This window comes from Sulfitobacter sp. UBA4523, assembly GCF_002388305.1.
In the GTDB taxonomy this organism is placed as follows: Bacteria; Pseudomonadota; Alphaproteobacteria; order Rhodobacterales; family Rhodobacteraceae; genus Sulfitobacter; species Sulfitobacter pontiacus.
Map to the genome: position 1 here is coordinate 79,262 of NZ_DGMH01000050.1, position 49,454 is coordinate 128,715.

Sequence of the window (49,454 nt, forward strand, 5' to 3'; positions counted from 1 at the left end):
CGGTGCACGAAAGGCGTGTAAAGCGACACATCGGCGTAGCCGTCCAGCGCCATATATTGCATGAACTCAAACGCTTGGGTGAAATCGGGGCGGCAGTCGGGGTAGATGAAGTGATCGCCCCCATGCACCGCGGTTGCGACGGCCTGATCCCCACGTGCGGCGGCAATGCCATAGGCGACCGTCAGCATGATCGCATTCCGGTTGGGGACAACGGTGACCCGCATCGTTTCTTCGGCGTAATGCCCGTCGGGTACATCCACATCATCAGTCAGCGCGGACCCGGTCAGCGCCGCACCGATCCCGCGCATATCGATGATGTCATGGGGCACATCCAGACGTTTGGCGCAGAGTGCGGCATAGTCCAGTTCCTTGCGGTGACGCTGACCGTAGTCGAACGACACCAGCCCCGTCAGCTTGCGATTTGCCGCCACCATATGAGCGAGCGACACAGAATCCAATCCGCCGGAGCAGATGACAATCGTTTTCATTTCTTAACCCTTGTTTTGATACCCGGGTAGGCTGCGACCGGGAAGGCGCCTGATAGACGAGACGATCAGGGATGCCAAGGGGGCCAATGCGGCGGATTTGGCGCGAAATGTCGCATTCGCAGCGTCACTCATAGAAAAACCGCCAGACCGGTGGGGTCTGGCGGCACGGCGCATTCTTCCCGCGAACGGGTGGGAGGTGCCCGCGCGCAGTCAGATCAGGCGCAAATCCGTGATCAGGCGGATTGCATCAGCAAAGCCTGGTTCTTCCATTCGGGGTCGGTGACGGCATCGACCAAAGCGGCGGCAACATCGCCACGGGCGGCCTTGGCTTTGACGTCAACGCTGTCGCCAAAGATCATATTCCGATTGCCCGCATCATCCGTCAGCGCGACGGGGCGCAGGATGGCGTATTCGAGGCCGGAGTTTTGCAGATGCACGTCGGCTTCGTGTTTGGCTTGCAGATAATGCGCAAGCTCGCTGTCTGGGTCGGGGTTGTCCGCGCCGACACTGCTGAGCATTACAAAGCGCGAAATGCCGGCCTTGGCGGCGATATCAACCAGATCTTTGGCACCATCGCGGTCGACCTTGTCGGTCATCTCTGGCCCTGTGGACCCGCCTGAGCCCGCGGCAAAGATCACCGCATCGCAGCCTTCGCAGGCGTCAGCGGACAGATTGGTCAGGTCCCCCTTGCGCAGCACCACGTCGGAGGCCAGCGCACTGGTGTCAGAGGAATCGCGGACAAGGGCGATCGGCGTGTGACCCTGTTCGCGGAGTTGTTCAGTGACGCGGATACCGGTTTTGCCGGTCGCGCCGGCGACGAGAATATTCATGGTTGTAATCCTTGTTATACGTGTCGCGGAAAAACTGCCCGCCGCGCGGCCTTCGCGCAGCGGGCGGCACTTTACAGCAGCGACAATAGCTTATGGGCGGCTTCTTCCGAAGACGCGGGGTTCTGGCCGGTGACAAGCTTACCATCGGTCACCACGAAGGATGCCCAGTCGTCGCCCTTCTTGTAGGTGCCACCATTGGTCTTGAGCATATCTTCGACTAGAAAGGGGACCACATCGGTCAGGCCCACGGCCTCTTCCTCGGTATTGGTGAAACCGGTGACGGTTTTGCCGGATACCAGTGGTTTGTCGTCGGTGCCTTTGGTGTGTTTGAACACGGCTGGCGCGTGGCAGACGGCCCCGACGGGGCGGTCGCTGGCGGCAAAGCTTTCGATCAGGTTGATGCTGGCCTTGTCCTCAGCCAGATCCCACAGCGGGCCGTGGCCGCCGGGGTAGAAGATCGCGTCGAAACCGTCGGCCGAAACGCTCGACAGCACCTCGGTATTGGCCAGCTCTTTCTGTGCGGCGTCATCGCTCTTGAACCGTTTGGTCGCTTCGGTCTGCGCATCATCTGCATCGCTGGACGGATCAAGCGGCGGCTGTCCGCCTTTGGGTGATGCCAAAGTGATCTCTGCACCAGCGTCCTTGAACACATAATAGGGGGCCGCGAACTCTTCGAGCCAGAAACCGGTTTTGTTACCAGTGTCGCCCAGCTTGTCGTGGGAGGTGAGTACCATGAGAATTTTCATGTTTTTGGGCCTTTCAATTCATTTCTTATACCGGTCAGGGCGTCATCCGAGACGCCGCAATAACGACCGCGTAGACCGTTCAACGAATGGGCGCGCCTGTTGTTCCGCGATATGTCTGACGTTTTTGTGACTGATGCGGGTGCGGGTACGGCAATGGAGGATATGCTCTGGCACCACAGGGGCAAAGCGATTAAACCCGCGGTAGTTTTTCGAGCGAAAGGTCCGGCCGGATGCATAGAGTAGAACTAGCCGAACGGCCCCACTGGCGCGACCACGCCAAAGAGGTCGGTTTTTCCTTCGCGGACATGCACGGGGAACCCTATTGGGACGAAACCTCTGTCTACGCGTTCTCGCTTGACCAGATCGAAAATGACATCGAAGACCCCGCGACCGCGCTGCATGGTATGTGCCGCGAGGCGGTGGATCACATCCTTGCCAGCGAAGAGCTGTTGGACAAGCTTGCCATTCCCGAAGCGCACCGCGACCTCATCGCGAACAGCTGGAAGCAAGGCGACCCCGAGATCTATGGCCGCTTCGATCTGGCATATGACGGGCAGGGGCCTGCCAAACTGCTGGAGTATAATGCCGATACGCCGACCTCGCTTTATGAATCGGCGGCCTTCCAGTGGCAGTGGTTGGAAGATCAGCTAGAGGCAGGCAACCTGCCCGAGGGGGCGGATCAGTTCAACGGCATCCACGAGGCGCTTGTCGCCCGTTTCGCCGACGTGTTTGAACCCGATAGCGATCTGCATTTCACCGCCGTGGCGGGCAATCCCGAAGACTACGGCACGGTAGAGGCTATGGGCTGGGCCGCGCGCGAGGCGGGGTTGGGCGCGCATTATTGCGACCTTGATAAAATCGCGCTGAGCGATGACGGGCAGTTTCTGGATGATGATGACCGCCGCATCGCCGTCTTGTTCAAACTCTACCCGTGGGAAGACCTGCTGCGTGACGACTACGCGGACCACATCGAAGGCTCTGGCTGTCTGTTCCTTGAACCCGCGTGGAAAGCGCTGCTGTCCAACAAGGGCCTGCTGCCCGTGCTGTGGGAGATGTTCGAGGATCACCCGAACCTGCTCCCTGCGTTCTTTGAACAGGATGTGGGCGAGGCGATAGCGGGGCGCGGCTCTGCCACGGGGCGTGCGGCGGATGCTTTTGACCGTGCGCGAGCAGGGTTTGCACGGGCCCATGTGCGCAAGCCGATCCTTTCGCGCGAAGGTGCCTCGGTCGAGATCGTGAAATCCGGTCAGATCATCGAAAGCGCCAGCAACACGGCGTATGCCGAACACCCGCGTATCCTTCAGGCCTATGCGCCTTTGCCGCAGTTCGACGGGATGCGCCCCGTGGTCGGCGCGTGGATCATCGGGCAGACCTGTGCGGGCATCGGCCTGCGCGAGGACCGGTCAAGGATCACGCAGGATTTGTCACGTTTCAAACCCCATTACATTGCGCCATATTCCGGTTAGCATCGTCGCCCAATCGCCGAACCACAGCAGAAAGCAGATCATCATGACAAAACGGTCAAAACGCGTCGCCATCGCGATCATCGGGGCCACCGCCTTTACATTGGCCGGTTGCCGCGACGAAAAGATTGATGCCGCTGCCTTTCCCGATGTGCAAAGCTGCAAGAACGAGGCGTCTTTCGGGGGCACATTCACCGCCGCCGATTGTGAAACCGCCTTTGCCGAGGCAGAGACGCTGCATGTGGAATCCGCACCGCGTTACAACAGTCTGGATGTCTGCGAAGAACAACACGGCGAAGGGGCCTGCGGGTCAGAGGCGCAGCAAACACAGGGCGGATCGGGCGGTATCTTTATGCCGTTGCTCGCGGGCTATCTGATCGGGAACATGCTGGGCGGGCGGTCGGGTATGGCCGCAAGCCAGCCGATGTACAAGACGGCAGATGGCAAGTTCACCAATGCGGCGCGCACCAGCACCTATTCCAGCAACAAGGGGGCGGCCAAGCTCAGCACCTCGCAATTCACCCGCCCCGCGACGACCGTGGGCAAAACCCCGATGACCCGTGCGACGGCGAAATCCCGCGGCGGTTTCGGGAAGGTGGGCAGCGGGCGCACGGGCTTTGGCGGCTAGGCTGCGGGGGCGGCACACGCAGACGTGACCGCAGCAGCCGCAACCGCAGGAACTTGATACGACGGCCATGTGTTTCCCCTTCGACGCGAATAAGCGAAGAAGGAGCAGACATGTCCAAGATCACGACAATCAATCCCGCCACCGAAGAAGAGATCCAATCCTACGATCTGATGAGCGAGGCAGAGGCGATACAGCGGGTCGAAGCCTGTCATGACGCGCATCTTGAGTGGCGCAAGCTGTCGCACAAGGAACGCGCGCCCTATCTGACCAAGATCGCCGCCAAGCTGCGCGATAACGCGGATGAACTGGCCGCTCTTATGACGCGCGAGACAGGTAAGCTGCTGAAAGATGGCAAGACCGAGGTAGAGATTTGCGCGGCCATCTTTGAATATACCGCCAAGAACGGCCCCGACGTGCTTTCGGATGAAGAACGCACCCACGGTGCCGACGGCAAGCGCGGGGTCGTGAGCTATCAGCCCATTGGCGTGATCTATTCGATTCAGCCGTGGAACTTCCCACTGTATCAGCCCACCCGTGTGCTTGCGGCGAACCTGATGACGGGCAACGGTTGTGTTCTGAAACACGCGAGCATCTGCACTGGCTCGGGTCTGCGCCTGCGCGAACTTTGCATCGAGGCAGGGCTACCCGAAGACCTGTTCCAAGTGATCCTCATCGACCACGACACCAGCGACAAGCTGATCGAACACCCCAAGGTGCGAGGCGTGACAATGACGGGCAGCGATGGCGCGGGCCGTCATATCGGGTCGGTCGCCGCGAAGTCGCTGAAAAAGACCGTGCTCGAGCTTGGGTCCAACGATGCCTATCTGGTGCTTGAGGATGCTGATATCGAAACAGCAGTCAAATTCTCGGTTATGGGGCGGCTCTATAACAACGGGGAAACCTGTGTATCGGCGAAACGCTTTATTGTCGCCGATAAGGTCCATGACGCCTTTGTCGATGCCTTCGTCGCCGAGATGAAAAAGATCAATATGGGTGATCCGACCGACGAAAACGTTCAGCTGGGCCCGTTATCCAGCCAGGACCAGTTCGAGACCGTGCGCGATCAGGTGAAAGAAAGCGTTGATAAGGGGGCCAAGGTGCTGTGCGGTGGCGAGGTGCCTGACCGTACGGGGGCCTATTACCCAGCGACGGTATTGTCTGACCTTAAACCCGGTATGCCGGCGTTTGACGATGAAATCTTCGGGCCCGTCGCGTCGATCATCCGTGCCAAGGATGATGAAGACGCGATGCGTCTGGCGAATGACAGCCGCTACGGTCTGGGCGGCGGGATATTCTCGAAGGATGAGGACCGCGCGTTGAAGCTCGCGAAAGAGCATTTCGACACAGGCATGATCCGCATCAACTCCTTCGGGGCTGCCGATCCGAATATGCCCTTTGGCGGGGTGAAAGACTCCGGCTATGGGCGTGAGCATGGCGGATTTGGCATGAAAGAATTTGCCAATGCCAAGGCGATTTTCCTGCCCTAAGCCTGCAAGGCAACGGTAACGTGGAGCGCGCGTCGGAGATCTATCCGGCGCGCGCAACTTATTTGGGCACGAAGGCTAAGGTTTACGCAAAGTTAACAAATGCGGCGCGCGCGCCACACATCTCCAATTGTATTATGTCGGCGGAACCTCGCCCTGCCGCCGCATAGAACGATCTCTTAGACTTGGACGCTTCAGGTAATCCGCAGCTACGCTGCGCTTCAGGCGGAACAGTGCTTGCCCTTAAGTAGAACAAAGCGCACCCACATCGGCGGTATATGGTCATTGGTCGCATTCCTCGTCGCGACGGTCATCATTACCTACGCCGCCGGCCGTCTGGACCGTCTGCTCTCCGAAGCTTTCGTATACGAAGCCCGCGCCCAGACATACTTGGACCTGCTTGAGGTGCGCGAACAGTTTGAAGAAATCATTCACGAACGGTCCCTCGCGCTGCGCGAGCTTGCGACGTTCATCGGCGAGAACCCCTTTGCCAAACAGGAAGAGTTTACCCAGCGGGTTCAAAATATACGTGAAGTCGACGACACGGTCATCAATATCGCTGCCGCGCCTGACCTCGTCGTGACCCTGATCCACCCGCTCGCGCCGAACATGGGCGCGCTTGGGTTAGATTACCGCACAAACGAAGACCAGTTTCCCGGCATCGAACGGATGCTGAGCCTGGGCAAAGAGCTGATGACCGGCCCCGTCGATCTGGTGCAAGGCGGTAAGGGGCTGATCCTGCGCGCCCCGGTCTATTGGCCCGATCCCGACTTTGCCACCGAAGGCGATGTTGACGGCAGCAAACGCCAGCTGTGGGGGATCGTATCGCTCGTGCTGGACTATGATCAATTCCTGATCAATTCCGGCATACGTGAGGCCGAAGAACGCTATGACATCCTCATTCATGCGGCCTCTCCACAGGTTGGTACAGGGCCGCAGATGTTCACCTACGGCGATCAGAGCCTGCTGGAGGCGGATACTGTTACGTTGGAATTCGATTTCTCCTTCGAGGAATGGATGCTTGAAGCGCGCACCAAGGGCGGATGGCCCAAACACGCGCCCGATCAATGGTCAAAACGCGCGCTGATCGCGTCGGCCGGGCTGATGCTTTTGGGCACGCTGCTTTATGTGCTGCAGGTGTCAGAGCGGCGCAAGCGTGCCGAAGTCCTGCTAAGCAGCGGGATCGAAGCGCTGAACGACGGGTTTGTCATGTTTGACGCGCAGGATCGTTTGCTTCTGAGCAACTCGAAATACAAAGAGATGTACGATCTTCCCTCTGAAGTTCTCAAGCCCGGAACACCTTTTGCCGAGCTGCTGCGTATCGGTGTTAAAAGCAAGCAGTTTCCCATGGGGCGCTATAACGAGGAAGAGTGGATCGAGCGTCGCTTGGCCATCCATCGCGAAAACAGGACCTCCGAGACAGAACAACATCTGTCGGGCGGGCGCGTGATCAAAGCCTCTGACCGGCCTTTGGCAGATGGGAGCTATGTCGGCCTGCGCGTGGATGTGACCGAGCTGAGCCACGCCAAGGATGCCGCCGAAGCCGCGAGCAAGGCCAAGACGGATTTCATGGGCGTCCTCAGCCACGAGCTGCGCACGCCGCTGACGGTGATCATGGGCGTGGCGCAGCTTTCCCGCAACGCGCGTATGCTGTCGTCTTCCAAGGCGCTGCTCAAGGGCTATGAGGACGGAGAGATCAGCCACGCAGAGGCAAAACGCCTGCTGGACGAGATGTACGACCAGCTGTCCGGCCTGATGAACCGGTTGGTGCAATCCGGCGAGCATCTGTTGCACCTCATCAACGAGATCCTCGATGTGGCCAAGATCGAATCCGGCAGCCTTGTGATCGAACCCAGCCATTGTGCGGTGCAGGATATTGTCGATCCGGTGATCGAACAGCTTCGCACACTTTCAAGCAAGAAGGGGCTGGCCTTTGATGTGGTACAAGAGGCGGATATGGTCTTTGCCGATAAGGTGCGCGCGCGGCAGATCCTGTTCAACCTGATCGGCAACGCGATCAAATTCACCGACACCGGTTTCGTCCGTCTGGTGGTGAAACCCGTGGGCGATGTCGTCAGCTTCGAAGTGCATGACAGCGGTGCCGGCATCCCCGAAGCCGAACTGCAAAGCATTTTCGAGGTCTTCTATCAGGTCGATTCCACCGCCACGCGTCGGGCAGGCGGCACGGGCATGGGGCTCGCGATTTCGCGCAGTCTGGCAGAAATGCAGGGCGGCAGCCTCAGCGTGTCCAGCGTCGTCGGGCAGGGCAGCTGCTTTATCCTGACTCTGCCGATCCGCGCCGCGCAAAGCCTCGAGGTAAACGCCGCCGCCTAAGGCCACGCGAAACAGCGCGATCGCCCCGCGGATCGTAGCGTGCAGCCCCGGAGTAACCCTGTATTTTCAAATGGAATGCGGCGGTCTCAGTTTGAATACTGAGAGTTTGGTAGGCCCGGCAGGACTATCAGGCGGGTAAATTGAGCCATGAAAATAGAGCTTTTAGCTTGAATGTGTCACACGCGGAATCGAGCGTGTGACACATCACCAGTCAATTGACGCCAGCCGACTGTTCGCACGCTCGGCTAAACGCTGTCGCTCGACACCTTTCGTATAGACCTCAGAGCTGCTGGCGTTGGCGTGTCCGTGTACCGCCATGATCTCGTATTGGGTGGCACCATGGAGCGCCATCAGGTGGCCGGCCGCTTTGCGGATGCCGTGCGATGACAGACCCGTCAGGCCAGCTTCCTTGCACCAGGTCTGCATGCTGTTGCGGAGTGTCTCGGCACTTCCAAACGGCTTGCCGGACCGGTTCAGCAGATACGTCTCGCCAATGACAGTCTGTGCTTTGATGGCTTGTGCAAGTGGGGGAAGGACTGGCAGGGACACGAACTGCGCGTTCTTCTTTGAGGGTTGCCATTCCAACCAGGTAACGCCGCCTTTTTTCACCTCATTGGCGCGCCCGAGCTTGTATGCTTCGCTGATCCTGCATGCGGTGAACATGAAGAGGGTCAGGGTGAGGTGGGCCATCGTGCCCTTGGGATGTGCTTTCCTGAATTTCTCAAGATCATCGAGCGTCCAAGGCTTTGCACCGCCCTTGCTGACGTAGTTCACTTTGATCGCGGCGGCGGGGTTGGTTTGGGTGTATTTGCGATCGAGCGCCCACTTGAACATCGCCTTGAGCATTTTGAACGTGTTGGTTGCTTTGCCTGGTGTTGCCATCAGGCTGTCTCTAAACAGCACGAGCTCATGAGGTGGGATATCGACCGGCAGCGTTGCGTATGATTTGCCCACTGATCGCCCGGTCTGACTGGTGTGCGCCAGAAACCCCGGCATCAGGTTCTCCCGCTGCTTCAATGTCAGTCGGCTTGCGTCCCCATTCTCGACGGCCTTTTCCAGGTGCTTCAGATATGACGACCCCAGCCAGCCTAGGGTTCCGGTCTGCGCAGATTGTACTTTAAGGTCAGGTGTTTTCTTGATGCCTGATCGTGCTGCGACATAGATCTCATGAAATTCCGGATGCTCAGGGTCCACCGTAAGCGTGATGCGCTTCTTCGGATCACCCTCAACCCGCACTAGCCACCGTACATTTCCCGACGGCATAGGGGATCTGATCAAGCCGGGGTATTTCAGTTTCAAGTTGTCACCAGACATTTTCGGGCTGTTCGTTGTCATAGGGGAGCGTGTCGACCCATTGGTCAAGATCGAACTTGTCGTACATTTTCTTGGACCCGACCGTTTTGCGGGGCAGGTCTATGGTTCGCAACGTGGATTCAGAAACGCCTAGATAATGCGCCGCCTGAGGGGCAGGCATCAATCGTGGTGTGAAATCACGCGTTACTGGCATGGGTCAGGTCGCCTCGTTCGCAATGCGGAGCAGCACGTCTGCATGGCAGGGTTGCCCAGGCTTGCACCAGCAGGCGAGGTTCTTGCCGCGCAGCTCAGCGCGGATTTCATCGGTGCTGGGGTATGGCCGAAGCTCGTACTCAAGCATTTCCGAAAAGAAGCGCACCGCAGTTTCGGCGTCCTTCACATGCTCTTCCATAAAAGTTTTGCCGGATCCGCTGCAACGCGATGTGCCGATCGCAAAGGGATTGCCCCATTTCCGCCCGGGCCCGCGCGCGACGTTCACGGTGTCGGTCGGCAGGCGCCAGCCTTTGGCGCGGGAAAGCTGGATCCTGATGGGCTGGGTCATTCCTGCTCCCTCTTCGCTCTAAGAATTTTGCCAAGCTCCAGCCGGGTGACTTCCATCGCTCCGGCCTCGACGGCCAGCTTCCTTTTGGTCAGCGCGATGTCGAAATGCTCATGGTGGGTGCCGGCCTTTTGCAACCATTTGCGCTGGACACCGATCTTGTCAGCCATGGCCAGCAGCTCTTCGGGTGTGTCGGCGACCATGTGGCACATCTTCATGCGTCCAAACGGGGCCTGCATGCTGTCAACGTAGACGGTCACTTTGAAATTCTCCGCTTTGCTTCGCGTGCCTTGTCTTCCAGCTTGGCGATCGCCAGCACTGTGGGCCGCAGCTCGGGTGCATGCTGGTCGTAGCCCTTGCCCTTCCGGCCGCCAGCAAGACGGGGCAGCATCGACTGTGAGACAAGTTCCCAGTTGCCGGGGTCACAGTTCGTCTTGTCGCCATCGAGACACTTCAAAACCTGGCCACTCGGGATCGGTCCATTTGCCTTCTCCCAAAGCCAACGGTGCTTGAGCACAGGGCGGGTTTCGGCGCCGGTCCAGGGGTTCCGCTCGGCGACGATCAGGATGACATAGCCGTCTTTCGGGCATATGCGTTCGTGACCGGCCCCGCGGTGATTATGGGGCAGGCCACCCTTCTTGAACTGGGTACGAGCGCTGTTTTCATTGAAGGGCATCTTCTTGCCCTTGTTCATCGGCGGTTCGCCTTTGACGAAATGACCAGTGCGCCCTGTCTTCCAGCCCTTGCGGGTGCAAAGTGACTTGATGCTATCGACAGACACATCAGTACGGCCAAACCGCTTCTGGAAGGCCTCGTGCAGATCCTTGCGTACCTGATCGCTGTGCGCCTCGATCCACGCCAGCTCTTCATCTGAGTATATGATCGCGCGACCCTTCATTCCGCATCGCTTTCGCTTGCACGGCCGCCGATCTGGGGCAGGTGGGGAAGCACAGCCTTGCCATGCTCGGCAAATAGCTTGGCCGCTTTCAGGCTTAGGTCAGCGTTCGAGCTGATACGATCGGCAATACCGACCATTGCGCCGGCGCGCTTGATCTCGGTCTCGGTCTCCTCTGGAGTGAGGTTCCGGTCTGTCAGCCGATCGAGCTGGTCGAACAGGTGGTTATTCAGATCGGCAATGCTTGTTTTCGACATGGTGGTTTTCCTCGGCTGGTTTCTGTCGATGGCCCCCGTTGCAGGGGGCCAGAAAGAGAAATCAGGATTCCGGCTTACCCATGAAAATTGGCAGGTCGGTCTCTTCCTTCGCTTGCGCGATGGTTTCATCGAAAGACGCGTCAAAGGATTTCTTGGGGTTGTAGATCGTCAGCGTGAACTTGAGCGCCGCGCCGTTCTTCCGATATCGGACCCGTACTGGCATCCTGTAGGCCGCACCGCTGAGGAACACAGGGATCGCAATGATGATCAGGTTCGGGATGTTGAGCGGTTTGCCGTCGGCATCCTTGTGCTCGTTCAAGAACTGGATCTCGGCTTCTCCAGTGTCGCGGTTAGAGGTCACCTTTAGCTCGCTGGTCTCGAACACCTGAAACTTCTTTGACATTGCCAGCAGCTGGGTGAGCTGACCATAGCGGCCTTCGATCTGCTGGGCCGTGTCGATCAAGCGGTTTTCCCAAGGCTGGTTCTCTTCACTGAGCTTCAGCTGAAGCACTGGCGGGGTCGGGTCCATTATGTCTTTCGCGTTGGCCTCGATGAACTCGCCGAACTCATCTTTGTCCATCGGTTCGCCGGACGCGGCCATCCAAGTCTTCCACTCATCCGACAGCGGGAAATCGTACACCCCGCGATGGTTACACGGCATCGCGGTCGGATCACCTTGGGTACTCGATAGGTCCACAGGGCCGTTTGCATGATAGTCAGCGATACAGGTGAGTGTCGGTGCCGCCATATCGGGATTGGCGAACATGGCAGATGTCGGACCTTTGAAGCGGTTTGCCCAGTCGATCATGCTGGCGAGATCAGCAAGACGTGCTGTGCCCTTGCGTCGGGCTGGCTTGAGGTATTCAGCTGCTTCACGGTGAAACCTGCTAAGATCCTCGACACGTCGCTTTTCTGGCACTGTGACAAGGTGCGCCTTGGTCAGGTCCAGAACTTCGGGCGTCTCGATCGCATCGTGATGGCCCAGCTTTGCCATAACGTCGCGCATGGTTTCAGCAGGGTTCTCGAATGGTGCCGGTTTGGGTGTCGTCTCGGACATTGGTATCTTCCTTTTTGAGGTGAGGTTAGTCGGTGTCGCGCACTTCGCCGGTTTCGGGGTCGTAGTCAGTGACGTCTCGCACCGGTTGGTGCATGCGGGACATGAACGGGCTGTAGAGTGTCAGCTCGCCGTTATCGTTAATGTAAGCCGCGGCGCTGCTTGGTGGCTTCTTCGGTGCCTTGAACGCGACGGTTGCCCCCATGGCGACGTCGCCTGATTTACCCAAGGCATAGTTCACCGTGATGGTCATCGACCCGCTGCAGCCCTTGGTGCCGTTCTCGGCCTTGTGCTCCAGCAGGTCGAGCTGTAGCTGCTTATGACCATCCATAACTTTATCCAGAAAATCGCCATCATCGAATAGCGTCAGAATCTGTTCTAGGGTCCGCATTTTGTACGGATCATTTTGGGCGGGTCTGGCGACCTCGGTGCCTGGTGTTTTCTTGGCCATCACAGTGATTTTCCTTTTCTAACGTTGTTGAGCGATCCGCCCTGACCAAGCGTCGAACTCTGTGCGCAAGGCGGCGAATTGGGCTTGAGCGGGCTTGCTGGTGTTCAGCGTGGTCCTGCTGGTGATCTGGCAGACCCCGCGCAGGTATTCACCGGCGGCGCTGGCATTAAATTGGTGATTGGGTAGGCCCGAGCGAACCGCAGCAAAGCGCTGGAATTTCGGATCATTGCACAGGATCCCCGCCTGCTGTGCAGGTTGCATATCGGACAGGCGCTGACGTGCGGCGGCGCTCATAGGATTGCCGCCAGAACTGAACTCATCACTGCGGCGATGGCGCAAAAGATCACGATTATGGTTATTGTCACCGCGGCCACGATGGCGAACGCTGCGCCTGGTATGGGGGCTGCGTCATCCGGGCGCATCAGCCAGCATTTGGCACTGGGCCCGCAGGCGCAGTCCGGCCAGTAGTGGCAGGCCTTGTCTTGCTCAGGCAAAAGAGTGTTGTCGCCCATATCATCTATGTCCATCACGTCGCCTTTCAATTTGAGGAAGGAACCGGCGGACGGATATTGCCCGCCGACTAAGGTGCGGCGCTAGAGGAGGTGCGCCGTTGCAGGAAGCAGTGTCAGCTGATGCCGAAGGGCATCCGCTGGAATGCGTGGGGTTTCACACAGTCGCGTTCGGCAATTGCGTTCGCGATCTCTTCGTTGTGATTACGCGGGGTGCCACAGGGCGGGTGCATTGTGATGATACCGTCAGCTTCAAGCTCTTCACCAGCGGGGTTGGCCAGTGCAGCGTTGGCAGCGGTGATCCAATCGCGGATGGCGTCCACTTCGGATGCGCCGCGTGCAAGGATGCCGTGTAGGCTGATCTCATACAGACACGTTTCCACACTGGGCGCGACGGCGTATTCACCGCCGTTTTCGATCACCTCGTTCATGAAGGCATCCTTCAGCGTGTCGGGATCGCTGTGATCAATCTGGGAAACGCCTCGGACAAAGGGGATAAGGCGCTCGTTCATCATGCTGCACTCGGGGGTAGATCATAGCCCTTGTCGCGGGCGATGGTGCGGACTTTGCTACGAATACGCGTGATCTGCGCGTCGAAACTGTCGATGCGCGAGGGACCGATTAAATACGCGGGAGCACCGATGCGGTCATGATCGACCGTCTGCCCGCGCGCGTTCTTGAGCCGTTCCCAGTTGATCGCCAGCAGCGCAGGGATGCGGCCAAAAATCTCGGGGTGGGTGACGACGTGTCGTGCTTTGTCGATAGATGTTTGCATGTCAGCCTCCTTGAATGAGGCTATCGTTAATAGAACTAAATACCTATGTCAATAAATATAGAACTAGATACCTATCCCAGCAGATGGGAACATGCTAAAGACCGGGCTGCACAGCGACGTTGAATCAGTCCAAGTGTTCGATAAACTTGCATAAAGGTGCCATTATGGATGATAGATCCAAGCAGATCAGACGCGCTTATCGTTTGAACAAAGTTGCTTTCGCGTTCTCTTTGTTCAGCTTAGCATTTTCGCTCTGGGTCAAATTCAGCTAGATTTTAGTTCCGTCCGACCACTCCCAATCAAGCTTCAGATCTTTAACTGAGCCGATCCCCTTTGAGTATACATAAATCTGGAATTTGGCCTGTCGGGTACCATTCTCAATCATGTGTCCGAATGGTGGGATTTTTTGATTAAGCGTAACCGTCTGCGCGGCTTTTGTTGGGTCAAAACCTATAGGTGTACCAAACGCATCGGTTTCGGTTCGCGCATCATCTGCCAAAAGAAGCTGGGAGCCTTTGCGCTTGGCGCGGAGCGATAAAACTCTGGCTGACGTAGGCTCGAGATTGCGAACGATAAGATAGAGATAATCCCAGCCTTGGGTCTCTCCATCTGTCACGAAATCCATCTCCAGGGATAGCGGTTTGCGACGCATTCGTCTGCTGTCATTTCGGGCCAAGATGCGGGTGTAAAACAGCGAGCCGCCAGTGAAGCAAGCGCTCACCAGGGCGATGCCGATGGCTAAGTCGCTCTTATCCATCGCGATTTTCCCTCCGCAGTATCAGCAGGAATATTTAAACTCGAACTGCGTGTTTACTACAAGGTGGCCTTCGGTGATCTTGCATTGGCGCGTAGACAAATACGCCGCAGCTGGCGGTTCGAAAGTTTCTCTTTGGGAGTACGGATTTCGTGCCAACCCGTATGTGATGCCTGTGACCGCCCCTTGTCCCGCTGAGGCGCCAACAGTCGGCGTAATCATAAGTCGGTTGTTTTCGGGTTGGTCGAAAATCCGCCATTTTTCTTCCCCGATTTCGTAGGTGACCGGTTTGGTGCTGCCATACTTGGTGATGGCTTCGTTGACACCGCCGCAGGCTGCTATCAGAAGTAGTGAGGATGCTATTGCTTTGTTTTTCATAATTAATTTCCTTAAAAGAATTTTTTAGTAAAAAAGCAGAACTACTAAAGGTTGTTCGATTGATTTGGTCCGGTGTTCCTGTAATGTTCTCGCAGTGGAGGGGTAGTTATGCAGGATGAAACCATCATTGATCTTCTGGCTGATCTGATTGAGGCGAAATGCCCGACGCATCAACAAGCCCTTTTGCGTAGCTTAGAAGCTGGCGGCGCAGGTGATCGGGCAGCGCAAGTGTTAGGCGCACGATCTCTTTCTCTTCTGGGGTTTGAGCCTCGGACATAAATTCTTCGAGCGTCGTGCCGAGGGCTGCGCATATCTTGCGGGCATTTTCCACCCTGGGCGTCCGATTAGGTTTTGAGAAATACTGACGGATCGCGCTGTCCGAAAGGCCGGCTTTTTTAGCCAGCCCAGCCTCGGTGAGCTCCGGATCTTCGTCGATCCGGCGCCGCAAACGTATCAGGAATGGGTCAGTGATGCCGAGATCAGTCATTCCTTATTTATGCCGCTAATGGGAATCCCTCTCCATAGGTACAAAGTTCTTGACATGAGTAGAACTAAATACCTACATCGGGTCCTATGGAAAAATTCATGGCAGAAGTTCGGGCCTATGCGGTTGCGATAGGTGTTCTCCCCACCACGATCATCCAGCGTGCCGACGCGGGAAACGGATCGACTTGGTCGAAATGGGAAGCGGGCGGTACCGCAACGCACCGCACCACGGACAAAGTTCGCAGCTACATCGCTGCTCATCCAGCCCCGGTCGCAAAAGAGGACGCAGCATGATCGCCACGCCCTCTTATTCCTTTCTCCACTCTGAACATTTGAACTCTTCACAGTTCGAAGATTGCTCAGGGTCGACCGTAATCCAAGAAAACAGGGTTTCCCATGCGTAACGTCTATGAAGGCGCGGCCATCCGGTCGCTCTATCGTCAGCTGGTCGATGACTTCGGCGGGTTTGATGCGGCCGCTGCATTTCTGAAATGCTCCAAGGGGACGCTCTCGAAGCAATGCCATGGTGATGCCGCGATCGGGCCTGAACATTTCGGCGCGCTGGAAGATGCTGTTGGGCGCTGGCCGATCACGCGGCTGCTCTTCGGTCGGCTGGCCGAGCGTGGCTTGCCGGTCGAGTTAAGCCAGCAGGCACAGCAAGCCTTGCGTGAAGCCGCTGATCTAACGCCCGCGATTTTTTCGCTGCTCATCCACGGTGATGCTGGGCCGATCCAGAAAGAGGGGCCCGAAGCAATGGCATCGCTCGCCGATCTATTGCGGGCTGTCGATGCTGATTCAACGGAGGGCAAGCGTCCATGACACCGCGTGGCCACGCTATCGCGTTTCGGATTTGGCAATACTGCCAGCCACGTGGCTGGGATTGCACCATGCCAGAGGTTTCTGCGGCGCTAGATGTCCCCATGGGATCGGTGCGCGCTGTTATCAAATTGAAGAACTGGGGCGGCCGGTTGCGCGTGACCAAGACGCACTTCCGAGGGGCGGGCGGCAATGAATATGCGCTAAGCGCGGATGCACTGCTGGACGGTTCGAGTAATCGGCGTGTGGTGGCGGACCTGACGGGTGCCGCGCTGTGAGCGCGGTGGCATCATATGCGATTGGCCGGGCGTGTGTTTTGGGGCGGTTTGGCAGTGGCCACCCCACAACGTGCCTCCTAGTCATAGGGCGCGGCAGGGTTGTCCGAATCTTCGCCGCGCCTGCTTTGCTGGTAGATCAAGGTGCGACGGCACGGGGAGGTCGTGCCGTCGCTTTGTTCTTACGTCTTCTTCTTGGTCAGCAGGCCGAGCGCAAACATAGCGGATTCAGGGTGTTCTTTGCCCTGAAACACCTCTCCGACGCGGTTGGCGTTGGTGCCAAGACGCTGCACGACATCGGTAAACGTCTCGCCTTGATGACGCAGGATATGTGCTGTAACGGCATCATCAAACGTGAGACGCTTCCGCTTTATCACGATGTCATTGAGTTTCACCCCGGTCATGGGGTGTACTTGAATTGCCATATGGGACCTCCTTTTGGCAATGTGGTCCGCAGGTTGTTGAAGAACCTCCGGGCCGGGATCACCGCAGTTTTAAGTGCTGCGGCTCCACTAGCCGGATCGAAGCTTGAATCCCTTCGATCCGGTTTCTCGTTTTACCACAGAAACGGTATTGTAGCGCAAGGCCTTCGCGCCTTTTCGCCGCAACATTTCGTTCTTGACAGATATCTTGCTGCTAGGGGTGGTGTCTGATCATGGCCTATACCAGCATGCCCATGATACGCGCTTTGGGCGTTAGGGCGCTACCGGTGAAACCTGACTACGGTCTCGTCGAAGAGCGTTATGGCAAAGCAGGCATTTTCAAAATAAATCAAACTGTTGAAGAGGTAAGTTATCACAGGATGCACGGATTCATTGCCGTGCTTTGCGAAAATGGATACGTATCTGCGCATGAGGTTATGCACAGGCTAGGCGATCTGAAATGTCCGGCTGTCTGTTGTTCGTGCTTCGATCGCATCTTTCCGTCTGCTTTCGATGACTTACGGCAAAAAGAAGCTTTCTGGCGCACGATGCTGGATGAAGCTGCCGAACTTCTGGTGGTTCCCTTCACGAATTGGCGCGCTGACGCCGTCATATGGCGGGAAGTGACGAGCGCGCTGCGCGTGAACACGCGGGTGAGTGTCCTTACAGATCGGACAATAAGCTGATGTCGATCGAGCGCGATATCACCATAGGCGGTTGCCGCCTGATCCAAGGCGATGCTCGGGACATCCTGCCGTTATTGAACTCGCAGGCGGATCTATGTGTGACTGATCCGCCTTATGCGCTGTCGTCGGGCGGATCGCGTCCCGGTGCATTGGGCGGCAAGTTCTCCAGCACCGTCTATGATAATTCCGGTCTGCTGATGGATGTGGTCGGCTGGCAAGAGATTGGCGGCCCGATCTTTCGCGCGCTGAAACCGGATGCCGATTGCTATGTCATGTCTGACGACAGCAACCTTTTCGCCGCGCACGGCGGTTTCATCGGTGCCGGTTTCAAGTTCCACGGTCTGCTGGTCTGGGACAAGATCGTGCCGAACCGCACGCGCTATTACATGAAGGACAGTGAATTCACGCTGTACCTCTGGAAGGGCCGAGCGGTCGATATCAACAACGGTGGCAGCAAGCGCGTCTGGCGCGGCCATCGTCCCGCTGACGCGGTCCATAACACGCAGAAGCCAGTCGAGCTGATGCGTCTCTATATCGAAAATTCATCGCTTCCGGGTCAGCTGGTTCTCGATCCTTTCATGGGGTCGGGCACCACGCTGGTCGCTGCCGTCCAGGCTGACCGGCGCGCGATCGGCATCGAGAAATCACCAAAGCATTTCGAGGCTGCATATGCGCGGGTGCGCGAGGCGGTCGATGCACATAAACTGCAAGAGGAGCAAGTGCTATGAACGTTCTGGAACAGCTTCAGGGGATGCGAGAGCAGGGCGGTGCCTCTCTCGAAGTCATCAAAGCCGATCTCGCCAAGTTCGAAAGCGCGGTGAAGCAGGTGGATGATGTCCTGATTTTCCTGCGGACTGCGACCGATGATCTGGAGCGCATTGGCCTAGAGGCAGATGTCACGTTCGACGCCGGCGCTCGGGTCTCGGTCAGCTTTGTATTGCCGGTTGTGCAGTCACTGGCGCAGCAAACGCCCAAGAGCGACCAAGCAGCGGCGATTGATTCCGACACTCTGCCCGAAACCCCTAATGTTGCCGAAGAGGATGTGCCTGCAGCGCCACCCTTTGCGCGCCACAAGACTCCCCAGCCGATCAAAAAGCCCCGCGGTGGTGCGAAGGCGATGCAGGCGGGCCCGCGTGTCTACAAAGTAGGGCCGTTCAGCGATGAAGAGATGGAATGCATCGCTGAGGCAATTGATGCCGGGAAAAGCCGGGATGAGATTGTCGATCTGGTCAATCGCAGCAAGATCTCCGTGGGCATGAAGATCAAGGCCATCAAGGCAGAGCGGGCCAAAAAGCCGCGCCCGGTGGCCGCAGAGCCAGCGCCCGTGAAGCTAGAAGCTAAGGCAATCCCGAAACCTGCGCCCAAACCAGAGCCAGCACAGGAACTGCCCAAGCTAAGCGCTGATGATCGCGCCGTTGTCGTGCATCTGGATGGCCTGGGGTATTCCGGTGGCTGGTCAGCCGAAAAGGACTTCGAGATCCTGACGGGTTTGACCACTGGCAAGGCTGCGGCGCTCGTGGCCGATGAGATGGGCGTCGAAGTTGGCGATGTCGTTTCGCGGTTCCGGGCGCTGAATACAAAGGTCGGCGATATCGGACACCAGTCGCGGCTGCTTCGTATTCTGCGCCAGCGGGCGGGGGCCTGACCGTGTCCTTGATTGCTCACACCGGGCGTCTTGCGCTGGTCGACATGTCCGAGATCGAAGAATATCCGCTGACGCGCGATGACCGCCTCAACAGCCACTTCTTCATGGTCTGGGAACGTCGGCGCTGGCTGAACTCTGACATGCGACTGAAGGGGCGGGCTGAGTGCCGCGCGCTCTACTTCGACCTGATCAACATCGCCTGCGATCAGTCGCCGGTGGGTACCATCCCGAACGACATGGAAGTGTTGGCAAAGCTCCTGATGATCTCGGAATCCGAGTTCAAGACTCTATGCCAGCTTGAATACGGGCCGCTTCACAAGTGGCGACCGTGCCGCTGCGGTGATGAGGTTCGGCTGATGCATCCAGTTGTGCTGGACATGTTGATCGAGGCCGTGTCGCGGAAGGAAGACAATCGCGCCAAGATGGAAGCGGCAAACACGGTCAAGCGTGTCCAGCGCCTGCGGGCGACGGTTGCAGGTTTGCAGACCGAGATGAGCAAGAACGATGCTGCGGTCAAATGGATGGATGAATGGTTGATCAAACAAGGTGTCGGCTATCGCAACACCAGCTGGGTTGAGCAGGCGATGATGGCGTGGGCGGATCACCGGATGGACCTTAACCGCGCGCCGCGTCGGGGATCGATGTGATGGGCGGTTTGAACTGTCCGGTGGACACTTTGCGGACAATTGCAGGACAGTTCGAGGACAGTCTTTGCGGATTGCTCAATAATTTCAAAGAGTTCGTCACTCTGTCCTCAAGTGTCCTACACGACAGGGACATAGACAGAGACATAACAGAGAAACAGACACAGTCGCGACAGATCGGGCGTTGTGTCTGCTGATACGTGGTTAGGCTGAGAAAAGGGGAACGGCATGGAAGAGGCGACAGAGACCAAACGGGACCGTGTGCGCAGGTTGCTGATCGATCCGTTGAAGGCTGACGGGTTCAGGTTTGCCAAGGGTGTGACGGCAGAGGATGCAAAGACGCGTCTGGATCGGCTGGCTGACGATCTGGCTTATCTGAAGGACGACGGGCTGGACGCTTTGCGCGTGTCGCTCCGCACCAAAGGCGAGGGTGCGGCCCGTTGCTTCTGGCCAACGCCTGCGACAGTGCTGGGGCTGGCTGAAAGCTTTCAGCGCCGGCCACTGGATGAGTTGCCCGCATTGCTGCGCTGGTTCTCGTCAGCGGCGGGTGGTGCGGCTGTGCTGGGGGATCGGCTGGTGGCTGAATACTGGTTCTGGACGATGCACAAGCGACCGCCGGTCAAGCCGATGGATAAGAAAGTCGTCGCTGACAAGGCAAAAGAATGGCGGCGTCGGGTCGAGCTTGCCAAGGATCGGATCGCGCGGGGCCACACCATGCCCGATGATGAGGCCCAGTGGCTTCAGTGGTACCAGGGCAAAGTCGCCTATGTCGAAGGGTTGGTCGGCAATCAGTCTGACGTGTCGGGGGATGCTGCATGATGGCGCAAAGGTTCGTCCAGTCGGGTCGCCGTATTGGCAAGACAGTGGCAGCTCAGGCGGTCGGGGATGCAAACGGAAGGGTGCGGCGGCAGATCAGCATCCAGTCGTTGCTGGAATGGGCCTTTTCGGATGAGTGCGCCTCGATCGACTTCGAAGACGCAGGCACGTTGGCAATGGGCTATGGTTCGATCGGGAATGCTTACCTGATGGCGCAGCGCGGCGCGCTCGGCTGTCGTATCGATGGCGGTGGCCGGTCGCTACCGGATCCTGATGCTGACTTGGTTGCAGCCGCTGTGGCTGTGTTACCAGAGGGCTGTGGTGGTCGGCGTATGGCCGTGCAGATTGCTGAACTGGCGCGGGCGAGGGCGATGCCAGACGCGTTCGTTGGGGTGCAGCCGCGCTGTGAACCGAAAGACTGGCACGTCAATCCGTATGGTCGAAGGGCAAAGACCATGAGCCTCGGCATCGAGATTGATTCCTCTGGCTTGAGACCTCGTCGTCATGATGTGCAGGTCTGTCCTATCGTGTATCGGCCTGATGCGGGGCAGGTAGCAGCGGCTCGGCGCAATTATTTACAGTGGTGGTCTGCATTAAGTGAACTGCGTATCACATTTGAAATACACACTAATCTATCCAGGTGGTCAGTGGATGACTGCATGCCACCCATGACGCCTTGGAAGAAAGGTATTGCGCCTCAGGTCTAGCCCCCCTAGACATCATGCCAACAACACTTCTGCGCCCGGACGGTAAACCCGCTCCGGGCGCTTTGCGTTTAGGGGTCACGGATGGGCAAGCTTCGTCAGTTACCTGATGGCCTGCACCGGGTGTCACCAAAGCTGGGATACCTCGCACCTCAGACGCGGAACGATCAGAGCAGGGAACGTGACCAGCGCCTTGCTTGGCGCAGCTGGTACAAGACGGCGCGCTGGCAGCGGCTGCGTTGGTCAGTCCTCTTGCGTGACTGCTTCACCTGCAAGATGTGCGGTGATGTTCGGTCAGATACATCGCAACTTGTTGCGGACCACACAATCAGACATGGCGGTGACCCGGTACTGTTCTGGGATGACCAGAACCTTCAGTGCCTCTGCGCGCCGTGCCACAATAGCGAAAAGCAGCGGGCGGAGCGCGCTGAACGATAGTCGGTTGGCGCAGGGGTATGGGGGGTCAAATCCCTAAGCCCTGATCCAGACCTAGACCGGCACATTCCCTCACGCGGAGAATTTTTTTCGGTGGATGAACATTTTGACCTCTTTGGGAACCCCATCCAGCCCGGTCTCGGTCAGCGCGGGCGACCACGATATGAGGCAAGCGAAAAAGATCGCAATAAAGTCAAGATGTTACTGGCTTTGGGTTGGGGCAACCAACGGATTGCCAACGCTTTAGATATCTCGCTGGCCACCCTGAAGCGGTATTTTAGAGCCGATCTGAAAATTCGGGACGTGATGCGCGACAGGCTGGTTGCGCGTCAATTCGAGATCGCCCTTGAGCAGGCGAACGCAGGGAACATGACGGCGCTGAAGCTACTGGACCAGATGATGGATAAAAACGATCGCATGTATGCTGCCCGCAGTCTTGAGCGTGCGCAGAGCGATAACGATCCAAAGGAAAAGATGGGCAAGAAGGAACGTGCAGCGATAGAGGCGAAAGAGGCTTCGGAAAGTGAAAACTGGGGTGACGATCTTCAGTTCACCGGAGGCCAGACACACTGATGCTGGATGCTCTCCCTGAAGAACAAGCAGACTGGTCGACGGCGGTCTCGGACTGGGAAGAAAGGATCGTTCAGGGGCGCTCGCTGATCCCCGATTTGCCGCTGTTCGACAACGTCGCAGAAAAAGCACTGCGGATTTTCAAGCGGCTTCGGGTGCCGGACATAATCGGCACGCCGACTTACGGCGAAGCCTGTGATGATTGGGTATTCTCATTCGTGCGGGCAATCTTCGGATCCTATGATCCGGTCACCAAGCGGCGCATGATCCGCGAATTCTTCATGATGGTGCCGAAGAAGAACGGCAAGTCGAGCATCGCGGCTGCGATCATCGTTACGGCAGTTATTATGAACGAGCGGCCCGAAGCCGAGCTGCTGCTGATCGCCCCGACCAAGACGATTGCGGCAATCGCGTTCAAGCAGGCCAAGGGCATCATCCGTCTGGACCCGGATCTAACCCGCACGTTTCATCTTCAGGATCACCTGAAGAAAATCACGCATCGCATCTCGCTGGCCGAGATCGTGATCAAAGCGGCTGATACGGATGCGATCACAGGGGGCAAGTCCACTTTCACGCTGATCGATGAGACGCACGAGTTTGCCACCAAGTCGAAGGCCGATGCGGTATTTATCGAGGTGCGCGGCGCGCTGGCGGCGCGGCCTGACGGGTTCTTGCTGCAGATCACGACGCAGTCGAAAGCGCCGCCGGCGGGCGTGTTCAAGAAAGAACTCGATCGGGCCCGCGCGGTGCGGGATGGTGAACTGGTGCTGCCGTTGCTGGCGGTTCTCTATGAGCTTCCGGCCAAGATGCAAAAGTCGGGCGGATGGAAGGACGCAGCAACCTGGGGGCTGGTCAACCCGAACCTGAACAGATCCGTTGATAAAGCGTTTCTGGCGGATCAACTGACAACCGCGCTGCGCGATGGACCTGCTGAGCTGGCGCTTCTGGCTTCCCAGCATTTCAATGTGCAGATTGGCCTTGGTCTAAAGTCGAACAGTTGGGTTGGCGCGAACTACTGGGAAGGCGCTGTGCTGAAGGGCCTCGACCTCAAATCGCTGATTGCGCGGTGCGAGGTCGCAGTGGTCGGGATTGATGGCGGCGGTCTGGACGATCTGATGGGGCTGGCCGTTATCGGTCGGGACCGGGAAACCAAAGACTGGCTGCATTGGGCGAAAGCCTGGGCGCATCCGGAAGTCTTCAAGCGCAAGGAAATAGCGCCGACGCTGCAGGATTTTGCAGCAGCTGGGGATCTGATCACGGTTGGAGATGATGAGCCGACCAGGGACATTGTCGAGGTCGCGGATATTGTCGAGCAGCTGCTCGAATCCGGATTGTTGCCAGAAGAAGGCGCGGTCGGCCTCGATCCGATGGGTGTTAGCGCGCTGGTGGATGAAATGGCGTCACGTGGCGTCGAGCACAAGATGATGGTGGCCGTGGGGCAGGGGTACAGACTGACACCTGCGATCAACGGCATGGAACGTAAGCTCAAGAACGGGACGTTCCGCCACTGCGGTTCGCCAATGATGGCTTGGGTTCTTGGCAACGCCAAAACTGAACAACGGGGCAACGCTGTCCTGATCACGAAAGAAACAGCCGGCAAGGCAAAGATCGACCCGCTCATGGCGACGTTCGATGCCTTCATGATGATGTCGCGCAACCCGGTCGCCGCCGGTGCGCAGGCATTTGAATACACAGGGATCTGATCATGGGAATTATGGACTTCTGGAAGCCAGCCCGCGGGCAGGCGACGCAATCCGTGCGCGCCGAGCCTCCGCTTCAGGCGGCGGGTGCAGATGTCCAGAGCGAACGCCAGTGGAACGGCATTGTCACTACAGGTCGCTCAAAAACCGGCGTCCGTGTTGACGAAAAGAGCGCTCTGTCCATTCCAGCTACGCTGCAGGCGTTGCGGATCCTGACGGGCGTCTTTGCGATGACGCCGCTGCACTACTACGAACGCCGGCAAGGTGGCCGGTTTACCGCCTTGGAGGAGATCGAAGGCAAGCTCTTCAAGGTTTCGCCGAACAGTCATCAGACACCGTTTGCATTTCTCGAACTGCTGATGGCCGATATCCTTCTGGCTGGTGACTTCTACGCCTATGTCAGCCGGGGTGCGGACGGGCGGGCAAAAGTTCTAACGCGGCTCAAGCCGGGTACGGTACTGGTCGCTGAATACTTTGACCGACAGGAAGGCACGATCCTGTTCTATGATGCGACTTTGCCCGATGGTTCACATGAACGCTTTCCAGCGCGGGATATCTTCCATGTGCCGGGGTTTTCTCGGAACGGGTTGAACGGTCTTAACCCGATTCAGTATGCGCGCGACGCGCTTGGTGGGGCGATTGCCACATCCGACCACACGGCAAAGTTCTGGAATAAGGGCGGCAGGCCGTCGACTGTGCTGTCGACTGAGCAGAAGGTGGGCACTGAGGACAAGCGGCGGATCAAGGAAGATTGGTCGAAGCTCTACGCAGGGCAGGACGGTGAGATGATCGCCGTCCTCGATCAGGATCTCAAGGCGAACTTCCTGACCCATGACATGCGCCAGAGCCAGTTCCTGGAAACACGACAGTTTCAGGTGGTGGACCTTGCGCGGATCTGGGGCGTGCCGCCGCACCTGATCTTCGATCTGTCAAAGGCGACCTTCGGCAACATCGAACAGCAATCGCTTGAGTTCGTGATTTATCACCTTGGCCCGCACTATGCGCGGCTGGCACAGGCGGCAACCAAGGCCTTTGCGCGTGAGGGCTTCTACTTCGAGCACGTCACCGACGCGCTTGTGAAGGGTGACCTGAAGAGCCGCATGGAAGCGTTCTGGCTCCAGCGTCAGATGGGCATGGTCAACGGCAACGAGCTGCGCAGCTACGAGAACAAGCCCGATATCGCAGGCGCAGCAGGCACCGACTACTGGATGCCGTCCAACTTTCAAGTGGCTGGCAGGTCTGCCGAAAGCCCCCCTGCAAATGGAGAAAACGAGTGAGCAAAGATCTGACTGCATTGATTGCAGCTGTCCGATCGCAGCCTTGGGCGATCCTTCCCGACTATCTATCTGCGATCGAGGCCATCGCGGCGCGCGCGCTGGATGACGATATTCTTGAGCGCATTGCGCGGGACGGCCATATCGAGAACGTCGACGCGTCCAAGATGGCAATCGCTGCTGTCGGTACGCGGTTGGAAGGTGCGCGGATGTCGACCATCCGTGACGGCTGCGCGGTTATACCTGTGATCGGCGCTATCTTCCCGCGTGCCAATATGGTCAACGCATCGACCGACGGCACGTCACTGGATGCTGTGATGCGTGATCATCGGGTTGCCCTGGCATCAGCTGACGTCGAGCGCATCGTGATGCTGTTCGATAGCCCTGGCGGTGTCGTGTCCGGCTTAGGTGAGGCCGCTGAGACCCTTCGGGCGTCTACCAAGCCGATCACCGCATACATCACCGGCAACGGCGCGTCGGCTGCATACTGGCTGGCATCACAGGCCAGCGAGATCGTTATGGATCGATCCGCTGCCGTGGGCTCGATCGGCGTTGTCGCCTCAATGTCCCGGCAAGAGGCCCCAGATACCAATGGTCGCCGGTCCTATGAAGTCGTCAGCACCGGCGCACCTATGAAACGGCCGGATCCCAGCACCGACGATGGCAAGGCTGCTATCCAGCGTGACATTGATGCGATCGAAGAAGTCTTCATCGCCGACGTCGCTGCCGGTCGCAAAGTGACCGAAGCCCGTGTCCGCGCCGACTTCGGCCAAGGGGCGATGCTCTCCGCTGCCCGTGCTGTGGCGGCGGGCATGGCTGACCGTGTCGGCACCCTTGAGGCGCTGTTGTCAGAGAAATCCGGGCGCACCCGGCAACCAGTGGTGGGAAGCCGTGCGCGCGCTTCCACCGACATCGAAACGCGGCGTGCCGCAATAAGGAGCTGATCATGGATAAAATCCTTGAGCTGAGAACCCGCCGCGCGGGTATCATCGACCAAATGGATGCGCTGCTCGCATCTGTGCCCGATGGTGACGATATGACTGCCGAGCAGGTAACCGCTTTTGATGCGCTGAAAGCGCAGGATGACAAAGCGGCGGCTGAACTGACACGCCTCGAAGATCTTGAGCGCCGCCGCGCTGCCGCTGCACGTATGCCTGAGCCTCTTCCCGGCAGCACCGCGCCGACTGCTGACACCACGCCTGCGAAACCCGCTGAAAAGGGCCTAACCTTTGGCCGCATGGTCCGCACGATCGCAGCTGCGGGTGGCAACCACTACGTGGCGCAACAGATGGCTGAAGCTAATGGCGACAGCGGCCTCTTTGCCAATCAGAACATGAGCACCGGTACCGCAGGCGGTTTTCTTGTGCCTGAAGACGTTTCGACCGAAGTGATCGAGCTGCTGCGCCCTGTCAGCGTTGTGACTGCCATGGGCCCGCGCATCGTGCCGATGCCCAACGGTAACATGACCACAAACCGCCGCGTCAGCGGTGCCAACTTCGGTTATGGCGGCGAGCAGGAAGATGCGCCGGCAACTGGCTACGAATACGGGCAGGTCAAGCTGTCTGCGAAGAAGCTCAGCGGCATCATTCCGGTTTCGAATGACCTGCTGCGCTCCAGCTCGACGGCTGTGGATCGTATGATCCGCGATGATGCCGTCGAAGATGCTGCGCAAATTCAAGATCGTCACTTCCTGCGCGGTGCCGGTACCGAGTACAAGCCCAAGGGTTTCCGTTACCAGCACATCGGTACGCCGTTTGAGGCCACCCATATTCTGACAATGACGGCTTCCCCGGACGTGCAGAAGGTCGACAACGATCTTGGTGCGATGGAATTGGCCCTCGGTAACAACAATATTGTCTATACCGGCGCGCATTGGGCGATGTCGCCCCGGACGGCGATGTTTCTGACGAACCTTCGTGACGGCAATGGCAACAAGGTCTACCCAGAGATGGGCGACAACATGCTTCGCAAGAAGCCTGTCCACATCACGACCGAAATCCCCGACAACCTAGGCGACGGTGGCATCGCGTCCGAGATCATGCTGGTGCACCCTGGTCACGTTATGGTCGGCGAGCACATGGGCATTGAGATCGCGATGTCGACCGAAGCCGCTTACAAAGATGCGAGTGGCACAATGCAGGCAGCGTTTAGCCGTGATGAAACGCTGATGCGCATGATCATGCAGCATGACATCGGCCTGCGCCATCTGGCGGCGCTGTCCATCCTGACCGGCGTCACCTGGGGCACATAAGGCCAACTCTCATCTGACTGAAGACTGAACCAAACGCGCTTCGGCTGGGCAATCCTGGCCGAAGCCCAAATGGGCGTTGCCCAAGGAGAAAGTGAAATGACCACTCAATTGCGAAACATCGGGGCGCTGATCGCCGTGATGGGTGCCTCGGCCAACGCAGCGGCCACGGCCGGCGGCACCGGGGATGCTACTGCGGTCACCGGTGTGATCATCGATTTGATGGAGAGCGGCCACCCGCTTTCCGGCGTCCTGGCGATCCCCTATACCGCCACCCTGGCTGCCGGTGAAACCCTCTCGATCGGCTATACCGTCGAGAGCGGGAACGCGGATGACCTCGGTGATGCGACCACCCTGAAAACCGGTGTGAGCACCGTCGTCGCGACGGGCCCCTCAGGCGGCGGGACGGTTTCCGGCACTTTGGAAGTTGATCTTCCGCTTGCTGGCGCTGGCCGCTATGTGCGGGCGAACTTCACACCCAACCTGAGCGCATCCGGCACTGACACTGCCGAGCTGTCCTCGGTGTTGGTCCTCGGCGGTTTTGACCGCCTGCCACAATGAAGATCGTGCGCCTGATCAAGGCGTATCAGATGTATCAGGCTGGTGAGACCGCAGGTTTCAATGATGCGTTGGCCGAAAAGCTGATCGCATCAGGGGCTGCAGTTGATCCGGTTGCGGAAGCCGCCAACGCTGATGCCAAAGCGAAGGAAAATGCCGACGCGAAAGCGAAAGCCGAGGCTGAGGACAAGGAAAAGGCGGCGGCTGACGCCAACGCGAAGGCCGATGCAGATGCTAAGGAAGAGGCTGATGCCAAGGCAAAAGCCGAAGCGGATGCCAAGGCCAAGGCCGACGCGACTGGAAAGAAGGGTTAACCAATGCGGCTGACACGCACAGTTGATCCTGCTGAACTGCCCGTCTCACTGGAAGAGGCAAAGGAGTACTGTCGTGTCAATCACGATGAGGAGAATTCCTTGATTGAGTCTCTCATCGCCGCTGCCGTTGGCTATCTTGATGGCCCGTCCGGAATCCTCGGGCGGGCCATTATTGAGCAGGAATGGTTGCTGGAGTTGGATGCCTGGCCAAACCGTCTCGCCTTGCCGATCGAGCCGGTTACGGATGTCGCTGTCAGCTATATCGACATATCTGGCACGGTAACGACCGTGTCCGAGAGCCAACTGGTCATCACAGATGCACCGTCGGCCCGAACGGTATTGGAGTGGGTCGACGGATTTCAGGCGCCGGAGCTGAACGATGCACGCTACCCGGTCAAGATCACGATCACGGCAGGGTTCGGTGCTGCTGATGATGTGGATGAGGGCCTTAAGGTCGCGATCAAGATGCTGGTCGGGCACTGGTACGACAACCGCGAAACGGTGGTCATGGGAATGTCGGCCATCGAATTGCCGATGGCTGTGAGTGCGCTTCTGGCGCGCTACAGGGTGATGCTGTGAGGGCTGGCAAGCTTCGGCATCTGGTCGCGTTCAATCGGCAGGCAGAAACCCCTGATGCGTATGGCAATGTGACCGGCGCGTTTGAGCCGCTGTTCACGGTCTGGGGAAACGTACGCGAAACCTCTGGTAAGGAGCGTGTTGCCGCGGGATCGGTCGAGAACGTCCGGACGGCCACAATTCGCATCCGCTCAAGTGTCCAGGCGCGCGGGCTAACCGAAGCTGACCAGGCGGTTGCCCGTGGCGAGACATGGAATATCAGAGGTATCGCGAACGCGGACGATCAGGGCGCGATGCTAGATCTATTGGTCGAGACAGGCGGCGGACAGTGAAGAAATCAGGCTTCGAGGCGACACGATCCATGCTCAAGCGGATCACGCCCGAGATTGAGGAACAGTTCGCCCGTGCCAACCGCGAAAACGCGGAATCGGTGGTGGATATGGCAAAGGTTCTTATTCCCCAGCGATCCGGCACGAATAGGGCGCTTATCCGCAATGTCGCCGTAGACGATGGTTCACAGCTTATCGACTTCGGGCCGAAAGCAAAGGTTATCGAGGGCAAACGCGGGCCGCGTCCGTTTGTTAACCCTGCGCTGAGCGCGACGAAGAAGAAACGGGCGGCGCGGAATCGCAAGGCCATCAAAGATGCAATTAAGGTGGTGAAGTGATGCTTGGCAATATGTCTTATCAGCTTGACGATTTTGCGTTGAAGTTACGCCGCATAGAGGCCGAAACCCGTCGCCGTAAGCTTTTCTGCGCAATTCTATCGGTTGCGATTTTGGTGTCTCTGGCGGTTCTGTTCAATGGCTGACGGTTACGCTCTGGCGCTGCAAGCGGCGCTTGTCACGGTGCTTAAGGCTGACGCTGGCGTTTCTGCGCTAGTCAGCACGCGGGTTTACGACCAACCCCCGCAAAGCGCCACGCGACCATATATCCGTATTGGCGGGATTGAACCGCGCCCCCTGCGGACGGACGGCAAGAGCGCTGCCAACCTGACCTTTGGGATTGAGGCGCTCAGCCGCCCGCTAACGTCTGGGCGGGTAGAGGCCACCAGATGCGCAGAGGCTATCGTGGCGGCTCTGAATGAGGCTGCTTTGGCGGTCACGGGATACGACACGGTGCAGGTCCATTGGCAGACGCAGACGGTGGATCAGGACAACGACGGGCAAAGCTATACGGCAATCGTCGCGTTTACCGCGCTGCTGGACGGTTAATCAGCGGTCAGACCGCAATCAGACAGCATTTCAAACCCAAGCCCCTGCATCTTTCGGGAGCCTTTAAGGTCGTAGATCATGGCTTGGTTCTGGGCGATACGAGCCGCCCGTATATGGGCCTCGGCAGGCGTTCCAATCGAAAGAGATAGCGCCTCCTCTAATTCGGATCTGATTTGGTTCCTCCAAGCGCTTCGCTCCGCGGACTGTTCGCTTGCTTCAATACGGTAGCGCATGGCGGTTTCGCATATGCCTTCGGAGAGCGCAGGGCCTGCGAATAATGCAGCGAAGATAAGCACCAGTTTCATAGAATTTCCTTTGTGCAATTCTCGCAAGGGTAAGCCCATATCCCGCCCTTGGGCAAGGCAGGACTTAACGCCGCGAGGCGTCCATTTTCCACAAGGAGCCTAAACAATGGCAAAGCAAAAAGGCCGACTTCTGCTGATCAAGATTGGCGACGGCGCAGAAACCGAAGCGTTCACCACTCTCTGCGGCATCCAGTCGAAGACGTTGACCGTGAACAACAACAATTTCGATGTGACCACGATGGATTGCACGGCCCCCGGCGGGCAACTGTGGCAGGAAGTCATGACTGGGATGCGTTCCCTGGCAACATCGGGCAATGGCATCTTCGAGGGCGGCACGTCGCTTGCCCGCTTCAAGGCAATCGCCTTCGGTACGGACGCGGCGGACACTGCTGATGCAATTGGCAACTTCCAGGTCATCATCCCAGACTTTGGCACGTTCGAAGGCGCTTTCCACGTTGACAACGTGGAATTCGGCGGGGAGCAAGAAGGCGCTGTGACCTACAGCTTCGCTCTGGCATCCAGCGGCGCACCAACCTTCACAGACGCTGCATAATGCCGATCACAGCAGACGCCCCTTTGGGCGGTACGCTGGAACAGTTGGGCGGTGAAAGCCGCCCGCTGATCCTTCGCAATGGTGAGATTGAACGCTTCGAGCGGCAGCACGGGCTAGGCATCTTCGCCATGCTTGACCAGTTGCTAGGCAAGGGCGAACCGCAGGCACGTCACTGCCGAGATCTAGTCGCCTTGGGGCTGGTGGGCGGCGGGCTGAACGATAAGACCGCTGACAAGCTGGTTGACGACATGCCCCCAAGCGAAAACCACAAGATCCGCGCAATGGCGCAGGACTTGCTTTTGGCCGCGTTCCTGCCGCCAGAGGATAAAAAAAAAGCCGACGATTTAGTTGGATCGTCCGCACCGAGCGCCCCGACAAATACGAAGCGCCGGACAAAATCAAAAGCGCCATCAGCGCCGGTCTAAGCATGTCCGATTGGCGGCTCATGACGCCCGCTGATTGGTCCCTCTTTGTCGAGGGTTGGAACGAAGCACACGCAGGCGAAACAACTGCCCCGCCCACTTGGGAGCAGTTCGAGGAATTGAAGGCAAAGCATGGCTGAACCAACCGAAAAAATTGCCATCCTCCTGGAGCTCAAACAACAGGAATTCGAGAAGAAAGCCAAATCTGCGGGCGCGGCAATTGATCGACTTGAGCGCAAGTTCACGCCCCTTGCGGCGGCAGAAGCAAAGCTGGAAAAGCAGCAATTGCGGTTCAACGCGGCGCTTGAAGCTGGCACGATTGATGCGGCACAGCACGCCAAGGGCATGGACCTTGTTCAGCGCGAATATGAGCAGACCGCCGAGCGTGCGAAGCGACTGACAAGCAATGTCGTTGCGATGAATAGCAGCGTTGCGGCACAAACCGGCTTCATGACGCGCAACCGGCATATCTTCCAGCAGGGCGGCTATCAGGTGGGCGACTTCGCGGTGCAGGTTCAAGGCGGCACATCGGCGCTTACAGCTTTCACGCAGCAAGGTTCGCAGCTTCTGGGCATTCTTGGCCCGTGGGGCGCTATCATGGGTGCAGTGCTGGCCGTTGGTGCGCCGCTGGCTGGCGTAATCTGGAACATGGTCGGCGCTCAAGATGATGCAGCCGAGAGTTCGGGGAACCTGACCGACAAGCTGAAAGCGCTGCGTGAAAGTATTGAGGCTGTACGCGCTGCGGATTCACTGGCTGGCGTCAACATGGCAAAAGAGTTCGGCGACATGGCCGCTCAAGCCGAAACGATTTACGCGATCAATCGCAAGATCGCACAAATCCGGGCAAGCGCCGCACTAGATACTGCGGCGCGTGGCGTTGCGAATGAATTGGGCGTTGCTGGTGTGTTCGGGTTCACACCTGACGAGGTGCGAGAACTTGACCAGACTATCGCGGATATTTCTTCGCGTATGGACGAACTGAACCAACCGTCAAACATGACGGATTCGCAATTCGCTGCGGCAAACCGTGAATTGGGTGAGCTGACTTCGAGGCTTTCCGATTTGCAAGATGTCCGGTCGAATATCAGCGATCTTGGCGATGCGTTGGGTCTGACTGCCATAGAGGCGAATGAGGTCGTGGCACAGTTCGCCGCCATCGGGCAAGCCAAAGGGCCGGAAGAGCAGGCCGAGGCAATGGCAACGCTGGCTGATTACATCAACGGTGCGACCAAGAACCTTGAAGAGGCGACGGACGAAGGCAAAGAGTTTTACGACCAGCTTCTCGAGGCAACAATTCAGGCGCTGAACCTCGCCAAGATCGACATTGCAGCCAATATCGCCAGCGGTGCAGACGAGGCGGCGCGGCTGGCCGAAAACCTTGGGGTTTCATTGGAAACGGCGCGACTTATCGCGGCCTCACAGGCGCAGGAAAAATCCAACCTTGCCGCCCAATACGAGCAATACGGCCAAGGGCGCGTTGCTGGCGAAACCCTGATCCGCGAAAACTCTGCGCTGTATGGCGGTGATGGCAACGTGCTGCCAGAGCCGAAGGTGCGCCGCCCACGCGGGCGTTCGGGTTCGGGGCGCAAGGGCGGGCGCGAACAAGAGCCGCTGTTCAATATCTCGGAAGAGGCGCTGCAAAACCTTCACCGACAAGTCGAAATGCTGGGCAAATCCAAGGGCGAGGTCGCGGCGCTGACCGTCAAGCACAAGCTGCTAGACGAGGCGAAAAAGCGCGGCCTTGATATCACCGAAGAACTGACCGCGAAGATTGACGAGGAGGCGGGCGCGGTTGGAAAGCTGGCCGAGGAATACGACCTTGCACGCGACAAGATCGCCGCAATGGAGAAAATCCAAGGCGAGTTTAAGGATAGCGTGATTGACGCGGCTATGGGTGGCGTTGACGCAATGGACGCCTTCACAAACAGCATCAAGCGGGCGGCTCTGGAATATCTACTGTTCGGTGAGGGTATGTTTGCGGGCGGCGGCAGTAAGTCGGGCGGCGGCTTCGGCGGTCTGCTTGGCGGCGTCTTCGCTGGCATGTTTGACAAGGGCGGCAAAATCCCGTCCGGCAAGGTCGGCATTGCGGGCGAAAACGGCCCTGAGTTCGTGCGCGGCCCCGCTATGGTCACATCGACCAGAGCAACGGCGGCGGCGATGCAGGGCGGCGGCGGTCAAATGGACGTGCGCGTGTACGTCGATGATGACGGCAACTGGAAAGCCAAGGTTGAGCAAATCAGCGGCGGCGTGGTGCAAAACGCGGCTCCGGGCATTGTCGGGCAGTCGGTTAACGCTTCTCAGCGATCCTTCAAGAACAGCAAATTGGGGTGGTCACCATAATGACAGACGTTATCGCATGGCCCCCCTTCCAGCTTACCGGATGGGAGTTGGCCGAGGTCTACCCGCAATCGCGCTCAGTCGGGCTGATTGAGGGCAGACCGCGCACATCATCGGCGCAGCGGGCGCGGCGCGTGGCGACGGCGAATATTACGGGCATTGGCACGGATCAGGCGGGCGCGGGCTACGTTCGGATGCTCAACCGGATGTGGGCGGGTAAGCCTAACCTCGTGCGCGTCAAGTGCCTTTCATCGCTCTGGTATCTCGCGGGCGGAGCTCTGAACCTGCGAAACAACGTGCTGGAATGGACCGACGACGGAACAGACCTGCTGTGGACGGCGGGCGGCGTGGATCTGCTGTGGGGCGACGGGGCATATGCGCTGCAAGGCGAACCCGCAACGGATGGGCCTTGGCATAGCCTGACCGTCTCCGGCCTGCCTCCCTCGCGTATCCTGGCGCGGCCCTCTGAGGTGATCAGCGTGACCGATGGCGACACCAAGGAAAGCGCGTATGTCCTCACGGTTGCGCGGTCGGATGCGTCCGGCGTGGCGACGATCCGCACAGACAAGCCCGAAGCATTCACCCTGACGGGGCTGGTCAGCATCGGGCAGCGCGAGAATATCGTGTTCGAGGCATTGGGCGTTCCCCGTTCGGTGCAGGGCGTAACAGGCACCTTTGGCTATCAGTGGGACTTCCGCGAGGTGTTCGAAGACGAATACAACGACGGCTGGACGGAGGTGAACCCGTGGGGCTAACACGCGGCGCATCAACGGGGCTAATTGACGACCTCAAGGGCCACTTCCACCCCGTGCTGCTGACCTATGCCGATTGGCCGGGCGAGGAAATCCGACTGCACACGGGCGCGGGGAACCTGTCATGGGATGGGGAAACGTGGATTGGCGCGGGCAAGCTTGTGCAATTCACGGCCCCGATGGAGCAAGGCGGGCTGGCAACGTCTGAGGCGACGGTGCGGGTCGCGGCGCATGTGGAAGACATGCTGGCAGAACGCGGCAAGATCATCCGCAACCGTGATTTAACCGTCTGGTTTGCGACCACAACGACAGCGGGCGGCAATGTGCTGGCGACGGACCCCGTGGAACTATTCACAGGCTACTTTGATAGCCGCACAGGGGCGCTCTCACGCTCAGACGTTGGCTTGGATCATGATATGGTGCTGAGGCTAGGCATTGGCCCCTCTGCGCGTTCGTCTGCGTCGATCACGCACAGCTACGAAGACCAGATCGCCAAATACCCCGGCGATACGGCGGGGCGGCACGTCCAGAACGCCAACAAGCTACGGTTCAACCCTCAACAGTGGCCCGAATAACAGAACGGGCGGCGTTCAACGCTGCCTTTGATAACCTGCGCGATCCGTTCGCGTGGGGCCTTCGGCGCGACTGTACGGCGGCTTGTGTGGGCTTCGAGGCATTGCACGGCGCTGACCCCCTTGAGGGATGCCGAGACGACTACAGCACCGCCATAGGCGCGGCGCGGATACTCAAGCGGGCAGGCGGCTACCTCGCATGGTGCGGGGCGACGTTTGGCCTACCGCACACCACCACACCCAAGGCGGGCGACCTAGCCCTGATCGCAAGCACTGACACGTTCGGCGCGGCCTTGGCGATCTGCATTCAATCCGGCGAATACGCCGCGAAGACGGAGGCCGGAATGGCAATAGTGAAGGCCGATATTCTGGGGGCGTGGACATGCCGTTTCTAGCGCCTATCATCGGTGCCATTGGCGGGGCAATCACCAGCGCGGCAACCGCTCTTGGCTTCGGCGCGGCGGCGGCAGGGGCGATCAGCTCTGCCGTGGTGCAATTCGGCGTTTCGTTCCTGGTCAATACAGCCTTTTCTGCCATCTTTGCAAAGAAGCCGAAAGTGCAGGACGTTGCGCGGGATCTGGCGCAGCCGACAACATCCCCCGCCTATCGTTTCCCCTATGGGGAGTGCCGCGCTACAGGCACACCAGTTGGGACACCCGTGAAGGGCAAGAAAATCTACGGCGCGTGGCTGCTTAGCTCGCGGCCATCGGACCTATCAACCTTCACGCTGTACCTTGATAAGCGCGAAGTGGTCCTGACCGGCGATGCGTTCGATCTGGACGGCCCCGGCGCGACGGCTACGGAAGACCCGTTTAGCGGCCATGTCACCGTCTGGGTAAGTCGTGGCGACCACACCGCACCGCCTACCGAGTTCACCGACGACGCGGCCTATGTCGAGGGTTCGGCAGATCACCTGTGGAAGACTACCGACGCTTGGAAGGGCCGCACGATGATCTGGCTCAAGCTGGATGCGGGCGACAGCGGCAAGCGGCAGGAGCGCTGGCCGTCTACGCCTCCATTGGTCGAGGTTGAGGGACGGTGGTCACTGGTCGAAGACCCGCGCACGGGCATCACCGCTTGGAGCGACAACCACGCGCTTTGTGTTCGTGACGCGCTGATGAATAACCCGATCCGAGGCTACCGCGCAGAACAGCTTCACAGCAGCTTTGACGAGGACGGCCCGAACGCCTGTGACGAGGTGGTGACGCTGAACTCCGGCGGCAGCGAAAAGCGCTATATCTGCGGCGGCACGCTGGTTTTCAACGAAGGTGAGATTGAAGACCAGCTTAACCCGATGATGATATCGGGCGCGGCTGACTTTATCCGCGTTGGTGGGAAACTGGGCTATGCGGCGGGCGTCTACCGTGAGCCTACCGAAACACTGACCTACCTTCTGGGCGAGGGGTTCGAGTTTCCCGACATGCTGCCGGGGGCTGAACTGGTGAACCAACTGCGCGTCAGCTACCTTTCGGCAGCGCGGGGGTACGAGACTGCGGATCTGACCCCCTGGGATATTCCAGGTGCTCTGGCTGCTGACGGCGGGGTGCCTGCGGTCAAGACGGTCGATCTGCCGTTCTGCCCTTCACCAACGCAGGCAATGCGGGTGCGCAAAATCACCGGACTACGCCAGCGCAGACAAGAGCGCATACAGGGCGGCACGCTGCCCCCAGAGGCGTTTAACCTTGTGGGCGGGGCAACGGTCACTATTGCGCTGCCATCGCCCTACGACGCGCTTGACGGCGTGTACGAGATTGAAGGCATTCACCCCGGCTTAGACCCGATTGGGGAAAGCGGGGAAGTCGCCATGCGCTTGCCTGCGTCCTTGGTCAAGCATGACGCGGCTATCTATGATTGGGTGCCAGCCGACGACGAAGAAGAAGTTTTTGACGAGGAATACGACGACGAGCGGACAGGCACGGCAGACCCCGGCGCGTTGAGCGTCACAACGGGCGACGCGGTGAACCTGAACACGGGCGGCACCATTATCCCCCGCATCCGGTTTGCGTTCGATCCGTCAACGTCAGGCGTCACGGGCTACGAGTGGGAATATAAGTCAAACGCTGGGATCGGCGAGCTTCTCGGCAAGTACGAGACAGGCGGCGTGATCGGCCACGATGTCCGCGACGGTTCCGGCAAGGTGTTTGGTCACCTCTCAGGATCGCCCAATTTGTTCTACGATATCCGCGTCCGCGCTGTCGGCCCTAACGGGAACTCCGATTGGGTCGAGATTGAAGACGTGAAGCCTGTTGTAGATATCGAAATTGATATCCCGATTGAAGGCACAGCGGTTGGCGGTGCAGGCGAAATCACAGTCAGCTTCCGGACGCCAAACGATCCCGACTTCCGCGCCGTCGAAATCTACGGCAGCGACACAGACGACAGCGGCGCGGCCAGCCTGATCGGCACTGCCATCTACACCAGCCAAAACACAATCGTGAGCATTAACGAGGGCAGCTTAGGCACCTCGGTAACCCGCTATTACTTCGCCCGCTCTCGCGGCGAATACGCCAGCGCATCGGCATTTACAGCCAGCGTTTCAGCCACAACAGACGCATAAGGATTAACCGCATGGCTTATACTATGCCAACTACCGGAACCGACCCCAAGACAACCACAAAGAAGGCGCTTGAGGCGCTGATTGACTCTGCGATTGCTGCGGTATCTTCGGCGGCTATCAACGGCTTTATATATGCAACCGATACGACAGAAGGACTTGCGCGGACCAGCGATGGCGAGGGCTTTTTTACCGCGTCGGATTTGCAACTGATCTTCTGGCTGAACGATGGCGGGGATGCAACGCAGTTGTCCGAAATTGGGACGCCCCTTACACAGGTTCAGGTTGATGAACTGCAGGCGAACTATGCGACGATTGCGGCGGCGGCGACTCTAGCGGCCGAGGACGCCGCGCAAACTGCGCTGGACCGTGTGGCAACGGGAGAGGATGTTGTAGCTGCGGGGTTGGCCCGTGACGCGGCAGAGGACGCTGTGCAATACGATTACCTTGTGGCCGACGATGCGGCGCGCGGCACCATCACGGGCATGGTATCGGGTGAACGTGCCTACATCCGCTCTACCGAACACGTCTGGCTCTACAACGGTTCCGCGTGGGTAGATCAGGGATTGTCTGTCACTTCGGCCAAAGCCGACAAAACCTATGTGGACGGGAAGTTCGCAGAGGTAGACCAGTATAGTGTTGACATCACCAACCTGTATAACGGCTCCACGCGCGACGGGTACTACATCAACACCAGCAACGGCGGGATCCAAGCTGCGGCGGGCTGGGGAGTGTCGCAGTTCATCCCTGTTGTTGCAGGTAAAAAATACACTCTGAATCCCTCAAGCAGTCGCCAGCCGGAAATTGGTTTTTACTCAGCGGCGTCTGACGGCGCAGCCATTTCGTTCTCCAACGCGACTAATGGAGAAGTCACAGTAACCGCGCCCGCGACCGCGAAATACCTTGTTTTCACGGCCTATTCTCCGAGCAAGCCTGAACCTGCGGAAATTATGCTGAACGAGGGTCCGGTAGCGTTTCCATTTCAAGACTACACCGGCGAGCCTGACCGCTACATTGATCCGGCGCGGGTTGGCACTGTTTCTGAAACTGGCCCGTTTACCATCGAAGATCGGTTGGGACTTGCGGAAGCGAACTACGTCGATGTGTCTAACCAGTTTGACATAAGCCTTAAGCGTCCGGGGTTTTACGTCAGCACTAACGGGCAAATTCGGACGGCGGCGGGATGGGCTTGCACAAACTTCATTGAAGTTTCTCCAGGCGACGTTTTCACGATTAGCGCGGCTGGCGGGCGACAGCCAGAGGTTGGGTTCTTCTCGTCTGAAAGTGACACTGCGCACATCGGGGCCAACACGGGCGGGGGCCTCACCCCCAAGACCGTCACCATTCCTGATGGCGCATACTTTATGGCGTTTAACGTGGCATCCACGTCCTACCCAGAACCCGACGACATTATGCTCAGTGTAGGTCACACGGCGAGGCCTTATCAGGCGTTCACAGGCCAGCCTGACTACTGGTTGAACGGTGAGCGGGTGGTCACGTCTGGCCCTGTCGCGTCAGGATCCGCGAAGCTGGTACTTAACGGCGCTGGCACCGCGTATGTGGAAAGCGCTAACTCCGGCGATCTGATCCGAAACGAGTTCATTCCGTTCCCTGTTTACACACTGACGACATACCCATGCCGCCTGAACATTCGGGGCACCTTCCTTAACGGCGTATCCGTTCGTGACGGAGCAGACGACATTGCGCCGGATCATGCGCTAGATGCGACCATCGGCGGCAATCACGGCTATGTTGTGGGCGTGGCAACTGTGGACAGTCATACTTTGGCTGAGGCGGATCAAGGTTCTATCTGGTCGCTCAGTGGTGGGGAGGTTGTCCTCGTCGAAGTTCAGGATGCAAACACGCTCATCCTCGCACACCGGACAATCAACACGGCTCCCGGCACAGGTACTTACACCCACGTAAGCGGTGCGACGAACACTGCGGACTTCACCGTGACTGCGGTTACTCAGACGCAATTTTATCGCCCTGATGCCAACTACCAAATATCGAGGTCCGTCGATGGTGAGGGAGTAACCGCTACCTCAGGGACGTGGCTCTACGACGATAACGTGACGATCTCAGAAACCTGCGATATGTTGGCGCGTTCCGAGATCATCAACTGGTGGATCGCCAACGGCGGCGTGTTAGGCGGGCTGGCACCATCCGGCGACCCGTCTTACACAATGACTACGACCTATCGCTGGGACCGTGACGGGCAAATGACGGTTACGCGCGATTGGCTCATCTTGAAGGCCACCCCCGTGTCCGATTTCATGGGTATTCAAGTCATGCGGGCAGGTAACCCCCTGAGCTTCTACGTTCCTGGCGCGTTGCCTATGACGTACCAAGGCAGCACGATTGACCTGTCCCGCATTGAGCCTGCGACCGTTGCTACAGGCGGGACACTTTACCTCACGGCCGCGGAGTTGCAGGCCGATGGGGAGTATGCGCACCGATGCTTGTCGCTCTGGTCTGACAAAGCGTTTGCCGCAGGTTTCCTGCCCGTAGGCGATGCCGCCTATGATGTACGCCGTGATCGTGTGAGTGCCCTAGCCTTTGAACTTTTCGGCTCCAGCGGCAAACAGTATTTCCGCGCAATGGACAAGGGCGATCATATCGCGCAGCCCGGGGATTATTACACCGTCACGGCGTATCGCCATGTCTGCCCGAGCAGTGCCGAGCGTACCGCTTTCTATATTGTGCGCACAGCGACAACGGCGTTTGTGCTTGTCGATTGGCACGACGTTACAAAGCTGGACCGTCTGTCCATCCCAACGGACTTGCAGGGCCGCGAGTTCACAGTGCTGGATAGCCGAAACGTGTCGCTTAAAGGTGGGACAATGCCAGCCAGCTTGCCCGCTTACGTGAGCGCCAGCGAAGACTACGGCTATGCTGTCATCAAGGTTCTCTAAAGCAAAGGATCCTTCGGCCTATATACGACATGCGAGGTTCGAAATGAACACAATCCGCCTCAACATCATGGAGCAGGGCAGGGCAACCGAATGGTTGTGCAGTCTTGTCCTGCTGTTCTTTGCAATCTGTCTGGCGTTGCCGGGCAACACGCTGACGTCATCGAGCGGGTTTCGGGCGTTCCTGTCGATGGGGTTAGATGAGGCCTCAATCGCTACCCCGATGGTGCTGATTGCAGCACTGCGTCTCTCGGCGCTGCATATCAACGGCAACTGGCACCGGTCGCCTTATCTGCGCATGGCTGGCGCGATGTTTGGGTCGGCGATCTTCTCTACGCTGGCGATGGCGTTCTTCTGGCCGACCCTCGTCTACGGGGCAGCGCTTTCCTCCGGTGTGTTCACCTATCTTCTACTCGCCCTGTTCGATGGGCTCTCTGCGTATAGGAGCGGTGCAGATGCCAGAATGGTTCAGTGCGTTTTTAAAGAGCATCGATAAGGAGGTGATGACCCTGCTGGCTGTTGGCGTGGCGACGTTCCTGTCGACCTGCGTGATGGCCATGAGGGGATACAAGCGTGGCAAGCCGTCGAGTGCTGCGACAGCGCAGGCGATTGCGCAGATAAGCTGCGGTGCACCTCAACTGCAGGGAAAGATCGAGCACATCTCGCAAGTTCAGCTCGAAGAAATCCTGCATCTGCGCGACATCGACGCAAAGCTCGATCGCGTCGCGGAGCAAGTGACCAGGATCGAAGACCGCACGCGCAACCGCTGACCAACCCGACAATTTAAACCTCAACGGATCGCCTCGGCGGTCCTTTTTGCATTGGAGAGATGAAATGGATTTCATGCAGCAGCTGTTGGCCGCGCATCAGGGCCGTCTGGCTGACCTCGGCTGGTACAAGGGGCTGATCGACGGGCTGGACGGGCCCATGACGCAGACCGCCTTCACGCGATTCAAGGAGGCGCATGGCTACCGCGCGCGGCCCTTCCCCGGACCATTGACGATGGAAGTGCTGTGGGGGGCAGGGGCCAAGGCCGCGCCGATGCCCGTAGCAATTGGGAATGAACCGCCTTGGCTGACCGAAGCACGCAACCTGCTGGGCACCCGCGAGAAGCCCGGATCCGCCAGCAATCCGGCCATCATGGAATGGGCCCGCAATCTCGACCAGTGGTATCCCGGCGATGACGTGCCCTGGTGCGGCCTGTTCGTGGCGCATTGCATGGCTGTCGGTGCACCCGAGGAGCCGCAGGCCTTCAACCGGCTGGGCGCGCGCCAGTGGCTGGAATACGGCGATGAGTGCGGTGTGGATCTCGGCGGTGTTGCAGTCTTCTGGCGCACCCACAAGGACAAAAGCTGGAACGGTCACGTCGCGATCGTGACGGGCCAGAGCAAGACGGCTGTGCGGGTCGTTGGCGGCAATCAAAGCGACAACGTTACCGAAACGTGGATCTCGCGCGATCGCCTGTTGGGCTGCCGTGGCCCGAAAGGCTGGAAGGGCGTGCCGGCTGTTGCGGCACACACCGGTACCCTGTCGGCTAACGAAGCATGACACCCGATTTCGTCACCTTTGCGATCTTCGCAATTACCGTCGCTGCTGTTGTGGCGGCGATCATCGCGCTTTTGCGCAAATAGCCCCAAGGAGCCGAACATGGACTTTCTATCTCAACTATTCGCCAGCGCAGATCTGCAGGCGGTCATTCTCAGCATCATCGGCCTGGTGCTGACCTTCATCTTGAACCGCGCCGCCGGCGCAGTCGCCGCCGCGACCGGCATCCAAATCGAGGCCAAGCATCGAGAGGCGCTGCACCAGGCTGTCATTACATCCGTCGAGAGCGGAATGAAGTACGGGCCGGACGTGGGGTTTGATACCTTGAAGGCGCATGTGGTGCGGTATCTACAGGAGAGTGTGCCCGACGCGCTGACCGCATTGACGCCGGGTGATGGTGTTCTTGACCGCCTGATTGAGCGGTATGCACGTGAGTCGCTGGCGAAGCTGGGTGAGCCTGTCGTCCGGTAGCCTATATCTTCATACCAATGCCCGCCCGCCTTAATCGGTGGGCGGGCTTTTTTCCGTTCTGGGGTGGGCTTGATCCCGCGGTGGAATCGGATACCTGATGCGGCATGGCTTCCAATCCGCCCGCTGAACCGCTATTCTCGCCCGGCTGCACGCACATCGAGGTTCGGTGCTGGTCCTGTGACCATGCGGTAGAGTTTCGCCCTGAGCAGCTGCCCGCAGGCGTCTCGGTGCATGATTTTGAGAGCCAGGCGAGATGTCGGTGTGGGATGGGGTGGCCGCATGTCACGCAGTTGCCGAAAGTAAGGCGGAGCTGGTAGCCCTTATCCATTTCAGCGACATTAAATGTTCTGAATAAGATATTTTCTACCATCATCCTTGACTATCTTTTCTATCTTCTTTTGGAACATAGCTTCTCGACCGGTGTGGCCTTGATCAAGCTTTTCCAGGATTGGCTGAGCAGTTTCGGGAACCCATTCCCGCACCTTTCCCAACTTGTCTTTAAGCTTTGACTTGGAGAAAAGGTTCTTGAAACGCTGAGGTGTAATTCCAATGAATTGTAAAAATTGCACTTTCTCCCCGTCTGGTTTGTATTGATCAATTTCGATTGAGTCTGGGTAGAGGTCATCAGCAAAGCTTTTTGAGTAGGGCTCGAGATAGATCACTTTTGAAATACCTGATGCAACAATATGCTTTGAGCAGTTGTGACATGGAAAGGTTGTGCAAAATAATTTGCTACCAGCGAGCCTTAATCCGAGACGAGCAGCGGTCGATATTGCAGCCATTTCAGCATGAACGGCGCGCCCATAGTCCAGGGTATCAAGAACCTGAGCTTTCTTAAGTGGGGCGTCTGTACTGTCTAGAAACTCTTGTGCTAGCCTCAATTCATCCAAATCGTTTGTTTTTAATGCTCCCGCTTGGCCGAGGCGCAGCACTATATCAATCACCATCTGGCGCTTACGGATCGTGTTGAAATCGCGGCCTAAGGCAACATCTCGACCGTCTTCGCCGTCATGAGGCCAATAGGTGCCTCCATTAGCCTTAGGCGCTTCATTATAACCCATTGCAATTATGTCGCTATCCCGGGCGATGGCGGCCCCAACTTGACGAGCCGTGTCGCAAGACGTCAGCGAAGTTTGAAAAGCCAAATTCAGGAAGAACTCTTCTCTTGTCGGCGAGATTGCAAAATTTCCAAATAATGCATGGAAAAAGCGCTGAATGATTTTCTCTAGGTTCGGTACGTCGCTAGTATCAATAATAACATCAGCTAATGGGAAAACATCGCTTACTCTTTGGCCGCTGGGAACGGAAGATTCCTTGTCATCCGTCTGGATAAGTTCGCTAGCCTTTGCTTGCCAGGCATCTGACTTTGGAGAGCCTGCGTGACCTTCAGCAATTCTGGTCGCGAGCCGGTTCTTAAGTTGATCTTTGGGTGAGTGGCAAGAAATCAGAATGAACTGCTTACCGTAGATTGATCTGAGAGCTTCAACTTCTTCGGGACGTTTTATCTGATTAATTAGATAAGCCGTTCTTCTAAGGGGAATAGCTGCATCGCCGTTTTCTGGTTCTTCTCGCCGAATAGCTCTTATTCGCTCAACCGCATACGAGACGAAAAAATCATCTAACCCGGTTTGCTGCCTAACCATATTGCAGGCATCGATGTAAGTTTTATATCGATCTTCTGTTGGGGACTCCACAACTTGAAAATCTGTTTTGTTTTCTGCGATAAAATCAGTTATCTTTATGTGATGTTTTTTATAGTGAAGGCTATGCAGTATTGTGTCTACTGCCTTTAGAGCTGCCGGAAGGTCTGTCCCCAGACGCCCAACAAAGCCAATGATAAGCTCTGGATCAACAACTTTTTCCATAAAATCTCCATGTACAACTTGGAGTAACAGTATCATGGTGTAAGAATTGTGCTAGTATGAGATTCTCAGGAGTTGACAGGGAGTTTTGATATGATCGGTCCGAAAGAAGACGCCGGGTTCAGTTTTTCCGCTTCGTTTGGTAAGACGCTTGAAGAGTTCAATGAGACTTCGGCCGCGGTTCGTGAGGAGCTATCGAGGATCGAAGAGCAATGGGCTGTTCACCATCCTGAAAACGAAGATCTCATCCCTAGCTGAAATTTCACTCATTCAGCGTGTCTGTATCTTTCTTTGTGATGTGCTAGTAATGATGCGATTTTCTCAAAGGGATCGACTTGATTGGAACGCTCGCACACGGAACTTCAGACGCGTTGGGACATACACACTGAGCGCCAAATTTCTGTTGCGAAAGCTGGTTCAGTAGCTGTAACCGTTCTTAATAGTGGGTCTTGGCTTGCTTTGCTCAGCCAAATGGGTTCGCTAAAGGATGTCGCAATCGGGCCTGTGCTTGGTTTGTGGGGGCTCGGGGCTCTCTTGGGCACGCTGATCTGGTTCTTTATTTACGTCAACGCGGTGAACCAAATGCGACACGACTTTGATCAGGAGGATCAAGCTCTAATCAGAAAGCTCCACAATGGTGTTCGGTGGGGGATCGTTGTTGCTTCGGGATCATTGTTCAGCTTTGGTCTAGGTGTTATCATGCTTGCTTTTGCCCTTTAATCGACTGGTTGCACTTAGGATGTTTTCGAGGCTTTCAACATGGCTGGTGCGACGAGGCTTCCCTCTGGAAGTCTTAGGCCCGCTATTATTCGCTCTTCTTGTTGTTCCCGCATTGATGGCTTGGGTCTTCTAAAGTTCAAAATCATCGATCTTCAGTTTCCAAACTGTCATCTAATCCATTGAAACTTAGTAAGGCGTTACGGTGATTGTTTCCAATCCAACTGTATGAATTCACAGAATAAACGAAGAACAGCTGGGTTTACCATTGAGCACGCTCGTCCACGGCCGATCAAGCCTCCAGTTAGGCGCCGATCGCGTCGATCCAGTGTTCTGCACCTGACGCAGCATGCCGCGTAAAAACAGGCCTGAGGTTGGGTTACAAGTATCCCAGGTGAAAGCATCGGATGACCGCAGTCAGCCCAAAGCGGTAGTTTGATTCTGGGCAGCGCGAGAACCAAACGGAAGAGCATCAAAGACACACCTTCCAATACAGTTCGCGCGTTTAGATTTGCCATACGCCCCCCTAGGTTGATTTTGCGGAGCGTCTGTGTTGTCCTCTTCCCATTTGGCGCGGAGTGATTTTGATGGACGGGCATAATTACGAACGCTTGAAAGCACATATAATCCCACTCTCGGTCTCGCAGGATTTCGATGCTGCCCGTACAGAGTGGGATTTGATATTCGTTGAGCTCAGCGAAGAGTTTGACTCCTGCCCTTGCGGACAGCAGATCTTGGAGCATTGCTATATTCGAAATCGCCTTTCCGGGAAGGAGACATACGTTGGCAATGTCTGCATCAACCGTTTTCTGGGAATCGACACGGGAAGCCTATTTGATGGATTGAAGCGCATACGTGCCAACCCTGAAGCGAACGCTAATGAAGCGGTAATCGAATATGCACAGAAAAACGGCTACCTTTATGAAAAAGAATACAATTTTCTGCATGACACTAAGAGAAAAAGGAAACCAAGTGGCCCAATGCTTTCGTGGAAGCGCAAAATCAACCACAGGATATTGAACCAAACGGTAGTAAGACGCCGGTCAGAACGATCACCCAGTTGATCCAGGTATTTAACCAATCTTCGTGCCGCATAGGTATTCTATCAATCCGTCAAATCTCGCGACTTTGCAAGGCCCCCTCCCTGCGCATAGCTGACGCTCGAATTTGGTTCAAACGACAATGGCGGACCGAGGGACTTGCGTCAGGTGCAGCGCAGTAGCGTGTGACAGGTGCCTTGCAAGCCATTGAAATCATATGCGACACATTTCTAATGTCGTGTGACACATAGTCGTTGAAAACATTGAATAAAAGCGGAGTTTTGGTAGGCCCGGCAGGACTTGAACCCGCAACCAAAGCGTTATGAGCGCTCTGCTCTAACCAATTGAGCTACAGGCCCGCCTGCGCGGTTTGGTAAGCGGGCGGGCGCGGCGCGTCAAGGGATAGAAACGCGCAGATGTGGCTTAGGTGCATTGCACGCCTGCGCAACCTGCTATAACCCACTTTCGCAAAGGGAACAGGCAGCGGGATGCGTCATGACCAACTCCAAGAACTCGATCACCTATGCAGACGCTGGTGTGGATATTGATGCAGGCAACGCGCTGGTAGAACGTATCAAACCGGCGGCCAAACGGACAAAGCGTCCGGGCGTGATGTCGGGGCTTGGCGGTTTCGGCGCGTTGTTCGACCTCAAGGGGGCGGGCTATACCGACCCGATCCTCGTCGCTGCCACGGACGGTGTGGGCACCAAGCTGCGGATCGCGATTGATACCGGCAACGTCGATGGCGTGGGGGTCGATCTGGTCGCCATGTGCGTCAACGATCTGGTGTGCCAAGGGGCGGAGCCGCTGTTTTTCCTCGATTATTTCGCCACCGGCAAGCTTGAGACCGAACAGGCCGCGCGGATCATCGAAGGCATCGCCAAAGGCTGCGAAGGCTCTGGCTGCGCGTTGATCGGGGGCGAGACGGCAGAGATGCCTGGCATGTATTCCGAAGGTGATTTCGACCTCGCGGGCTTCTCTGTGGGCGCGATGGAACGCGGTGCGGACTTGCCCCGTGATGTGGCGGCGGGGGATGTGCTGCTGGGGCTTGCCTCGGACGGGGTGCATTCGAACGGCTATTCTCTGGTGCGTAAACTGGTCGAGATCTCTGGCCTTGGCTGGGATGCGGATTGCCCCTGGGCAGACGGAACATTGGGCGAGGTGCTGCTGACGCCGACGCGGCTTTATGTGAAACCTGCGTTGCAGGCCGTGCGGGCAGGGGGCGTGCATGCGCTGGCCCATATCACCGGCGGCGGTCTGACGGAAAACCTGCCCCGTGTGCTGCCCGATGATCTGGGCGCGCAGATTGATCTGGACAGCTGGGAGCTGCCCGGCGTGTTCAAATGGATGGCCGATGTTGGCGCGATCTCGGAAACCGAGATGCTCAAGACCTTTAACTGCGGCGTGGGCATGATCCTTGTGGTCAAAGCGGATGAGGCCGAGGCGCTGACCAAACTGCTGCGGCAGGCGGGCGAAACGGTCTATCCGATGGGCAATGTCACCGAGACCACGGGCGTTGCCTATACCGGCAGCCTGCTGTGACCAAACGGGTTGCGATTTTCCTTTCGGGTGGCGGGTCGAACATGCGGGCGCTGGTCGAAGACATGACCGGCGACCATCCCGCGCGGCCCTGTGTGGTGGTGTCGAATGTGGCGGACGCGGGCGGGATTGCCTGGGCCAAAGAACGCGGCATCCCGACCGAAGTCGTGGATCACAAGCCCTTTTCAGGGGATCGCGCTGCCTTTGAAAACGAATTGACCGCGCGGCTGATGCCCCATGCGCCCGACATCATCTGTCTGGCCGGGTTTATGCGCAAACTGACCGGTGGCTTTACGGATGCTTGGGCCGGCCGGATGATCAATATCCACCCGTCTTTGCTGCCGCGCTATAAGGGGCTGCACACCCATGCCCGCGCGCTTGAGGCTGGCGATACCCAGCATGGCTGCACCGTGCACGAGGTTACAGCGGCGCTGGATGACGGGCCGATCCTGGGGCAGGCGACCATTCCCGTTATGGCCGGCGACACGCCAGAGGATCTGGCAGCGCGGGTTCTGGTGCAGGAACATCGTCTTTACCCTGCGGTGCTGCGGCGGTTTGCCAGCGGCAACCGTGATCTTTTAATGCTGGAAAGCTGACCGCGCGGCCTATTGCGCTGAAACCATGCGCTTTTCCATTGCCTGAATGGCTTCCTCTGTCCAAAGTAGCGCTATGAAAACAATCACCACCACCGCCGAGCTTGAAGCCTACTGCACAGAGGCCGCCAAGCATGATTACGTGACCGTCGATACCGAGTTTCTGCGCGAACGGACCTATTATTCCAAGCTCTGTCTGATCCAGTTGGCGATGCCCGGAACGGACGATAGCAATGCCGTTCTGGTGGACCCGCTGAGCGAGGGGCTGTCGCTTGACCCGCTGTACACGCTGTTCCGTGATACGTCGGTGGTCAAAGTCTTCCACGCCGCGCGACAGGATCTAGAGATTTTCTTTGTCGATGCGGGCGTCTTTCCCGAACCCTTGTTCGACACGCAGGTCGCGGCGATGGTCTGTGGCTTTGGCGAACAGGTGGGATATGAAACTCTGGTGCGTAAGATCGCCCATCAACCTCTTGATAAGACGTCCCGTTTTACCGATTGGTCCCGCCGCCCGCTGAGCGATGCGCAGGCGAAATACGCGCTGGCCGATGTCACGCACCTGCGCCAGATCTACGAATTTCTTGCGCGCAAGCTTGAACAGACGGGCCGCGCCCGCTGGGTTCAGGAAGAGCTTGAGACCCTGACCAGCCCCGACACCTATGTCACCCCGCCGCGCGAGGCATGGCGTCGGGTCAAGACGCGCACGAATTCGCCAAAGTTCCTGGCGCTTGTGCGCGAACTGGCCGCCTTTCGCGAGGAATACGCCCAGACGCGCAACATCCCGCGCAGCCGCGTCTATAAGGATGACGCGATGGTAGAGCTGGCGAGCAATAAGCCGAAAAACCACGAGGAACTGGGCCGCGCCCGTCTGCTTCTGCGCGAGGCCCGCAAGGGCGAGATCGCGGATGGTATCCTCAAGGCGGTGGCCGCTGGTCTGAATTGCCCGCCCGGCGATATGCCGCAGCCCGATCGCAGCCGCGACAAGCTTCAGGTCAATCCG

The 49,454-nt window shown here is 57.9% G+C and carries 64 protein-coding genes and 1 tRNA gene; 43 read left to right on the forward strand and 22 right to left on the reverse strand.

Annotated features, from left to right (window positions below; all coding sequences use genetic code 11):
• From B3849_RS11720 to B3849_RS11730, 3 genes are all read right to left on the reverse strand, one after another.
• The coding region (locus tag B3849_RS11720) for a 7-cyano-7-deazaguanine synthase (RefSeq protein WP_286780160.1) at positions 1-488 on the reverse strand (488 nt) is incomplete at its 3' end.
• A gap of 233 nt (positions 489-721) precedes the next feature.
• Positions 722-1,318 (reverse strand): SDR family oxidoreductase, encoded by a 597-nt coding sequence (locus tag B3849_RS11725; RefSeq protein ID WP_005853728.1) that lies wholly within the window; start codon positions 1,316-1,318, stop codon positions 722-724.
• 71 nt (positions 1,319-1,389) lie between these two features.
• The gene (locus B3849_RS11730) at positions 1,390-2,064 is read right to left on the reverse strand and encodes a type 1 glutamine amidotransferase domain-containing protein (RefSeq protein ID WP_168592025.1); all 675 of its coding nucleotides are present in this window, start codon (positions 2,062-2,064) and stop codon (positions 1,390-1,392) included.
• Positions 2,065-2,294: 230 nt separating this feature from the next.
• Here B3849_RS11730 and B3849_RS11735 point away from each other — a divergent pair, with 230 nt between their 5' ends.
• The 4 genes from B3849_RS11735 to B3849_RS11750 all read left to right on the forward strand — a co-directional run bounded on the left by B3849_RS11735 (position 2,295) and on the right by B3849_RS11750 (position 7,973).
• Complete coding sequence (locus B3849_RS11735) at positions 2,295-3,530, forward strand: glutathionylspermidine synthase family protein (protein ID WP_286780161.1); 1,236 nt, start codon at positions 2,295-2,297, stop codon at positions 3,528-3,530.
• 43 nt (positions 3,531-3,573) lie between these two features.
• Complete coding sequence (locus B3849_RS11740) at positions 3,574-4,155, forward strand: DUF1190 domain-containing protein (protein WP_005853722.1); 582 nt, start codon at positions 3,574-3,576, stop codon at positions 4,153-4,155.
• Positions 4,156-4,265: 110 nt separating this feature from the next.
• Positions 4,266-5,642: an NAD-dependent succinate-semialdehyde dehydrogenase gene (locus B3849_RS11745; protein ID WP_286780162.1), complete on the forward strand. Its 1,377-nt coding sequence runs from the start codon at positions 4,266-4,268 to the stop codon at positions 5,640-5,642.
• Positions 5,643-5,924: 282 nt separating this feature from the next.
• Positions 5,925-7,973, forward strand: coding sequence for an ATP-binding protein (locus tag B3849_RS11750; protein WP_286780163.1), 2,049 nt, complete (start codon positions 5,925-5,927; stop codon positions 7,971-7,973).
• Between the two features lie 204 nt (positions 7,974-8,177).
• Here B3849_RS11750 and B3849_RS11755 read toward each other — a convergent pair whose 3' ends face one another.
• The 15 genes from B3849_RS11755 to B3849_RS11825 form a co-directional block, all read right to left on the reverse strand.
• The gene (locus tag B3849_RS11755) at positions 8,178-9,287 is read right to left on the reverse strand and encodes a tyrosine-type recombinase/integrase (RefSeq protein ID WP_286780164.1); all 1,110 of its coding nucleotides are present in this window, start codon (positions 9,285-9,287) and stop codon (positions 8,178-8,180) included.
• A complete protein-coding gene (locus tag B3849_RS11760) occupies positions 9,277-9,480 on the reverse strand; it encodes a DNA-binding protein (protein ID WP_286780165.1) in 204 nt (67 codons plus the stop codon). Before B3849_RS11760 ends, B3849_RS11755 begins: the two co-directional genes overlap by 11 nt.
• A 3-nt stretch (positions 9,481-9,483) precedes the next feature.
• The gene (locus B3849_RS11765; protein ID WP_286780166.1) at positions 9,484-9,828 is read right to left on the reverse strand and encodes a DUF4326 domain-containing protein; all 345 of its coding nucleotides are present in this window, start codon (positions 9,826-9,828) and stop codon (positions 9,484-9,486) included.
• Positions 9,825-10,085 carry a DUF4031 domain-containing protein gene (locus B3849_RS11770; RefSeq protein WP_286780167.1) on the reverse strand — a complete coding sequence of 87 codons (261 nt, stop codon included), beginning with the start codon at positions 10,083-10,085 and terminating at the stop codon, positions 9,825-9,827. Before B3849_RS11770 ends, B3849_RS11765 begins: the two co-directional genes overlap by 4 nt.
• Positions 10,082-10,723, reverse strand: a complete 642-nt coding sequence (locus tag B3849_RS11775; protein ID WP_286780168.1) for an HNH endonuclease signature motif containing protein — start codon at positions 10,721-10,723, stop codon at positions 10,082-10,084. Before B3849_RS11775 ends, B3849_RS11770 begins: the two co-directional genes overlap by 4 nt.
• Positions 10,720-10,977, reverse strand: a complete 258-nt coding sequence (locus B3849_RS11780) for a hypothetical protein (RefSeq protein WP_286780169.1) — start codon at positions 10,975-10,977, stop codon at positions 10,720-10,722. Before B3849_RS11780 ends, B3849_RS11775 begins: the two co-directional genes overlap by 4 nt.
• 61 nt (positions 10,978-11,038) lie before the next feature.
• Entirely contained in the window at positions 11,039-12,034 is a 996-nt protein-coding gene (locus B3849_RS11785) for a DUF2303 family protein (RefSeq protein WP_286780170.1), read from the reverse strand.
• 25 nt (positions 12,035-12,059) lie between these two features.
• On the reverse strand, positions 12,060-12,482 hold the full coding sequence (locus tag B3849_RS11790; RefSeq protein ID WP_286780171.1) for a hypothetical protein: 423 nt from the start codon (positions 12,480-12,482) through the stop codon (positions 12,060-12,062).
• Between the two features lie 18 nt (positions 12,483-12,500).
• Positions 12,501-12,776: a hypothetical protein gene (locus tag B3849_RS11795; protein WP_286780172.1), complete on the reverse strand. Its 276-nt coding sequence runs from the start codon at positions 12,774-12,776 to the stop codon at positions 12,501-12,503.
• The gene (locus B3849_RS11800; RefSeq protein WP_286780173.1) at positions 12,773-13,009 is read right to left on the reverse strand and encodes a hypothetical protein; all 237 of its coding nucleotides are present in this window, start codon (positions 13,007-13,009) and stop codon (positions 12,773-12,775) included. The genes B3849_RS11795 and B3849_RS11800 overlap by 4 nt, the downstream gene beginning before the upstream one ends.
• 98 nt (positions 13,010-13,107) lie before the next feature.
• Positions 13,108-13,503 (reverse strand): hypothetical protein, encoded by a 396-nt coding sequence (locus tag B3849_RS11805; RefSeq protein ID WP_286780174.1) that lies wholly within the window; start codon positions 13,501-13,503, stop codon positions 13,108-13,110.
• Positions 13,503-13,766 carry a hypothetical protein gene (locus B3849_RS11810; protein WP_286780175.1) on the reverse strand — a complete coding sequence of 88 codons (264 nt, stop codon included), beginning with the start codon at positions 13,764-13,766 and terminating at the stop codon, positions 13,503-13,505. Before B3849_RS11810 ends, B3849_RS11805 begins: the two co-directional genes overlap by 1 nt.
• A gap of 268 nt (positions 13,767-14,034) precedes the next feature.
• On the reverse strand, positions 14,035-14,523 hold the full coding sequence (locus tag B3849_RS11815; protein WP_286780176.1) for a hypothetical protein: 489 nt from the start codon (positions 14,521-14,523) through the stop codon (positions 14,035-14,037).
• 21 nt (positions 14,524-14,544) lie between these two features.
• Positions 14,545-14,898, reverse strand: coding sequence for a hypothetical protein (locus tag B3849_RS11820; protein ID WP_286780177.1), 354 nt, complete (start codon positions 14,896-14,898; stop codon positions 14,545-14,547).
• A 124-nt stretch (positions 14,899-15,022) separates the two neighbouring features.
• On the reverse strand, positions 15,023-15,385 hold the full coding sequence (locus tag B3849_RS11825) for a helix-turn-helix domain-containing protein (RefSeq protein WP_243250271.1): 363 nt from the start codon (positions 15,383-15,385) through the stop codon (positions 15,023-15,025).
• 86 nt (positions 15,386-15,471) lie between these two features.
• On the opposite strand from B3849_RS11825, the gene B3849_RS11830 reads away from it, so the two are divergent.
• From B3849_RS11830 to B3849_RS11840, 3 genes are all read left to right on the forward strand, one after another.
• Positions 15,472-15,678 carry an XRE family transcriptional regulator gene (locus B3849_RS11830; protein WP_286780178.1) on the forward strand — a complete coding sequence of 69 codons (207 nt, stop codon included), beginning with the start codon at positions 15,472-15,474 and terminating at the stop codon, positions 15,676-15,678.
• 102 nt (positions 15,679-15,780) lie between these two features.
• Positions 15,781-16,203 (forward strand): hypothetical protein, encoded by a 423-nt coding sequence (locus B3849_RS11835; protein WP_286780179.1) that lies wholly within the window; start codon positions 15,781-15,783, stop codon positions 16,201-16,203.
• Between the two features lie 68 nt (positions 16,204-16,271).
• Positions 16,272-16,478: a hypothetical protein gene (locus tag B3849_RS11840; protein ID WP_286780180.1), complete on the forward strand. Its 207-nt coding sequence runs from the start codon at positions 16,272-16,274 to the stop codon at positions 16,476-16,478.
• A gap of 179 nt (positions 16,479-16,657) precedes the next feature.
• Here the strand turns inward: B3849_RS11840 and B3849_RS11845 are convergent, their stop codons facing one another.
• Entirely contained in the window at positions 16,658-16,900 is a 243-nt protein-coding gene (locus B3849_RS11845; protein WP_243250264.1) for a helix-turn-helix domain-containing protein, read from the reverse strand.
• Between the two features lie 230 nt (positions 16,901-17,130).
• Here B3849_RS11845 and B3849_RS11850 point away from each other — a divergent pair, with 230 nt between their 5' ends.
• The 18 genes from B3849_RS11850 (at position 17,131) to B3849_RS11940 (ending at position 30,280) form a co-directional block, all read left to right on the forward strand.
• A complete protein-coding gene (locus B3849_RS11850; protein WP_286780181.1) occupies positions 17,131-17,583 on the forward strand; it encodes a hypothetical protein in 453 nt (150 codons plus the stop codon).
• Positions 17,583-18,311, forward strand: coding sequence for a DNA-methyltransferase (locus tag B3849_RS11855; RefSeq protein ID WP_286780182.1), 729 nt, complete (start codon positions 17,583-17,585; stop codon positions 18,309-18,311). The genes B3849_RS11850 and B3849_RS11855 overlap by 1 nt, the downstream gene beginning before the upstream one ends.
• The gene (locus tag B3849_RS11860; RefSeq protein ID WP_286780183.1) at positions 18,308-19,228 is read left to right on the forward strand and encodes a hypothetical protein; all 921 of its coding nucleotides are present in this window, start codon (positions 18,308-18,310) and stop codon (positions 19,226-19,228) included. The genes B3849_RS11855 and B3849_RS11860 overlap by 4 nt, the downstream gene beginning before the upstream one ends.
• A gap of 2 nt (positions 19,229-19,230) precedes the next feature.
• Positions 19,231-19,875, forward strand: coding sequence for a hypothetical protein (locus B3849_RS11865; protein WP_286780184.1), 645 nt, complete (start codon positions 19,231-19,233; stop codon positions 19,873-19,875).
• A 225-nt stretch (positions 19,876-20,100) separates the two neighbouring features.
• Complete coding sequence (locus B3849_RS11870) at positions 20,101-20,691, forward strand: hypothetical protein (RefSeq protein WP_286780185.1); 591 nt, start codon at positions 20,101-20,103, stop codon at positions 20,689-20,691.
• On the forward strand, positions 20,688-21,395 hold the full coding sequence (locus B3849_RS11875) for a hypothetical protein (protein ID WP_286780186.1): 708 nt from the start codon (positions 20,688-20,690) through the stop codon (positions 21,393-21,395). The genes B3849_RS11870 and B3849_RS11875 overlap by 4 nt, the downstream gene beginning before the upstream one ends.
• A gap of 525 nt (positions 21,396-21,920) precedes the next feature.
• On the forward strand, positions 21,921-22,400 hold the full coding sequence (locus tag B3849_RS11885) for a resolvase (RefSeq protein WP_286780187.1): 480 nt from the start codon (positions 21,921-21,923) through the stop codon (positions 22,398-22,400).
• Positions 22,400-24,100 carry a terminase large subunit gene (locus B3849_RS11890; RefSeq protein ID WP_286780188.1) on the forward strand — a complete coding sequence of 567 codons (1,701 nt, stop codon included), beginning with the start codon at positions 22,400-22,402 and terminating at the stop codon, positions 24,098-24,100. The genes B3849_RS11885 and B3849_RS11890 overlap by 1 nt, the downstream gene beginning before the upstream one ends.
• 2 nt (positions 24,101-24,102) lie before the next feature.
• The gene (locus tag B3849_RS11895; protein WP_286780189.1) at positions 24,103-25,374 is read left to right on the forward strand and encodes a phage portal protein; all 1,272 of its coding nucleotides are present in this window, start codon (positions 24,103-24,105) and stop codon (positions 25,372-25,374) included.
• The gene (locus B3849_RS11900) at positions 25,371-26,315 is read left to right on the forward strand and encodes a S49 family peptidase (RefSeq protein WP_286780190.1); all 945 of its coding nucleotides are present in this window, start codon (positions 25,371-25,373) and stop codon (positions 26,313-26,315) included. Before B3849_RS11895 ends, B3849_RS11900 begins: the two co-directional genes overlap by 4 nt.
• Positions 26,316-26,317: 2 nt before the next feature.
• Positions 26,318-27,622 (forward strand): phage major capsid protein, encoded by a 1,305-nt coding sequence (locus tag B3849_RS11905; RefSeq protein WP_286780191.1) that lies wholly within the window; start codon positions 26,318-26,320, stop codon positions 27,620-27,622.
• Positions 27,623-27,718: 96 nt separating this feature from the next.
• Positions 27,719-28,180 carry a hypothetical protein gene (locus tag B3849_RS11910; protein ID WP_286780192.1) on the forward strand — a complete coding sequence of 154 codons (462 nt, stop codon included), beginning with the start codon at positions 27,719-27,721 and terminating at the stop codon, positions 28,178-28,180.
• Positions 28,177-28,491: a hypothetical protein gene (locus B3849_RS11915; RefSeq protein WP_286780193.1), complete on the forward strand. Its 315-nt coding sequence runs from the start codon at positions 28,177-28,179 to the stop codon at positions 28,489-28,491. Before B3849_RS11910 ends, B3849_RS11915 begins: the two co-directional genes overlap by 4 nt.
• Positions 28,492-28,494: 3 nt before the next feature.
• A complete protein-coding gene (locus B3849_RS11920; protein ID WP_286780194.1) occupies positions 28,495-29,070 on the forward strand; it encodes a head-tail connector protein in 576 nt (191 codons plus the stop codon).
• The gene (locus B3849_RS11925; RefSeq protein ID WP_286780195.1) at positions 29,067-29,399 is read left to right on the forward strand and encodes a phage head closure protein; all 333 of its coding nucleotides are present in this window, start codon (positions 29,067-29,069) and stop codon (positions 29,397-29,399) included. Before B3849_RS11920 ends, B3849_RS11925 begins: the two co-directional genes overlap by 4 nt.
• A complete protein-coding gene (locus B3849_RS11930; RefSeq protein WP_286780196.1) occupies positions 29,396-29,734 on the forward strand; it encodes a hypothetical protein in 339 nt (112 codons plus the stop codon). Before B3849_RS11925 ends, B3849_RS11930 begins: the two co-directional genes overlap by 4 nt.
• Entirely contained in the window at positions 29,734-29,877 is a 144-nt protein-coding gene (locus B3849_RS11935) for a hypothetical protein (RefSeq protein WP_286780197.1), read from the forward strand. The genes B3849_RS11930 and B3849_RS11935 overlap by 1 nt, the downstream gene beginning before the upstream one ends.
• The gene (locus tag B3849_RS11940) at positions 29,870-30,280 is read left to right on the forward strand and encodes a DUF3168 domain-containing protein (protein WP_286780198.1); all 411 of its coding nucleotides are present in this window, start codon (positions 29,870-29,872) and stop codon (positions 30,278-30,280) included. The genes B3849_RS11935 and B3849_RS11940 overlap by 8 nt, the downstream gene beginning before the upstream one ends.
• Here B3849_RS11940 and B3849_RS11945 read toward each other — a convergent pair.
• Complete coding sequence (locus tag B3849_RS11945; protein ID WP_286780199.1) at positions 30,277-30,585, reverse strand: hypothetical protein; 309 nt, start codon at positions 30,583-30,585, stop codon at positions 30,277-30,279. The two genes, B3849_RS11940 and B3849_RS11945, sit on opposite strands and share 4 nt — an antisense overlap.
• Positions 30,586-30,691: 106 nt before the next feature.
• Here B3849_RS11945 and B3849_RS11950 point away from each other — a divergent pair, with 106 nt between their 5' ends.
• The 12 genes from B3849_RS11950 to B3849_RS12005 all read left to right on the forward strand — a co-directional run bounded on the left by B3849_RS11950 (position 30,692) and on the right by B3849_RS12005 (position 42,703).
• On the forward strand, positions 30,692-31,138 hold the full coding sequence (locus B3849_RS11950) for a phage major tail protein, TP901-1 family (RefSeq protein WP_286780200.1): 447 nt from the start codon (positions 30,692-30,694) through the stop codon (positions 31,136-31,138).
• Between the two features lie 23 nt (positions 31,139-31,161).
• Positions 31,162-31,563: a GTA-gp10 family protein gene (locus tag B3849_RS11955; protein WP_286780201.1), complete on the forward strand. Its 402-nt coding sequence runs from the start codon at positions 31,162-31,164 to the stop codon at positions 31,561-31,563.
• A gap of 129 nt (positions 31,564-31,692) precedes the next feature.
• On the forward strand, positions 31,693-33,900 hold the full coding sequence (locus B3849_RS11960; RefSeq protein WP_286780202.1) for a hypothetical protein: 2,208 nt from the start codon (positions 31,693-31,695) through the stop codon (positions 33,898-33,900).
• On the forward strand, positions 33,900-34,652 hold the full coding sequence (locus B3849_RS11965) for a hypothetical protein (protein WP_286780203.1): 753 nt from the start codon (positions 33,900-33,902) through the stop codon (positions 34,650-34,652). The genes B3849_RS11960 and B3849_RS11965 overlap by 1 nt, the downstream gene beginning before the upstream one ends.
• Positions 34,643-35,224, forward strand: coding sequence for a hypothetical protein (locus B3849_RS11970; RefSeq protein WP_286780204.1), 582 nt, complete (start codon positions 34,643-34,645; stop codon positions 35,222-35,224). The genes B3849_RS11965 and B3849_RS11970 overlap by 10 nt, the downstream gene beginning before the upstream one ends.
• Complete coding sequence (locus B3849_RS11975; RefSeq protein WP_286780205.1) at positions 35,212-35,616, forward strand: DUF6950 family protein; 405 nt, start codon at positions 35,212-35,214, stop codon at positions 35,614-35,616. Before B3849_RS11970 ends, B3849_RS11975 begins: the two co-directional genes overlap by 13 nt.
• Entirely contained in the window at positions 35,604-37,778 is a 2,175-nt protein-coding gene (locus B3849_RS11980; RefSeq protein ID WP_286780206.1) for a phage tail protein, read from the forward strand. The genes B3849_RS11975 and B3849_RS11980 overlap by 13 nt, the downstream gene beginning before the upstream one ends.
• 11 nt (positions 37,779-37,789) lie before the next feature.
• Positions 37,790-40,690 carry a hypothetical protein gene (locus B3849_RS11985; protein ID WP_286780207.1) on the forward strand — a complete coding sequence of 967 codons (2,901 nt, stop codon included), beginning with the start codon at positions 37,790-37,792 and terminating at the stop codon, positions 40,688-40,690.
• Between the two features lie 43 nt (positions 40,691-40,733).
• Positions 40,734-41,183: a hypothetical protein gene (locus tag B3849_RS11990; RefSeq protein ID WP_286780208.1), complete on the forward strand. Its 450-nt coding sequence runs from the start codon at positions 40,734-40,736 to the stop codon at positions 41,181-41,183.
• Entirely contained in the window at positions 41,143-41,457 is a 315-nt protein-coding gene (locus tag B3849_RS11995) for a hypothetical protein (protein WP_286780209.1), read from the forward strand. The genes B3849_RS11990 and B3849_RS11995 overlap by 41 nt, the downstream gene beginning before the upstream one ends.
• 64 nt (positions 41,458-41,521) lie before the next feature.
• Entirely contained in the window at positions 41,522-42,235 is a 714-nt protein-coding gene (locus B3849_RS12000) for a TIGR02594 family protein (RefSeq protein WP_286780210.1), read from the forward strand.
• Between the two features lie 99 nt (positions 42,236-42,334).
• Positions 42,335-42,703, forward strand: coding sequence for a hypothetical protein (locus B3849_RS12005; RefSeq protein ID WP_286780211.1), 369 nt, complete (start codon positions 42,335-42,337; stop codon positions 42,701-42,703).
• 338 nt (positions 42,704-43,041) lie between these two features.
• On the opposite strand, the gene B3849_RS12010 is transcribed toward B3849_RS12005, so the two are convergent.
• Positions 43,042-44,568: an anti-phage dCTP deaminase gene (locus tag B3849_RS12010; protein WP_286780212.1), complete on the reverse strand. Its 1,527-nt coding sequence runs from the start codon at positions 44,566-44,568 to the stop codon at positions 43,042-43,044.
• Positions 44,569-44,658: 90 nt separating this feature from the next.
• Between B3849_RS12010 and B3849_RS12015 the strand changes: the two genes are divergently transcribed.
• The 3 genes from B3849_RS12015 to B3849_RS12025 all read left to right on the forward strand — a co-directional run bounded on the left by B3849_RS12015 (position 44,659) and on the right by B3849_RS12025 (position 46,346).
• Positions 44,659-44,823 (forward strand): hypothetical protein, encoded by a 165-nt coding sequence (locus B3849_RS12015; protein ID WP_286780213.1) that lies wholly within the window; start codon positions 44,659-44,661, stop codon positions 44,821-44,823.
• 81 nt (positions 44,824-44,904) lie between these two features.
• Entirely contained in the window at positions 44,905-45,285 is a 381-nt protein-coding gene (locus B3849_RS12020; protein ID WP_286780214.1) for a hypothetical protein, read from the forward strand.
• A 584-nt stretch (positions 45,286-45,869) separates the two neighbouring features.
• Positions 45,870-46,346, forward strand: coding sequence for a hypothetical protein (locus tag B3849_RS12025; protein WP_286780215.1), 477 nt, complete (start codon positions 45,870-45,872; stop codon positions 46,344-46,346).
• Positions 46,347-46,604: 258 nt separating this feature from the next.
• Here the strand turns inward: B3849_RS12025 and B3849_RS12030 are convergent.
• Positions 46,605-46,681: transfer RNA gene (locus tag B3849_RS12030), tRNA-Ile, on the reverse strand.
• A gap of 136 nt (positions 46,682-46,817) precedes the next feature.
• Between B3849_RS12030 and purM the strand changes: the two genes are divergently transcribed.
• From purM to rnd, 3 genes are all read left to right on the forward strand, one after another.
• On the forward strand, positions 46,818-47,864 hold the full coding sequence (gene purM, locus B3849_RS12035; RefSeq protein WP_037944351.1) for a phosphoribosylformylglycinamidine cyclo-ligase: 1,047 nt from the start codon (positions 46,818-46,820) through the stop codon (positions 47,862-47,864).
• On the forward strand, positions 47,861-48,457 hold the full coding sequence (gene purN / locus B3849_RS12040; RefSeq protein WP_286780216.1) for a phosphoribosylglycinamide formyltransferase: 597 nt from the start codon (positions 47,861-47,863) through the stop codon (positions 48,455-48,457). The genes purM and purN overlap by 4 nt, the downstream gene beginning before the upstream one ends.
• Positions 48,458-48,530: 73 nt before the next feature.
• The coding region (gene rnd, locus B3849_RS12045) for a ribonuclease D (protein ID WP_286780217.1) at positions 48,531-49,454 on the forward strand (924 nt) is incomplete at its 3' end.

Coding starts and splice junctions, on each gene's coding strand:
- B3849_RS12010 (WP_286780212.1), bottom strand. CDS start 44,568: ATGGAAAAAGTTGTTGATCCAGAGCTTATCATTGGCTTTGTTGGGCGT.
- B3849_RS11820 (WP_286780177.1), bottom strand. CDS start 14,898: ATGAAAAACAAAGCAATAGCATCCTCACTACTTCTGATAGCAGCCTGC.
- B3849_RS11940 (WP_286780198.1), top strand. CDS start 29,870: ATGGCTGACGGTTACGCTCTGGCGCTGCAAGCGGCGCTTGTCACGGTG.
- B3849_RS11870 (WP_286780185.1), top strand. CDS start 20,101: ATGGAAGAGGCGACAGAGACCAAACGGGACCGTGTGCGCAGGTTGCTG.
- B3849_RS11765 (WP_286780166.1), bottom strand. CDS start 9,828: ATGACCCAGCCCATCAGGATCCAGCTTTCCCGCGCCAAAGGCTGGCGC.
- B3849_RS11795 (WP_286780172.1), bottom strand. CDS start 12,776: ATGAGCGCCGCCGCACGTCAGCGCCTGTCCGATATGCAACCTGCACAG.
- B3849_RS11920 (WP_286780194.1), top strand. CDS start 28,495: ATGCGGCTGACACGCACAGTTGATCCTGCTGAACTGCCCGTCTCACTG.
- B3849_RS11945 (WP_286780199.1), bottom strand. CDS start 30,585: ATGAAACTGGTGCTTATCTTCGCTGCATTATTCGCAGGCCCTGCGCTC.
- B3849_RS11905 (WP_286780191.1), top strand. CDS start 26,318: ATGGATAAAATCCTTGAGCTGAGAACCCGCCGCGCGGGTATCATCGAC.
- B3849_RS11855 (WP_286780182.1), top strand. CDS start 17,583: ATGTCGATCGAGCGCGATATCACCATAGGCGGTTGCCGCCTGATCCAA.
- B3849_RS11995 (WP_286780209.1), top strand. CDS start 41,143: ATGCCAGAATGGTTCAGTGCGTTTTTAAAGAGCATCGATAAGGAGGTG.
- B3849_RS11950 (WP_286780200.1), top strand. CDS start 30,692: ATGGCAAAGCAAAAAGGCCGACTTCTGCTGATCAAGATTGGCGACGGC.
- B3849_RS11780 (WP_286780169.1), bottom strand. CDS start 10,977: ATGTCGAAAACAAGCATTGCCGATCTGAATAACCACCTGTTCGACCAG.
- B3849_RS11760 (WP_286780165.1), bottom strand. CDS start 9,480: ATGCCAGTAACGCGTGATTTCACACCACGATTGATGCCTGCCCCTCAG.
- B3849_RS11980 (WP_286780206.1), top strand. CDS start 35,604: ATGCCGTTTCTAGCGCCTATCATCGGTGCCATTGGCGGGGCAATCACC.
- B3849_RS11730 (WP_168592025.1), bottom strand. CDS start 2,064: ATGAAAATTCTCATGGTACTCACCTCCCACGACAAGCTGGGCGACACT.
- B3849_RS11850 (WP_286780181.1), top strand. CDS start 17,131: ATGGCCTATACCAGCATGCCCATGATACGCGCTTTGGGCGTTAGGGCG.
- B3849_RS11960 (WP_286780202.1), top strand. CDS start 31,693: ATGGCTGAACCAACCGAAAAAATTGCCATCCTCCTGGAGCTCAAACAA.
- B3849_RS11860 (WP_286780183.1), top strand. CDS start 18,308: ATGAACGTTCTGGAACAGCTTCAGGGGATGCGAGAGCAGGGCGGTGCC.
- B3849_RS11725 (WP_005853728.1), bottom strand. CDS start 1,318: ATGAATATTCTCGTCGCCGGCGCGACCGGCAAAACCGGTATCCGCGTC.
- B3849_RS11890 (WP_286780188.1), top strand. CDS start 22,400: ATGCTGGATGCTCTCCCTGAAGAACAAGCAGACTGGTCGACGGCGGTC.
- B3849_RS11835 (WP_286780179.1), top strand. CDS start 15,781: ATGCGTAACGTCTATGAAGGCGCGGCCATCCGGTCGCTCTATCGTCAG.
- B3849_RS12015 (WP_286780213.1), top strand. CDS start 44,659: ATGATCGGTCCGAAAGAAGACGCCGGGTTCAGTTTTTCCGCTTCGTTT.
- B3849_RS11825 (WP_243250271.1), bottom strand. CDS start 15,385: ATGACTGATCTCGGCATCACTGACCCATTCCTGATACGTTTGCGGCGC.
- B3849_RS11735 (WP_286780161.1), top strand. CDS start 2,295: ATGCATAGAGTAGAACTAGCCGAACGGCCCCACTGGCGCGACCACGCC.
- B3849_RS11965 (WP_286780203.1), top strand. CDS start 33,900: ATGACAGACGTTATCGCATGGCCCCCCTTCCAGCTTACCGGATGGGAG.
- B3849_RS11875 (WP_286780186.1), top strand. CDS start 20,688: ATGATGGCGCAAAGGTTCGTCCAGTCGGGTCGCCGTATTGGCAAGACA.
- B3849_RS11990 (WP_286780208.1), top strand. CDS start 40,734: ATGAACACAATCCGCCTCAACATCATGGAGCAGGGCAGGGCAACCGAA.
- B3849_RS12005 (WP_286780211.1), top strand. CDS start 42,335: ATGGACTTTCTATCTCAACTATTCGCCAGCGCAGATCTGCAGGCGGTC.
- B3849_RS11775 (WP_286780168.1), bottom strand. CDS start 10,723: ATGAAGGGTCGCGCGATCATATACTCAGATGAAGAGCTGGCGTGGATC.
- B3849_RS11845 (WP_243250264.1), bottom strand. CDS start 16,900: ATGGCAATTCAAGTACACCCCATGACCGGGGTGAAACTCAATGACATC.
- B3849_RS11810 (WP_286780175.1), bottom strand. CDS start 13,766: ATGCAAACATCTATCGACAAAGCACGACACGTCGTCACCCACCCCGAG.
- B3849_RS11830 (WP_286780178.1), top strand. CDS start 15,472: ATGGAAAAATTCATGGCAGAAGTTCGGGCCTATGCGGTTGCGATAGGT.
- B3849_RS12000 (WP_286780210.1), top strand. CDS start 41,522: ATGGATTTCATGCAGCAGCTGTTGGCCGCGCATCAGGGCCGTCTGGCT.
- B3849_RS11790 (WP_286780171.1), bottom strand. CDS start 12,482: ATGGCCAAGAAAACACCAGGCACCGAGGTCGCCAGACCCGCCCAAAAT.
- B3849_RS11805 (WP_286780174.1), bottom strand. CDS start 13,503: ATGAACGAGCGCCTTATCCCCTTTGTCCGAGGCGTTTCCCAGATTGAT.
- B3849_RS11800 (WP_286780173.1), bottom strand. CDS start 13,009: ATGGACATAGATGATATGGGCGACAACACTCTTTTGCCTGAGCAAGAC.
- B3849_RS11985 (WP_286780207.1), top strand. CDS start 37,790: ATGGCTTATACTATGCCAACTACCGGAACCGACCCCAAGACAACCACA.
- purM (WP_037944351.1), top strand. CDS start 46,818: ATGACCAACTCCAAGAACTCGATCACCTATGCAGACGCTGGTGTGGAT.
- B3849_RS11740 (WP_005853722.1), top strand. CDS start 3,574: ATGACAAAACGGTCAAAACGCGTCGCCATCGCGATCATCGGGGCCACC.
- B3849_RS11935 (WP_286780197.1), top strand. CDS start 29,734: ATGCTTGGCAATATGTCTTATCAGCTTGACGATTTTGCGTTGAAGTTA.
- B3849_RS11840 (WP_286780180.1), top strand. CDS start 16,272: ATGCCAGAGGTTTCTGCGGCGCTAGATGTCCCCATGGGATCGGTGCGC.
- B3849_RS12025 (WP_286780215.1), top strand. CDS start 45,870: ATGGACGGGCATAATTACGAACGCTTGAAAGCACATATAATCCCACTC.
- B3849_RS11755 (WP_286780164.1), bottom strand. CDS start 9,287: ATGTCTGGTGACAACTTGAAACTGAAATACCCCGGCTTGATCAGATCC.
- B3849_RS11815 (WP_286780176.1), bottom strand. CDS start 14,523: ATGGATAAGAGCGACTTAGCCATCGGCATCGCCCTGGTGAGCGCTTGC.
- B3849_RS11745 (WP_286780162.1), top strand. CDS start 4,266: ATGTCCAAGATCACGACAATCAATCCCGCCACCGAAGAAGAGATCCAA.
- B3849_RS11895 (WP_286780189.1), top strand. CDS start 24,103: ATGGGAATTATGGACTTCTGGAAGCCAGCCCGCGGGCAGGCGACGCAA.
- B3849_RS11785 (WP_286780170.1), bottom strand. CDS start 12,034: ATGTCCGAGACGACACCCAAACCGGCACCATTCGAGAACCCTGCTGAA.
- B3849_RS11915 (WP_286780193.1), top strand. CDS start 28,177: ATGAAGATCGTGCGCCTGATCAAGGCGTATCAGATGTATCAGGCTGGT.
- B3849_RS11910 (WP_286780192.1), top strand. CDS start 27,719: ATGACCACTCAATTGCGAAACATCGGGGCGCTGATCGCCGTGATGGGT.